This is a genomic window from Streptomyces sp. NPDC050625, assembly GCF_040654755.1.
In the GTDB taxonomy this organism is placed as follows: domain Bacteria; phylum Actinomycetota; class Actinomycetes; order Streptomycetales; family Streptomycetaceae; genus Streptomyces.
On sequence record NZ_JBFAIQ010000003.1, the window covers coordinates 417,171 to 473,099 of the forward strand.

A 55,929-nucleotide genomic window follows, 5' to 3' on the forward strand; every position below is an offset into this window, starting at 1 on the left:
CAACTGCCCGGTCGTCATCCCGGCGGTGCTCGGCGAGGCGGTCCTCTCCGCGGTCAACTCCTCGCTCGACACCTGGGACCAGTCGGCCGGCGGCACCCTCATCGAGCGCAGGCTCATCGACTGGACGGCCGAGCGCATCGGGCTGGGCGCGGCCGCCGACGGCGTGTTCACCTCCGGCGGCACCCAGTCCAACCTCCAGGCGCTGATGCTGGCCCGCGAGGAGGCCAAGGCCGGGCGGGCAGGGTGGGAACATCCGGCCTCCCCCGCGAAACTGCGCATCTTCGCCTCCGAGGTCAGCCACTTCAGCGTGAAGAAGTCCGCGCAACTCCTCGGCCTCGGCCCGGACGCGGTGGTCACCGTCCCCGTCGACCACGACAAGCGCATGCAGACCGTCGCGCTCGCCCACGAGCTGGAGCGCTGCGCACAGGACGGACTGATTCCCATGGCCGTCGTCGCCACCGCCGGCACCACCGACTTCGGGTCCATCGACCCGCTGCCCGAGATCGCCGAGCTGTGCGCCCAGTACGGCGTGTGGATGCACGTCGACGCCGCCTACGGCTGCGGGCTGCTCGCCTCCCTCAAGCACCGGGACCGCATCGACGGCATCGAGCGCGCCGACTCGGTCACCGTCGACTACCACAAGTCCTTCTTCCAGCCGGTGAGTTCCTCCGCCGTGCTGGTCCGCGACTCCGCCACGCTGCGGCACGCGACCTATCACGCGGAGTACCTCAACCCGCGCCGCATGGTGCGGGAGCGCATCCCCAACCAGGTCGACAAGTCCCTGCAGACCACCCGCCGCTTCGACGCGCTCAAGCTGTGGATGACCCTGCGCGTGATGGGCGCCGACGGCATCGGCGAGCTGTTCGACGAGGTGTGCGACCTGGCCGCCGAGGGCTGGGAGCTGCTCGCCGCCGACCCGCGCTTCGACGTCGTCGTCCGGCCGTCCCTGTCCACCCTCGTCTTCCGCTACATCCCGGCGGCCGTCACCGACCCGGCCGAGATCGACCGCGCCAACCTGTATGCCCGCAGGGCCCTGTTCGCCTCCGGCGACGCCGTGGTCGCGGGCACGAAGGTCGGTGGCCGCCACTACCTGAAGTTCACCCTCCTCAACCCCGAGACACGGGCGACCGACATCGCCGCCGTCCTCGACCTGATCGCCGGCCACGCCGAGCAGTACCTGGGAGAGTCTCTTGACCGCGCGTCCTGAAGCCCCGAACAAGACCTACGACCTCGTGGGGATCGGGCTCGGCCCCTTCAACCTCGGCCTCGCCTGCCTCACCGAGCCGATCGCCGAACTCGACGGACTCTTCCTCGACTCGAAGCCCGACTTCGAGTGGCACTCCGGAATGTTCCTCGACGGCGCCCACCTCCAGACCCCGTTCATGTCGGACCTGGTCACCATGGCCGACCCGACCTCGCCGTACTCCTTCCTCAACTACCTGAAGGAGAGGGGGCGGCTGTACTCGTTCTACATCCGCGAGAACTTCTATCCGCTCAGGGTCGAGTACAACGACTACTGCCGCTGGGCCGCGGGCAAGCTGAGCAGCGTCCGCTTCGGCACGACGGTCACCGAGGTGACGTACGAGGACGGTCTGTACGCCGTCCGCACCGAAGCCGGCGAGACCTTCCGCGCCCGTCATCTGGTCCTCGGCACGGGTACGGTCCCCTTCGTTCCCGAGGCCTGCCGGGACCTGGCCGGCGACTTCATCCACACCGCGCGGTACATGCCCCGCAAGGCGGAGCTGCTGGCGAAGAAGTCCATCACGATCGTCGGCAGCGGCCAGAGCGCCGCGGAGATCTACTACGAACTCCTCTCCGAGATCGACGTCCACGGCTATGAGCTCAACTGGGTCACCCGCTCCCCGCGGTTCTTCCCGCTGGAGTACACCAAGCTGACCCTGGAGTTGACCTCCCCCGACTACATCGACTACTTCCGCGCGCTGCCCGAGGAGACCCGCTACCGGCTGGAGAAGCAGCAGAAGGGCCTCTACAAGGGCATCAACTCGGATCTGATCGACGCGATCTTCGACCTGCTCTACCAGAAGAACGTGGAGAGCGGCGACCGCCCGGTCCGCACCCGTCTGCTGACCAACTCCACGCTGACGACCGCCGCCCACGCGGACGGCGCGTACACGCTCGGCTTCCACCAGGACGAGCAGGGCAAGGACTTCGAGCTCCGCACCGAGGGCCTGGTGCTGGCCACCGGCTACCACTACGAGCCGCCGGCCTTCCTCGCCCCGCTCCACGACCGCCTCCGCTTCGACGGCCACGGCCGCTTCGACGTCGCCCGCAACTACGCGATCGACGTGACGGGCCGCGGGGTGTTCCTGCAGAACGCCGGCGTCCACACCCACAGCGTCACCAGCCCCGACCTGGGCATGGGCCCGTACCGCAACAGCTCCATCATCCGCGAGCTGCTCGGCACGGAGTACTACCCCGTCGAGAAGACGATCGCGTTCCAGGAGTTCGCCGTATGAGGTTCACCTTCCGCCCCCTCGACCCCCTCAAGGACGCCGAGCTGCTGCACTCCTGGGTCACACATCCCAAGGCCGCCTTCTGGATGATGCAGGACGCGAAGCAGGAGGACGTCGAGCGCGCCTACATGGAGATCGCGGGCGACGAGCACCACCACGCCCTCCTCGGGCTGCTCGACGGGGAGCCGGCGTTCCTCATGGAGACGTACGACCCCGCCCATCGGGAGCTGGTCGGGCTGTACGAGCCCGAGCCGGGGGACGTCGGCATGCACTTCCTGGTGCCGCCCACGCAGACGCCCGTGCACGGTTTCACCAGGGCCGTCATCACCGCCGTGGTTGCGCGCCTCTTCGAGGATCCGGCGACCGCCCGGATCGTCGTCGAGCCGGATGTGCGCAACAAGGCGGTGCACGCCCTGAACGAGGCCGTCGGGTTCGTGCCCGAGCGGGAGATCCGCAAGCCGGAGAAGAAGGCCCTGCTGAGCTTCTGCACACGGGAGCGGTTCGAGCGGGCGGTGGCGGTATGAGCCTCACCGACGCCGTGGCCCATCTGTCCCCCGAGCGCTGGGAGACGGCCAACCGTCTGCTCGTGCGCAAGGCGCTCGCCGAGTTCGCGCACGAGCGGCTCATCACGCCCCGACAGGAAGGCGACGGGTACGTCGTCCACAGCGACGACGGCCTCACCCACTACCGGTTCACGGCCGGCCGTCGTGCCCTGGACCACTGGCAGGTCGACGCCGACTCGATCACCCGCACCCGGGACGGTGCCGAACTCCCCCTCGCGGCCCTGGACTTCTTCGTCGAGCTGAAGGGCGCTCTGGGCCTGAGCGACGAGATCCTGCCGGTCTACCTGGAGGAGATCTCCTCCACCCTCTCCGGCACCTGCTACAAGCTCGGCAAGCCGCGGATCCCGGTGGCCGAGCTGGCCCGGAGCGGCTTCCAGGCGATCGAGACCGGCATGACCGAAGGCCACCCCTGCTTCGTCGCCAACAACGGGCGGCTCGGCTTCGGCATCCATGAGTACCTGTCGTACGCCCCGGAGACCGCGAGCCCCGTCCGGCTGGTCTGGCTCGCCGCGCACCGCTCCCGGGCGGCGTTCACGGCCGGTGCGGGCATCGAGTACGAGACCTTCGTACGGGAGGAGCTGGGCGCGGAGACGGTCGCGCGGTTCGACACGGTCCTGCGCGAGCGCGGGCTCGACCCCGCCGACCATCTGCTCATACCCGTCCACCCCTGGCAGTGGTGGAACAAGCTCACCGTCACCTTCGCCGCCGAGGTCGCCCGCGGGCATCTCGTCTGCCTGGGCGAGGGCGACGACGAGTATCTGGCCCAGCAGTCCATCCGGACCTTCTTCAACCGCTCCCACCCCGAGAAGCACTATGTGAAGACGGCCCTGTCCGTCCTCAACATGGGCTTCATGCGCGGGCTCTCCGCCGCCTACATGGAGGCGACCCCGGCGATCAACGACTGGCTGGCCCGGCTGATCGACAACGACCCGGTGCTGAAGTCGACCGGGCTGTCGATCATCCGGGAGCGCGCGGCCGTCGGCTACCGGCATCTGGAGTACGAGGCGGCGACCGACCGGTACTCGCCGTACCGCAAGATGCTGGCCGCGCTGTGGCGCGAGAGCCCGGTCCCGTCCCTCCAGGAGGGCGAGTCGCTCGCCACCATGGCCTGTCTGCTCCATGTGGACCACGAGGGCGCGTCCTTCGCAGGCGCCCTGATCGAGCGGTCCGGGCTGGCGCCCGCCGAGTGGCTGCGCCAGTACCTGCGGGCGTACTACACGCCTCTGCTGCACAGCTTCTACGCCTACGACCTGGCCTATATGCCGCACGGCGAGAACGTGATCCTGGTCCTGAAGGACGGCGTGGTCCGGCGCGCGATCTACAAGGACATCGCCGAGGAGATCGTGGTGATGGACCCGGACGCGGTGCTGCCGCCCGAGGTGCGGCGGATCCGGGTCGAGGTGCCGGAGGACACGAAACTGCTGTCGGTCTTCACGGACGTCTTCGACTGCTTCTTCCGCTTCCTCGCGGCGAACCTCGCCACCGAGGGAATCCTGGCGGAGGACGACTTCTGGCGTACGGTCGCGGAGGTCACCCGCGAGTATCAGGAGTCGGCGCCGGAACTCGCCGACAAGTTCCGGCAGTACGACCTGTTCGCCCCGGAGTTCGCGCTGTCCTGCCTCAACCGGCTCCAGTTGCGCGACAACCGGCAGATGGTGGATCTCGCGGATCCCTCCGGCGCGCTCCAGCTCGTCGGCACGCTGCGCAATCCCCTCGCGGGGCGGTAGCAGCAGGGCAGGCCCGAGGAACCGGCGGGCACCCCGGAGTACGGTCCTCCGGGGTGCCCGTCAGTCTTCTCTCAACTCGTCGGCCAGGGTACCTGGGGGGACTTGTAGTACTTGATGCCGAGTGCGTCCCAGCGCGGCCCCTGCGCGGCCAGCCGCACCTTGTAGCCGTCCCAGCCGTGGGTGGCCGCGGGTGACCAGCCCAGCTCGGCGGCGCCCGCGAGCCGTGGGAAGGCCATGTACTCGATGTCTGCGGAGTCGGTGATGGTCTCGGTCCACAGCGGGGCCTCCACGCCCCGCACGGCCGACGCGGGGGCTCCGTCGAGGTAGTGGCCCGGATCCCAGTCGTACGACCGCCGCACCTCGACCAGGCCGGCCCAGTCCTGGCCCAGCGGGGTGTCCTCGGTGTACTTCATGTCGAGGTAGATCCGGTCGGCCGGGGACAGGATCAGCCCGGTCCCGTTCCGCGCGGCCTTCGCGACCTGGGCCTTCTCCTCGGCGCTGGTGTCGTCCAGGCCCCAGTACTGGGCAAGGGCGCCCGGGGCGGGGGTCGCTCCGGTCAGCTGGTGCCAGCCGATCACCGTCTTGCCGTACTTGGCGACGACGGGCTGCACCTTGTCCATGAAGGCCACGTAGTCGGCGTGGCTGGTGGAGTGCGCCTCGTCGCCGCCGATGTGGAGGTAGCGGCCCGGGGTGAGCGCGGCCAGTTCGCGCACGACGTCGTCCACGAAGTCGTAGGTGATCTTCTTCGGCACGCACAGTGTGCTGAAGCCGACGTCGGTGCCGGTGTAGAGCGGGGGCGCGACGCCGTCGCAGTTCAGGTCGGCGTACGAGGCGAGGGCCGCGTTGGTGTGGCCGGGCAGGTCTATTTCGGGGACGACTTCGAGATAGCGGGAGGCGGCGTAGCGGACGATCTCCCGGTAGTCGGCCTTGGTGTAGTGGCCGCCGGGGCCGCCGCCGACCTGGGTGGAGCCGCCGTAGGTGGCGAGGCGCGGCCAGGAGTCGATCGCGATGCGCCAGCCCTGGTCGTCGCTGAGGTGCAGATGCAGCTTGTTGATCTTGTAGAGGGCGAGCTCGTCGATGTAGCGCTTGACCTGGGCGACGGTGAAGAAGTGCCGGGACACATCGAGCATGGCGCCCCGGTAGGCATAGCGCGGGGAGTCCTGGACGGTGCCGCCGGCGACCAGCCAGGGGCCGGGCTGCACGGACTTCTTCTCCACGGCCGCGGGCAGCAGCTGACGCAGGGTCTGGACGCCGTGGAAGAGGCCGGCGGGTGCGCTCGCGGTGATGGTGATGCCGCCGCGGCCGCTGTCGAGGCGGTAGCCCTCCGCGCCGAACACGCCCTTGGTGATGCGGAGTCGGATGCCGCCGTGCCCGTTCGCCGTCACCGGGAGCGGATAGCCGGTGGACGGCCGCAGGACGGCGGCCAGGTACTCGCCGACCCGGCGGGCCTCGCCGGAGCCGGTGACGCTGATGCGGGTGCCACGGGTGATGCGGTACGGGGATCCGCCCGGCGTGACCGACGCGGGTGCCGGCACCACCCGGTCGAGCGGGGTGGGGGTGGCTCTCGCCGCCGGTGCCGCGCCGACGGTGAAGGCGCCGGCCGCGGCCACGAGGAGCAGGGATCCGAGGATGCGGGCCATACGGGGAGTCGTTCTGGGGTGCCGTCTCACATGCGCTCCCTTCGGAATTGGTAGAGACCACCCTCTCGCAGAACCGATGAAACAATCCCCTCATGGCGGAAATCATCCAGAAGGACGGCACGTGGGCCTTCGACGCCGACGCCCTTCGACTGACCCCGGGCCGGGACAAGAACGTGGGTCTGCTGCGCAGGACCCTGGGGGAACTCGTGGTCCCCCTGGGGGCGTTGGCCGGCATCTCGTTCGAGCAGGGGAAGAAGTCGGGGCGGCTGCGACTGCGGCTGCGCGACGGCGCCGACCCGCTGCTGCACGCGACCGGCGGCCGCCTCACCGAGCCGAACGACCCCTACCAGCTGACGGTCGAGTCCGATCGCTACGGAGTCGCCGAGTACTTCGTGGACGAGGTGCGGGCCGCCCTGCTCCTGGACCAGGTTCCGGCCGACCCGGTGACCGAGTATCTGCTGCCCGGCCCGTCCGTTCCGCTCTCCGTCTCCGCCGGGGACGGCACGGCGGGCTTCGACGGCGAGCAGGTACGCCTGGAGTGGAACTGGAAGACCGAGGACGCCAAGGCCGCGGCGGGCGCCCGGACGCTCGCCGTCACCGAGATCGACACGGTGGAGTGGCAGCCCGCGGCCGGCCTGGAGAACGGCCATCTGCGCTTCACGGTGCGGGGCGCGCCGACCAAGGCGCCGCCGAAGTACGACCCCCACTCCGTGGAGCTGTGGGGCTTCAAGAAGGACCCGCTGATGGCGCTGGTCGCGGCGGCCGTGCAGGCGCGGCTGCCGCACCCCTCGGCCGCCGCCGTACCGCAGGCGCGGCCGCGGCTGCACGAGGTCCCGCAGCAGCGGACCGCGCCCACGATCGAGGACGACCACGACGCGCTGCTGCGGCGGCTGCGTGAGCTGGGCGAGCTGCACCGCACGGGCGTCCTGACGGACGAGGAGTTCGCCCTGGCCAAGCAGGCGATCCTCAAGCGCATGTGAGGACCGCCCGCCCGCCGTGTCCGGGTGCGCCCCCGCCGCCGGGGCGCGGCCGCGGCTACTTCGCCCGGCGTGCCACCGTGAAGTGGTCGATCCGGTCACCGGTCTCGGCGATGCCCGAGACCTTCAGGGTGGTGTAGCGGCCCTTCGGCGCGGGGGTGACGTCCACGCGCAGGAAGGAGTAGTTGAGGTAGCGGACACGGGACCAGGTGACCGTCTCGTTCTGCTTGCCGTCCTTGAGGCAGATGAACGAGGCGACCGAGTCCACCTCGTGCTCGTGGCCCTCGTAGGAGTCCGGGGCGCTGAAGGCGTACAGGCTGCGGCCGGCCGCGCCCGCCGTCACGTAGACCACGCCCTCGGTGTCCGAGTACGCCGTGCCGCCGATCGGCAGCTTCTTGGTGACCTCGTTGCCCTTGATGACGTCCGTGCGCTCGTACTGGTGGTTGTGGCCGTTGATGACGAGGTCGACCTGGTACTTGTCGAACAGCGGCACCCACTCCTGGCGCACACCCCCCTCCGAGGCGTGCGCGGTGGAGGTGCAGTAGGCGCAGTGGTGGAAGAACACGATGATGAAGTCGATGTCCTTCGAGGCGCGGAACTTCTTCAGCTGCCCCTCGAACCATGTCGTCTGGGTACCGCCCGAGATGCCCAGGTTCGCCGGGATCTCGAAGGAGACGTCGTTGGGGTCCAGCGAGACGATCGCCGTGTTGCCGTAGACGAAGGAGTAGACGCCCGGCAGGTTCTTCGGGTCCGGACCGTTGTCCGGGAGCGTCCAGCGGGCCTCCTCGCCGCCGTAGCCGTTGGGCGAGTACCAGGCCTCCATGTCGTGGTTGCCGTAGCTGACCATCCACGGGATCTGCTTGGCGACCGACTCGGTCTGGTACAGGAACTGGTCCCAGGTGCGCGAGTCGAAGCCGGTGTCGGTGGTCTTGCCCTGGCCGGCCGGGTCGCCGTAGGCGATGTCGCCGGCGTGCAGATGGAAGGCCGGGTTCTGACCGAGGATCAGGCTGTCGTTGGCCAGGGCGTGGTAGCTGACGCCCTGGTCGCCGAAGGCCGTGAAGGTGAACGGCTGCTCGCGGTCGGGGGCGGTGGTGAAGGTGCCCAGGGTGCCGGCGAGGTGCTGCTCGGCGGGGTCGAAGCCCTGGTGGCCGACGCCGTAGTAGTAGGTCTTGCCGGGGCGCAGGTGGGTGAGCCTGGCGTGCAGGTAGTACTGCGTGTGGTCGCCGCTCGCGCCGACGCCGGCCGGGGTGTAGAGGGTGCGGACCTCGGCCTCTATCTTGCGGGAGAGGTCCCAGGGGTGGGCGCCGATGCGGATGAACGGCTTCTTCACGGCGACCGGGACCTGCCACGAGATGGTCATCTCGGTGCGCGGGTCGTTGCCGTAGGCGAGGTGGCGGCCGAAGGGGGCGACAAGGGCGCCGTCGACCGTCTCGGTGGCCGGGGCGGTGGACTGGGTCGGAACGGCGGCCTGGGCGGTCCCGCCCGGAATGAACGCGCCACCGGTGACGGCGCCCAGCGTGACGGCACCGCCTCTGATCATCGTGCGCCGCGAGAATCTGGCGCGCAGATATTCGTGCTGCTCGGCCATGCTCATGCGCTCGGCCAGCTTCTCGGGTACTCCCATACGAGGAATGTCCATGGCGTCTGAAACTCGTCTCCTGAGGCGACGAGACGCAAGACGCAGGATGGACAGATCACGAACAGGGATCCATGAGAGATTCAAGCCCGTCCAAGGATTTTCAACACCTCCGTGCCCGCAATCGGGCAGGATTCTTGCGAAACCGGCGCCGGTGGCTCAGGATCTACCGGGTGCACGACGAACTTCTTGATCACCTGACGCGATCCACGCCCCTGAGCCGGGGCGAGGCGCTGCGTGTGGTCCAGGACGTGCTCGCCTACTTCGACGAGACGACCGAGGACTTCGTCCGTCGCCGCCATCGCGAGCTGCAGGCCCAGGGCCTGGTGAACGCGACGATCTTCGAACGGATCGAGGCGGACCTGAGGTACCGGGCGGTGGCGCCGCCGGAGCTCACGCTCAGACAGCTGCGCCGCATGGTCTACGGCTGAGAACCAGCCGGAACAACAGAACGACAGGCTGAGGGATACCTATATATGTGCGGAATTGTCGGATACATCGGGAAGCGTGACGTGGCCCCGCTGCTCCTGGAGGGCCTGCAGCGCCTGGAGTACCGCGGATACGACTCCGCGGGCATCGTCGTCACCTCCCCGAAGACGGCCGGCCTGAAGATGGTCAAGGCCAAGGGTCGGGTCCGCGACCTGGAGGCCAAGGTCCCGGCGCGCTTCAAGGGCACCACCGGTATCGCCCACACCCGCTGGGCCACCCACGGCGCCCCGTCCGACGTGAACGCCCACCCGCACATGTCGGCCGACCAGAAGGTCGCCGTCGTGCACAACGGCATCATCGACAACGCCGCCGACCTGCGCCGCAAGCTGGAGGCGGACGGCGTCGAGTTCCTCTCCGAGACCGACACCGAGGTCCTCGTCCATCTGATCGCCCGCTCCCAGGCGGAGTCCCTGGAGGAGAAGGTCCGCCAGGCGCTCCGGGTCGTGGAGGGCACGTACGGCATCGCCGTGATGCACGCCGACTTCTCGGACCGCATCGTGGTGGCTCGAAACGGCTCCCCGGTCGTCCTCGGCATCGGCGAGAAGGAGATGTTCGTCGCATCGGACATCGCCGCGCTGGTCACCCACACCCGCCAGATAGTCACGCTCGACGACGGCGAGATGGCCACCCTCAAGGCCGACGACTTCCGCACCTACACCACCGAGGGCACCCGCACCACCGCCGAGCCGACCACCGTGGAGTGGGAGGCCGCCTCCTACGACATGGGCGGCCACGACACCTACATGCACAAGGAGATCCACGAGCAGGCCGACGCCGTGGACCGCGTGCTGCGCGGCCGCATCGACGACCGCTTCTCCACCGTGCACCTCGGCGGCCTGAACCTGGACGCCCGCGAGGCACGCCGGATCCGCCGGGTGAAGATCCTCGGCTGCGGCACCTCGTACCACGCGGGCATGATCGGCGCCCAGCTGATCGAGGAGCTCGCCCGCATCCCCGCGGACGCCGAGCCCGCCTCCGAGTTCCGCTACCGCAATGCGGTGGTGGACCCCGACACGCTGTACATCGCGGTGTCGCAGTCCGGTGAGACCTACGACGTGCTGGCCGCCGTCCAGGAGCTGAAGCGCAAGGGTGCCCGGGTGCTCGGCGTGGTCAACGTGGTCGGCTCGGCGATCGCCCGCGAGGCGGACGGCGGCATCTATGTCCACGCCGGCCCCGAGGTCTGCGTGGTCTCCACGAAGTGCTTCACCAACACCACCGTCGCCTTCGCCCTGCTCGCCCTGCACCTCGGCCGCACCCGTGACCTCTCGGTCAGCGACGGCAAGCGGATCATCGAGGGCCTGCGGAAGCTGCCGGCGCAGATCTCCGAGATCCTCAAGCAGGAGGACGAGGTCAAGCAGCTGGCCGAGGAGTACGCCGAGGCCCGCTCGATGCTCTTCATCGGCCGCGTCCGGGGTTACCCGGTGGCCCGCGAGGCCTCCCTGAAGCTCAAGGAGATCACCTACATCCACGCCGAGGCCTACCCGGCCTCCGAGCTGAAGCACGGCCCGCTCGCCCTGATCGAGCCCGCCCTGCCGACGGTCGCGATCGTCCCGGACGACGACCTGCTGGAGAAGAACCGCGCGGCCCTGGAGGAGATCAAGGCCCGCAGCGGCAAGATCCTCGCGGTGGCCCACCAGGGGCAGGAGAAGGCCGACAGGACGATCGTCGTCCCGAAGAACGAGGACGAACTCGACCCGATCCTGATGGGCATCCCCCTCCAGCTCCTCGCCTACCACACGGCAAAGATCCTGGGCAGGGACATCGACAAGCCGAGGAACCTGGCGAAGTCGGTGACGGTGGAATAGCCGACCCAGGGGCGCGGGGAACTGCGCGACCAGCCCCCACGCACCTGCACAGGCAAGACACACAGAACGGACCCCTCGTGTTGCCACCAATCACGGGGGGTCCGCTCATATATCGCCGGGGACGCCCAACTCCCCGGCATGGCTGCCGAATCAGCCGGTGGCCGTCACTCCCCGGCCGGCAGCGCGCCTAGGCAGTGCGGTCGGCCAGTGGGCAAGCGCCGCGGTCGCCGCGTACCACGCCACCGCACCCGCGGCCACGCCTACCCAGCCACCGACCTTGGTGAGAGCCGAACTGTCCGCGAACCGGGCCACGGCCAGGACGAGCATCGACAGGAACAGCAGCCCGTGCATGCCCTGACCGAGCATGTCACCGCCCGCGAGGGTCAACGAGAGTGCCACTAGGGCGAACAGGAGCAGGAAGAGCCCGGCGGCGTTGTCGGACATCTGGTTCCCGGCCGAGACCGCCCAGGTGAACCAGAGTGCGCCGAGCGCCGAGAAGGCCGTACCGGTGGCGTTGTCGCGGTCGCGGAACGCCAGCAGACCGGCGACGAAGAGTGCAACGCCGCCTACGTAGTGGGCCAGTGAGACGGCGTCGGTCGCCGTCACGCCGTCGATCACATCGGTGTATCCGATTCCGAACGCCAACAGGGTGATTCCGAGGGCGAGTCGACCGATGACGGTGGTGCTTCCCGCGGAGACGTGGTTGTCCACGGCGGGCTCCCTTCATGCATGTGCAGTTGTGCGGTGACCGATATATGCCCTTCACAAGGGCACAAACAACATCTACGCGCGAGTAGATTCAGGCACTGCGCAAAGGGAGTTGACGGTGCGTGAAGCGGTTACGGAATGACCACCACGGGCCGCTTCGCCCGCTTGGCGAGCCGTCCGGCGACGGAGCCGAAGATCCGGCCGACGATGCCGTGGGTGGACCCGACGACGATCGCGTCGGCCTCGTACTCCCGCCCGACCTCTTCGAGTTCGTGGCAGATGTCACCACCGCGCTCGACGAGGATCCACGGCACCTCGGACAGATAGTCCGCACAGGCGAGTTCCAGCCCCAGCACCTCGGTGCGGTGGTCCGGTACGTCGACGAAGACGGGTGGCTCGCAGCCGGCCCACACCGTGGTGGGCAGCCGGTTGGCGACATGAACGATGATCAGACCCGACCCGGAGCGATGGGCCATCCCGATCGCGTAGGCCAGGGCGCGCTCGCTCGACATGGAGCCGTCGAAGCCGACGACCACGCCGTGCTTGAAAGCTGGGTCGCAGGATGGGCGTGACTCTTCCGCCGCCAGGGGCTCGTGCGCCGTGGGGTCGGCGACGTTCCGCTTGCGGTCCGCGTGTTCGAAGAATTCGTGACCGGCCATGAGTGTCTCGGCGTTTAGATCCTCGTGGGTGGGACGACAGTGTGCGGCGGAGCCGTGTCCGGGAAACATCTTCCCAACCCCATACCCCCAAGGGTACGGCGGCACGCCTCCTTAGCCCAGAGCCCGTGCACGCTCCGTAGGGGGTCCCTCGAAGCCCGGTAGGGGTTCACCGGAGCATGCACGAGCCGCGCCCGTAACGCAATGGTTGCTGCCCCGTACAGGCGGTTTGCACAGGATTCAAACAACTGCGCTCCGTCCGACGGGTACACGCGGTGACCGACGGATCGAACGCGCGTTGACTCCATTGAGTCACCACCCGGGCACCGTCCGGGGAGCCGCAGGGAGAGCGACATGTCCGGACCGCGCCCCACCACCGAACCGCGTCCCGCGCCGGACACCGTGAGCGAACTGGTCCGCTGGGCGGTCTTCAGCTGCGTCCTCGTCCCGGTGGTGCTTCTCTGGTACGGCACCTCGCTCGCCGGCGCGACCGGCACCGCGCTCGGCCTCGCCGCCCTCACCGGTGCCTGCCGTTTCCTGCTGCGTCACTCCGAACGCTGTGCGTCCCACAGAGGCGGACGTCACAGTAAGTCGAATACACCGGTCGACTGACCGGTTTCCGCGCACACCGACGTATCTTTTCAGCCAACTTCTGGACACTGTGCAAGAGGTGCCCCAACCGCCCCCCAACCCCCGTTCCACCTGCACGGAAAGGGTCCAGGAGGCCCTGCGCACCCTACGTGCTTTGGCCACTGCGACGAGGCGCACTTCCCCGCACGGCCCACGAGTGCAACGCTTCGTGATCGAATGCTTCACGCCAAGTTGTCATGTCGACAATGTGCCGAGTGTCTACCTGGGTCACCGCGACCGCGCGGGACCCAGTAGATTCGATCTTGACTTTCTTTACGGCGGGGGACTCGTGCAGGACCGAGGGGAAACGTGCAGGAGCGACACAACCGAGGAGCCGCGACCACCGAGGGGGGCTTAGCAGGATGAGCCACGACTCCACTGCCGCGCCGGAAGCCGCGGCCCGGAGGCTTTCCGGGCGACGCCGCAAGGAGATCGTCGCGGTGCTGCTGTTCAGCGGCGGCCCCATTTTCGAGAGCTCCATACCGCTTTCGGTGTTCGGTATCGACCGCCAGGACGCCGGAGTGCCACGCTACCGACTGCTGGTGTGCGGAGGTGAGGAAGGCCCGCTGCGGACCACAGGGGGCCTCGAACTCACCGCGCCGCACGGCCTGGAGGCGATCTCACGGGCGGGCACCGTCGTGGTGCCGGCCTGGCGCTCGATCACCTCTCCACCACCGGAGGAGGCGCTGGACTCGCTGCGCCGGGCCCACGAGGAGGGGGCCCGCATCGTCGGGCTGTGCACGGGCGCCTTCGTGCTGGCCGCCGCCGGCCTGCTGGACGGGCGCCCGGCGACCACGCACTGGATGTACGCGCCGACGCTGGCCAAGCGCTATCCGTCGGTGCATGTCGATCCGCGTGAGCTGTTCGTCGACGACGGGGACGTCCTCACGTCGGCGGGCACCGCGGCCGGAATCGACCTGTGTCTGCACATCGTGCGCAGCGACCACGGCAACGAGGCGGCCGGCGCGCTGGCCCGCCGGCTGGTGGTCCCGCCGCGCCGGAGCGGCGGTCAGGAGCGCTACCTCGATCGGTCTTTACCCGAGGAGATCGGCGCCGACCCGCTCGCGGAGGTCGTCGCCTGGGCGCTGGAGCACCTGCACGAGCAGTTCGACGTGGAGACGCTGGCGGCACGCGCGTACATGAGCAGGCGGACGTTCGACCGACGTTTCCGCTCGCTCACCGGCAGCGCCCCGCTCCAGTGGCTGATCACCCAGCGGGTGCTGCAGGCGCAGCGTCTGCTGGAGACGTCGGACTACTCGGTCGACGAGGTCGCGGGCCGCTGCGGCTTCCGCTCGCCGGTGGCCCTGCGCGGCCACTTCCGCCGCCAGCTGGGCTCGTCCCCCGCGGCGTACCGCGCCGCGTACCGGGCGCGCCGGCCGCAGGGCGACAAACCGGGCGAGGGCGAGCCCACGATGCCTCCGGCCGGACCGACGAGCGCACTGCCGCCCGGGCCGGTGGGACCGGCGCCCGCGCTGCTGCATCCGGAGAGCGCGGTGCCGATGCAGACACGGCGCACGGCCGCACTGGGTCTGTCGGCGAGCCTGCCGGGGCCGAGAAGCGGTAGCTGAGCGTATGGGAAGGGGTCCGGGACGAGCCCGGCCCCTTCCTCTTTTCTCGTTCCCGTTTCCTCGTCCCCGTTTCCTAGTGCCCGTTTCCTCGGGCCCATTTTCTGGTTCCCGGACGTCACACCGGCACCATGACTCGTCCCACGCCACAGCAACCCCTTGCACGGCAGGCCCGTGGAGCGGATACGCGCCGTAAGGTTAGACACATGAACGATCGCATGGTGTGGATCGACTGCGAGATGACCGGTCTCTCGCTGTCCGACGACGCGCTCATCGAGGTGGCCGCGCTGGTCACCGACTCCGAGCTGAACGTACTCGGCGAGGGGGTGGACATCGTGATCCGCCCGCCCGCCAAGGCCCTGGAGACCATGCCGGACGTGGTGCGGCAGATGCACACCACCTCCGGTCTGCTCGACGAACTGGCCGGCGGCACGACGCTGGTCGAGGCCGAGGAGCAGGTCCTGGCGTATGTACGCGAGCACGTCAAGGAACCGGGCAAGGCCCCGCTGTGCGGCAACTCCGTCGGTACGGACCGCGGCTTCCTGCTGCGGGACATGCCGACTCTGGAGGACTACCTCCACTACCGGATCGTGGACGTCTCCAGCATCAAGGAGCTCGCCCGCCGCTGGTACCCGCGCGCCTACTTCAACAGCCCGGAGAAGAACGGCAACCACCGGGCGCTCGCCGACATCCGCGAGTCCATCGCGGAGCTCAGGTACTACCGGGAGGCGATCTTCGTACCGCAGCCCGGACCGGACTCGGAGACCGCCAGGGCCATCGCCGGAAAGCACGTCCTGCCTGCGCAGTAGGCGCCCTCGGGGGCCGCGGGGCGCCACCGCGAAAAGCCGTGCGCGAGCACCCCTTCGGACCCTGTACACTTTTTCTCGGCCGGTCGGGGAAACCACCAAGTGAACCGCCGGTCGTGGTGGGTGTAGCTCAGCTGGTAGAGCACCTGGTTGTGGTCCAGGATGTCGCGGGTTCGAGTCCCGTCACTCACCCTGAGTAATCAGCCGGTGACCTTGTCGTAAGACGGGTCACCGGCTGATTCGTTTGCCCGTGTCCGGGCGGTGCCCTCCTAGGACGAGGTACGCGTCACCAGTTCCGTCGGCAGCACCAGGTGGCGGCGCTCCAGCCCCCGGGACGCGGCCGGGCGGCGGTCCGCGATCTCCGTCAGGAGCAGGTCCAGCATCGCGCGGCCCATCTCCACGATCGGCTGGCGGACGCTGGTGAGCGGCGGGTCCATGTGGCGGGCGATCGCCGAGTCGTCGTACCCGACCAGGGCCACGTCCTCGGGGATGCGGCGGCCCCTCTCGCGCAGCACCTGGCGGGCGCCGGCCGCCGTCACGTCCGAGCCGGCGAAGACCGCGTCCAGGCCGGGGGTGCGCGCGAGGAGGTTCGTCATCGCGCGGCGGCCGCCCTCCTCGGTGAAGTCGCCGGGCTCGATGAGCCGTTCGTCGACCTCGTGGCCCGCGTCGCGCAGGGCGTCACGGTAGCCGTCCACGCGCCGCTGGGCGCCGTACACGTCCAGGCGGCCCGTGATGTGGGCGATCGTACGGCGGCCGCCGGCGAGCAGGTGCTCGACGGCCGAGCGGCCGCCGCCGTAGTTGTCCGAGTCCACCGAGGTCAGCGTCTCCCGCGCCGAGCGGGGGCCGCTGATCACCGCGGGGATCTCCAGCTGGGACAGCAGATCCGGGAGCGGGTCGTCCGCGTGGACCGAGACCAGCAGGACGCCGTCCACCCGGTGCGCGGCCAGATACTGGGCGAGCCTCTGCCGCTCCCGGTCGCTGCCGGCGAAGATCAGCAGCAACTGCATCTCGGTGTCGGCCAGTTCGGCGCCGACACCGCGCAGCATGTCCGAGAAGTACGGCTCCGCGAAGAACCGGGTCTCCGGCTCGGGGACGACCAGGGCGATCGCGTCCGTGCGGTTGGCGGCCAGGGCGCGGGCCGCGGTGTTCGGGACGTATCCGAGTTCCTCGACCGCCGCCTCGACGGCCGCGCGGGTGGCTTCGCTGACCCGGGGAGAGCCGTTGATCACCCGGGAGACCGTGCCGCGGCCGACGCCGGCGCGGGCGGCGACCTCTTCGAGGGTGGGCCGACCACCGCTGCGCCCCCGTGTTCCGTGGCTTGCCATGGACCCCGCCTCCCTCGACGTTCATGTCGCTGGCCTGGAATCTAACAGTCCCGTGCGCCGGGGTGACCGCCGCCGGGCGCGGGCCTCGTGCCGACCCCGGGAGCCTCCCCCGCGAACGCCGGGCGCGCGTATTGTCCTGACCTCGTCTGCCCTTCGGCCGCCGACCGAAGTTAGCTAACAGCCCGATAACTGAACGCAGCGCTCCTCGTCCGCTCCCTTGACACCCCGCCCCGGACCGACGACTCTTCAACTCATCACCTGTGGGAGCGCTCCCACAGTACCTGACACATACACATCCCGCACGTTCCCCGCCCGAGCCGCAGCGAGTACGAACGGGCCCAACCAGTGCAGTTGGCCGGGGGGTCGGCACGTCAGGCAACAGGAGGACGCAATGCGCACGAGTACCCGCCGGTCCCACAGGGTGGTGGCCCTCGCGGCCGTCGCCGCGCTGGCCACGGGACTGCTGGCCGGCTGCGCCAACGACTCGGACGACGGCTCGTCCAATTCGGACAACGGCGGCAACGGCAGTGGCAAGGGCAAGACCACACTGACCATCGGGACCTTCGGCGTCTTCGGCTACAAGCAGGCCGGCCTCTACGACGAGTACATGAAGCTCCACCCGGACATCACCATCAAGGAGAACGTCACCACCCGTACCGATGTGTACTGGCCGAAGGTCCTGACCCGGCTGCAGGCCGGTTCCGGCACCGACGACATCCAGGCGATCGAGGTCGGCAACATCACCGAGGCCGTGCAGACGCAGGCGAACAAGTTCGTGGACCTCGGCAAGGAGGTCGACAAGTCCCAGTGGCTGGACTGGAAGCTGTCCCAGGCCACCACCAAGGACGGCAAGACGATCGGGCTCGGCACGGACGTCGGCCCGATGGCGATCTGCTACCGCAAGGACCTGTTCAAGAAGGCCGGCCTGGAGACCGACCGGACCAAGCTCGCCGCGCAGTGGAAGGGCGACTGGGCCAAGTACGTCGACCTGGGCAAGGAGTACATGAAGAAGGCGCCCAAGGGCACCAAGTTCGTGGACTCCGCCTCCTCGGTCTACAACGCGGCCCTCGGCGGCGGCAGCGAGCGGTACTACGACAAGGACGGCAACGTCATCTGGGACAAGTCCGACGGCGTGAAGAAGGCCTGGGACGTCGCGATGACCGTGGCGACCAGCGACATGTCGGCCAAGCTGAAGCAGTTCGACAAGCCGTGGGACCAGGGCTACGCCAATGGCACCTTCGCCACGGTGGCCTGCCCGGCCTGGATGATCGGCTACATCGAGCAGAAGTCCGGTGACTCCGGCAAGGGCAACTGGGACGTGGCGGCCGCGCCGACCGCGGCCAACTGGGGCGGCTCCTTCCTCGGCGTGCCGACGGCGGGCAAGCACCAGAAGGAGGCCATCGCCCTGGCCAAGTGGCTGACCGCGCCCGAGCAGCAGGCCAAGGTCTTCGCCAAGCAGGCCAGCTTCCCGTCGACCCCGTCGGCGTACGCCGGCCTGAAGCCGGCCGCGGACACGACCTCGTACTTCTCCGACGCGCCGATCACGCAGATCTTCGCCGACTCGGCCAAGACCATCCCGGTCCAGTACTTCGGCATCAAGGACCAGCCGATCAACACCGCGCTGACCGACGTCGGCATCCTCCAGGTGGAGCAGAAGGGCAAGTCCCCGGCCCAGGGCTGGGACGCCGCCACCAAGGAGATCAAGGACGTGCTCGGCCAGTGACCAGCCCCAAGCAGGCTCTCGCGCAGCCCGCGTCGAGCGCCGACGCCGCGTCCGGCTCCCAGCCGGGCGCGGCCCGGGGCGCTCACGGTCGCGGTGGGCCGGCGGGCGCCGACTCCTGGCGCAGCCGGCTGTACCGCTGGGACATGAAGGCGTCGCCGTACGCGTTCGTCGCCCCCTTCTTCGTCCTCTTCGGGGCCTTCTCGCTGGTCCCGCTGCTGTACACGGCCTGGTACTCGCTGCACGACGTGCAGCTGTCCTCGCTGGACCACCAGACCTGGGCGGGCCTGGACAACTACAAGAACCTGTTGTCCTCGGACTTCTTCTGGAACGCCCTGCAGAACACCTTCTCCATCGGCCTGATCTCCACGGTGCCGCAGCTGGTCGCGGCGATCTGGCTGGCGCATCTGCTCAACTACAAGCTGCGCGGCTCGACCGTGTGGCGGGTCGTGATGCTCACCCCGTACGCCACCTCGGTGGCCGCGGCGACCCTGGTCTTCACGCTGCTGTACTCCTGGGACGGCGGCATGGTCAACTGGGTACTGCACTTCTTCGGGGTCGATCCGGTCAACTGGCGCGAGTCGGACTGGGGTTCGCAGTTCGCGGTGTCCTCGATCGTGATCTGGCGGTGGACCGGCTACAACGCGCTGATCTATCTGGCGGCGATGCAGGCGATCCCGGTCGACCTGTACGAGTCGGCGGCGCTCGACGGCGCCAACCGCTGGCAGCAGTTCCGGCACGTCACCGTCCCGCAGCTGCGGCCGACGATCCTGTTCACGGTGGTCGTGTCCACCATCGGCGCGACCCAGCTCTTCGGTGAGCCGCTGCTGTTCGGCGGGGTCAGCGGTTCGAAGGGCGGCTCCGAGCACCAGTACCAGACGCTCGGCCTGTACATGTACGACCAGGGCTGGATCATCGGCAACCTCGGCAAGGCGTCCGCGATCGCCTGGTCGATGTTCCTGATCCTGCTGATCATCGCCGTGATCAATCTGGTGCTCACCCGACGTCTGAGGAAGACCCAATGACGACCAGTGAACTGACGATTCCGCAGGCGGCGAAGGGCACCTCCGACCGCGGGCCCGGGCGCCGCCGGGTGATGGGCGCGGGCAAGCAGTTGCACGCCGGTCCGGTCACCTATGTCGTGCTGGTCGTGTTCGCGCTCATCTCGCTCGCGCCGCTGGTGTGGACGGCGGTGGCCGCCTCGCGCACCGACCGCAGGCTGGCCGAGACGCCGCCGCCGCTGTGGTTCGGCGGCAATCTGTTCAAGAACCTCCAGGCCGCCTGGGACCAGGCGGGGCTCGGCACCGCGATGTTCAACTCCACGCTCGTCGCGGGCGCGATCACCATCTCCACGGTGCTGTTCTCCACGCTCGCCGGGTTCGCCTTCGCCAAGCTGCGGTTCCGGTTCTCGGGCGTCCTGTTGCTGCTGACCATCGGCACGATGATGATCCCGCCGCAGCTGGCCGTCGTACCGCTGTATCTGTGGATGTCGGACCTGGGCTGGTCGAACCAGCTGCAGACGGTGATCCTGCCGAGCCTGGTGACCGCGTTCGGCACGTTCTTCATGCGGCAGTACCTGGTGCAGGCGCTGCCGTCCGAACTGATCGAGGCGGCCCGGGTGGACGGGGCCAGCAGCATCCGGATCGTGTGGCACGTCGTGTTCCCCGCGGCACGGCCGGCGATGGCCGTACTCGGCCTGCTGACCTTCGTGTTCGCCTGGAACGACTTCCTGTGGCCGATCATCGCCCTGAACCAGCAGAACCCGACCGTGCAGGTCGCGCTGAACGCGCTCGGTACCGGCTATGTCCCGGACCAGGCGGTCATCATGGCGGGCGCGCTGCTCGGGACGCTGCCGCTGCTCATCGCCTTCCTTCTGTTCGGCAAGCAGATCGTGGGCGGGATCATGCAGGGCGCGATCAAGGGCTGAGCCCCGCCCGACCCGTTCCGAAGGCCCCGGGGGGCCGGACCAATGCCGCTCCGCCCCCCACATCCCCCCTTCTCCTTCCCCTTCCCCTTCCCCTTCCTCTTCCTTCCCCTTCCCCTCTCCTTCCCCCACCCACCTGTCGGTCTCCACGACCCCCTATGGGAGCGCTTCCATGACTGAGCCCATTACCTCCGTGACCTTTCCACCCGCCTTCCTCTGGGGCGCCGCGACCTCCGCGTACCAGATCGAGGGGGCGGTGCGGGAGGACGGCCGCACACCCTCGATCTGGGACACCTTCAGTCATACGCCGGGCAGGACCGCCGCAGGTGAGACCGGTGACATCGCTGTCGACCACTACCACCGCTACCGCGACGACGTGGCGCTGATGGCGGAGCTGGGCCTGAACGCGTACCGGTTCTCGGTCTCCTGGTCGCGGGTGCAGCCGACGGGCCGGGGGCCCGCGGTGCAGGTGGGCCTGGACTTCTACCGGCGTCTGGTGGACGAGCTCCTCGCCCATGGCATCCGGCCCGCGATCACTCTCTACCACTGGGACCTGCCGCAGGAGCTGGAGGAGGCGGGCGGCTGGCCGGAGCGGGACACGGCTCACCGGTTCGCCGAGTACGCGCAGATCGTCGGCGAGGCGCTCGGCGACCGGGTGGAACAGTGGATCACGCTCAACGAGCCGTGGTGCAGCGCCTTCCTGGGGTACGGCTCGGGTGTGCACGCCCCGGGCCGTACCGAGCCGGCGGCCGCGCTGAGGGCCGCGCACCACCTCAACCTGGCCCACGGGCTGGGCGCTTCGGCCCTCCGCTCGGTGATGCCGGCGCGCAACTCGGTCGCGGTGAGCCTCAACTCCTCGGTGGTGCGCACGGTTTCCCAGGACCCGGCGGACCTGGCCGCCGGCCGGAAGATCGACGACCTGGCCAACGGCGTCTTCCACGGCCCAATGCTCCACGGTGCCTACCCGCAGACCCTGTTCGAGGCGACGGCCCAGATCACCGACTGGTCGTACGTCCTCGACGGTGACCTGCGGACCATCAACCAGCCGCTGGACGCGCTGGGCCTGAACTACTACACCCCGACGCTGGTCTCTGACGTCGAGTCGGCGGACACGTCCGGCCGGCGCGCGGACGGACACGGCGCGAGCGAGCACTCCCCCTGGCCGGGCGCGGACGACGTGGCCTTCCACCAGACGCCGGGCGAGCGCACGGAGATGGGCTGGACGATCGACCCGACGGGTCTGCACGACCTGATCATGCGCTACTCGCGTGAGGTGCCAGGCCTGCCCCTGTACGTCACCGAGAACGGCGCGGCCTACGACGACAAGCCCGACCCGGACGGCCGTGTCCACGACCCCGAGCGCATCGCCTATCTGCACGGCCATCTGTCGGCGGTCCGCCGCGCCATCACGGACGGCGCGGACGTGCGCGGCTACTACCTGTGGTCCCTGATGGACAACTTCGAGTGGGCGTACGGCTACGGGAAGCGCTTCGGCGCGGTGTACGTGGACTACGCGACGCTGGCCCGGACCCCGAAGTCGAGCGCACGCTGGTACGCCCGGGCGGCCCGAACGGGCTCCCTGCCGCCGCTGGAGCCCTCGGCCTGACACCTCATGAACCGGGCGCGGCACCTGGAGAGGAGTGCCGCGCCCGCCCGGCCCGAGCAGAGGGAAGGGCCCCGCGGAGTCCGACTCCGCGAGACCCTTCTCTCCATCACTGCCGGTCACGTCTCCACGAACAGCTCCTCGACACATACGACGGTGATGGCGCGGTCGAACCAGGTGTTCAGGATGTCCAGGTCGGTGCCGGTGGTGATCCGCTCCCGAACCGCCTCGGGGACCTCGATGCCACGCCGGTCGAGAATACGGAGGATGTCTTCGGCGCGGCCCTCCGCGCGAGCCTGCGCGCGGCCCTTGATAAAGGTTTCCTCGATGAGCGTGCCGCGGCCGGGGAAACGTGAGGTGTATCTGGCCATCGGTCACGTCTCCGCGAACAGTTCTTCGGCACTTACGACGGTGAGCGCACGGTCGAACCATGTGCCCAGGATGTCCAGGTCGGTGCAAGCGGTGACCCGCTCCCGAACCGCCTCGGGGACCTCGATGCCACGCCGGTCGAGGATACGGAGGATATCTTCGGCGCGGCCCTCCGCGCGCCCCTCTGCGCGCCCCTCCGCGCGGCCCTCCACACGCCCCTCCGCGCGGCCCTCGATGAGGGTTTCCTCGATGAGCGTGCCGCGGCCGGGGAAACGTGAGGCGTATGCGGTCATCAGGTTCCTCCACAGTTGACGGGCCGGGGTTTCACCCAGGCCGATTTCGGTGAATTCCGCCCAACCCTTCGCGGTCTCGCCGCTGGCGTCGGACACTGCCGCAGCCAGCGCGTCCAGTATCGCAGGAAGGCCCGGATCCTTGGCGTGAGCGAGCGCGGAGAAGACGGCGAGGGCGAGGTCATCGGCCGCCTCGTCCGGGTCGGTGACCGCGGGAACATTGCCCGGCCCCAGGACGAGCGGGAAGACCACCATGCTGGTGTGGATGGGCGGGCCGACCCGGACGGGTTCCGCCGCCCAGGACGCGGTGGCCTTGTCCCGGCAGACCACCAGCAGGACCGGAGGCAGTTGGTACTTGGCGTACAAGTGCGCCAAGTAGTACGTCCAACTGCTCAGCTTGTCCGGGTCCGGCTTGCCCTGGGACTCGATGGCGAGCAGGAAGCCGCCGTCATCGGCCGTGTCGACCCGGAAGAGGGTGTCCACACGGCGCGCCAGCGGTCGGATCTCGGTGAGATCCGTGTCCAGGGGCTGGATCGCCGTGGGCTCGGGGAAGGGGATGCCCGCCCGGGGGAGGGCTCGGGCTAACAGGCCCGGATCCTCCCGGAAGATCTGGTGCATCGCCTCGTGCGCTGAACTGACCATGTGACTGAACGTAGGCGGATGACAGCGTCGCAGTGACCGTTGCCGGGTGGGTTCAGTCAAATGGGTGAATGTGCTGCTGGCCTATGCCATGTCAGTCCTGTGGCTTCGTCAAGAATGGCCAGGGGCCGGAACAGTGTCGTTCCGGCCCCGTTGAGGATCCCGATGAAGCTGTGGACTGCCCGTCAGCCGATCGCCCCGAAGGCCTTCGAGAAGGCTGACTTGTCCTGGGTGATGGAGCTGCAGGTTGCGTCCGCGGTGGGCTTGGGGCCGCCTTCGCACTGCTTGTCGCGGGTTGCCGACCACATCGACAGCCAGCCGATGCCCTTGGACTTGGCGAAGTTGACCAGTTGGGTGGCGTCGTCGACCTTGAAGATCTCGGAGGAGACGTCGTTGACGCCGATCATCGGGGTCACGGCGACCGTCTTCCAGGCCGCGCTGTCGGAGAGCTCCAGCACGCTCTTGACCTGGGCCTGGGTGGCGGTGGCGGCCTGTTCGGCGTAGGTGCCCATGTCGCCGCTGTAGGCGGGGCCGTAGTCCATCGCCATGATGTTGACCGTGCTGATCTTCACGCCGTTGGACTTGGCGTTGGACAGGAGGTTCACGCCGTCCTGGGTGAGGCCCTCGGGCATCACCGGGAGGGTGAAGGAGACGTCCAGGTTCGGGTGCTGAGCCTGGAGCTTCGCTATCGCCTTGGCGCGCTGGGTGTTCGCCGCCGTGTTGGGCAGCGCGCCGCCCTCCACGTCGAAGTCGACCTTGGTGAGCTTGTACGCGTCCACGGCCTTGCCGTACGCCGTCGCCAGCGCGTCCGCCGAGGAGCAGGTCGTCGCCAGTTCGGAGCCGGAGGCGCCGCCGAAGGAGACGCGGACGTCGCCGCCCTTGGCGCGCAGGGCGCCGATCTGGTTGGCCACGCCGTCGCTCGCCAGGTCCGTCACCCCGCCCCACTTGGGCGTGCAGCCGCCGCCGTCCGTGATGAAGGCGAGGTTGTAGTTCTTCACGCCGGTCGCGTTCGCGCTCGCCACCAGGTCGAAGGCCGGGTAGAGGGAGGTGTCGACGTAGGGGGCGAAGGCGGCGGAGGTGGTCGTGCCGGTGCCGGTGGTCTGGGACGGGGAGGGCGTTGCCGTCGGGGTGGGAGTGGGGGCGGGGGTTGTGCTGTGCGTGGGCGTCGGTGACTGCGTCGGGCGGCCGGTCGGCTCCGGCGTCGCGGTGTCGTCGGCGGAACACTTCGCGTTGTCGATACGGCAACCGGACGGGTCGCCGGTGCCGTTGACCACGAAGCCGACGGTGACCGACTTGCCGGGCGCCAGGCCGTCCGTGTCCCACTTGGGGGGCTTAACGGTGACGTGCTGCCCGCTCACGCTCGACTCGCCGTTCCACAGGGAGCTGAGCTTCGCGCCGGCCGGCAGGTCGAACTCCAGCGTCCAGTCCTTCTCCGTCTGGCCGCTGTTGTTCGTGACGACGTACTGCGCGGTGTAACCCGTCGACCAGTCGCTGGTCTTGGTGTACGCGGCGCCGACACCCGCGGCCTGGGCGATACCGCTGAACATGACCGCTCCGCCGCCGACCACGGCCGCGGCCACCAGACCGCCGATCGCCTTGTTCCTGCCACTGATCCTGCGCCGGTGGATGCTCATCCTCGTGCCTGCCTTCACTGTTCCGTGGGGTGAGGTGCGGCAGACGCTAGCGGCAGGGATTCGGACAAACGGCTTGATAGGGACGGCGGTTGAGGATCTTAGGGTGCGCTTAAGGAAGGGATCGGGACCGGTTAAAGGTCGAGACCAATTTTCCGGAACGGCGGCGGCGCACGGCCCCCCGGTGTCCCCTGCGCACCGGTTCCCGCCCGTCCAGCTGGATCCAGATGCGCACCTCGGTGCCGCCGAGGACGGACGAGCCGATCCGCACGTCCCCGCCCGTCGACTCGGCGAGCCGGCGCACGATGTCCAGACCGAGGCCGGTCGAGCCGTCGGTGCCGGAGCCGCGGCCGCGGGCCATCGCCGCCTCGGGATCGGGTATGCCGGGGCCCGCGTCCGAGACCAGCACGATCACCGCGTCCTCGCCGTTGTGCACGTCCACCGCGAAGGCCGTGCCCTCCGCGGTGTGCCGGAAGACATTGCCGAGCAGCGCGTCGAGCGCGGCGGCCAGGTCGGCCCGGGCCACGGGTATCCGCACCGGCCGCCCGACCCCGGCCACCCGCCATTTGCGGCCCTCGTCCTCGGCTAGCGCGGACCAGAACTCCATCCGCTCCCGGACCACTTCGGCCGCGTCGCACCCGGTGCCGGGGCCGGCCGCGGCGGTCTGCGGCTTGGCCTCCCGTGCCGTACGGATGATCGTGTCGACCTCGCGCTCCAGCTGGGCGACCGCGGCCCGGGTCTGCTCCGCGGCGGGCCCCTCGCCGAGCGAGGCCGTGTTCAGCCGCAGGACGGTGAGCGGGGTGCGCAGCCGGTGGGACAGGTCCGCCGCCAGCTCACGCTCGTTCGCCAGGAGTTGGACGACCTGGTCGGCCATGGAGTTGAACGCCACTGCCGCCAGCCGCAGTTCGTTCGGCCCCTCCTCCGGCACCCGCGCCCCGAGCTTGCCCTCCCCCAGTTCGTGCGCGCCCTCGACCAGCCGCTGCGCGGGCTGCACCATGCGCACGCCCAGCCGGTCGGCGACCGCGACCGAGCCGAGGACCAGCGCGATACCGACGACGGCGAGGACCCCCCAGGCTGTGCCGACGCCATTGCTGACCTCGGACTCGGGGACGTACACCTCGACGACGGCGATCGCGCCGGAGCTCAGCGCGACCGGCTGGAGCAGCGTGGAGCCGCCCGGCACCTCGGTGGTGGAGGCCCGGCCCAGCCGGCGCACGGTAGCGATGTCCCGGTTCGCGGCGCGCTGCCGGCCGATGTCGACGGCGGCCGCCGTGTCCACGGCCGGTATGTGCACCGCCATCCCGGCGTCGGCGCCCGCCGAGGCGACCACCCGTTCCAGCTTGTCGCGGTCGGTGGTGATGGACAGGGCGGGGGCGACCGCCGCGGCCTCCCGCTCGGCGTTGGAGAAGGCGCGGTCCCGGGCCATCTCCTTGATGACGAGCCCGAGCGGGACGGCGAAGGCGACCACGACCATCGTGGTGACCGCCAGACAGACCTTGACCAGTGCCCACCTCATCGCGCCGGCTCCGCTTCCCCGGGTGGCTCCAGCTTCACGCCGACACCGCGCAGGGTGTGCAGATAGCGCGGCCGTGCCGCCGTCTCGCCCAGCTTCCGCCGCAGCCAGGACAGATGGACGTCGATGGTCTGGTCGTCGCCGTAGGACTGCTGCCAGACCTCGGCGAGCAGTTCCTTGCGCGGGACGACGACGCCGGGGCGACCGGCCAGGAAGGCCAGGAGGTCGAACTCACGGCGGGTCAGATCGAGCCGGATGCCGTCGAGTTCGGCCTGGCGGCGCTGGGGGTCGACGGTCAGACCGCCGACGCGGATGACGGCCGACAGCGGGACGTCGGCCGCGGACGCCCGGGAGCGGCGCAGGACGGCGGCGATGCGCGCCGACAGGTGCTCGACGGAGAACGGCTTGGTGAGATAGTCGTCCGCCCCGGCGTTCAACAGCCGGACGACCTCCGTCTCGTCGTCCCGGGCGGTGGCGATGATGACCGGCACGTCGGTGATGCCGCGCAGCATCTTCAGCGCCTCGGAGCCGTCCAGATCGGGCAGGCCGAGGTCAAGGATGACCACGTCGAATCGGAAATGGGCGACCTCGCGCAGCGCTTCCAGTGCCGTACCGACGCTGCGCACGGTGTGCGAGGCGTCGGTCAGATGCCGGATGAGCGCCGAGCGTACGAACTGGTCGTCCTCGACCACGAGCACACTTGCCATGCGCCGCACCGTACGCCATGGGAGCGGCGCAGGTCCGGCCCTGTGGACAACCGCGTGTGGATAACTCGGGTCGACTCAGGTCGACTCGGTCGACTCCGGCCGGATGCGCGCCGTGGGGCGCCTGAGGCAGTATGGCCGACGATGCGCAGAGGACTCGTACACATACTGGCTTGGTCGCTCGCCACGGGCGCGGCGGTCACGCTGTCGTGGTGGGGCGTCCACACGGTGATGGCGGGCACGGCGTACGACCCGCCGCGCGCCCTGCCCATCACGGCGGCGGACGCGACGACGCAGGGCTCGAAGCCGCTGGCATCCGCGACGTCCCGGCCGCCCGCCGCTTCCGCGTCACCGTCGGACAAGCCGTCCGCGACCGGCTCGCCGGCGCCCTCGCGGAAGCCGGCGTCGAACGCCACCGTCTCCCCCACCGCCTCCGGTCAGGTCAAGAGCTACGACACCACCGGCGGGCGGGCGGTCTTCGACCTGGGCAGGACCAGCGCGACGCTCGTCTCGGCGACGCCGGGCACCGGCTGGTCGATGCAGGTGTGGAAGACGGAGACGTGGATCCGGGTGGAGTACAGCAAGGGCGCGGACCGGGTGTCGGTGTTCTGCACCTGGCACGACGGGCCACCGCATGTGGAGGTGAACACCTACTGACCTACGGACGGCACCGTCACGGGTCAGCGGAACACCGAGGGCGGTGGGGCCGGGGAGGCCACTGCCGCCTCGTCCGTCACGGGTAGGGCGCCGCCGGTGAAGTCGGTGAGCTGTCGGCCGTGTTCGACCCGGCCGGGGTGCGGGTCGGAGGCGGCCCGGCGGGTCAGTTCGGCGAGCGGCAGGGGGCGGTCGGAGGCGACGAGGACCGCGTTGCCGAACCGCTTGCCGCGCAGCACGGCCGGGTCGGCGACGAGGGCGAGTTCGGTGAACCGGGCGGCCGCGGTGGCGATCTGGCCGCGCAGATGGGCGAGCGGCGGTCCGTCGGCGAGGTTGGCGGCGTAGACGCCGGTGGGGTTCAGGGCGCGGCGGACCTCGTCGAGGAACTCGGTCGAGGTGAGGTGGGCGGGTGTGCGGGCCGCGCTGAACACATCGGCTATGACCAGGTCGGCCCAGCCGTCGGGCACCTTGGCCAAGCCTTCGCGAGCGTCCACCGAGCGCACCCGGATCCGGGCGCCGGGGTCCAACGGGAGTTGCCGGCGGACCAGTTGGACGAGGCTCGCGTCGCGCTCGACGACCTGCTGGGTGGAGCGGGGGCGGGTGGCGGCGACGTACCGGGCGAGGGTGAAGGCGCCACCGCCGAGGTGCACGGCGTGCACGGGGCGGCCGGGCGGGGCGACCAGGTCGATGACGTGTCCGAGCCGCCGCTGGTACTCGAAGAAGAGATAGGACGGGTCGTCGAGGTCGACGTGCGACTGCGGGGCGCCGTCTATCAGCAGGGTCCAGGCCCGGCTCCGGTCGGGGTCGGGTATGAGCTGCGCGAGCCCTCCGTCGACGGTCTCGGTGACGGCCTCGACGGCGGCCGACCTGCGACGCTGGTTCCTGGACTTGCCCACGCCACCATTTTCGCAGGTGGGTGCGGGGCGTGCCGCGCGGAGCCTCAGCGGCGGCTGTCCGCGGCCTCGATCAGTCGCGCCGCTTCCCCGAGGGCTCTTCGCAGCTCCACCGGATCCGTCGCGAGCTCGGCCTCACCGGGAGGCAGCAGCCAGTCCGAACCCTCCAGCGGGGGCTCCGGATTCAGGCTCAGTCCGCGGCCGTTGGTCTCCGTGCACGTGCTCCCGGGGACGTCCCACGCGGCCGCGGTGCCCGGCGGCACGAGGAAGCCGAGCGTGTCGCACCCGTCGTCGTGCAGTACGGGCCCCACCACCTCCCCGGCCCCCCGCCGCAGGATGTCGACCGCCTCCAGCCCCTGTCTGGCCGGCACCGTCACGAGGTCGCACGCCGGTTCCGACGGCGTACACGGATCGTCGTGCGTACAAGGATCGTTGATCTGGCTGGTCTCCATCCCGGCCTCCACCACGCAGCCCGCTTGCAGTCCATGAGGTCCAACGCGGCACGGCGTCAACGGCTACGGCACAAGTCAGCCGCAAAGGATGGCAGTTCATGGCAGATCGTGGATGAGATATCCGGTTTGTAGCTAAACACTGCGTGGCGGACCGGACACAGCAGGTACGTTCGTGCCCGCCGGAACCAGGGTGCCGTACGGGCGACTCAGCCCGTTTTGCACCGTATCCGGCGCGGTTCGACGGTTCGCACGAGAGGACCCGGCCATGGCGTCGTCAACCGTGACCTCGTCACAGCCCGAGCGGCCACCACGGCCGAATCTCGCCTTCCGGCAGCTGCGCGGCCGGCGGTCACCCGCCGAGTTCGCGGCTCTGGTGCGGCGGGCCGCCCGTGAGATCGGCGAGCGGGTCAGCTGTGACGCTCGTTACATCGGCCGGGTCGAGGCGGGCGAGATCCGCTGCCCGAACTATGCGTACGAACGGGTGTTCCTGCATATGTTCCCTGGCCGCACGCTCGCCGACCTAGGCTTCGCGCCCCGCTCGTCCGTCCGCGGACGCGGGGCGCGCCCGGCCGAGGACGAGCCCCCCTCGCGCATCACGCTCCCGGCGTTCGCCACGTGTGAGACGCGGGGGGCCCACGAGCCGTATGACACGCAGGACCCGTACGTCACGCACGAGAACCACGAGGAGAGCGACGTGCTACGTCGCGCATTCATGACCGGCGGGGGCGCCACGGTGGCCGCCGCGCTGGGCCCGTTCGGGCTCACCATCGACGCCGCGGCCGCCGGCCGGCCGAGCCGCCGCGCCGGGTCCGGGGAGGCGGCAGCCCTTGAGGAAGCTGTCCGCAGAATCCGGCTGCTCGACGACCGGCACGGCGCGGACGGCCTCTACCGGCGCGCGGCGGCTCCGCTGCGCGCCGCGTACGAGCTGCTCGACGCCGGTACGACCCGGCAGACGACCGCCGACAGGCTGCACTCCGGCGCCGGTGAACTCGCCATCTCGGTGGGCTGGCTGGCGCACGACTCCGGGCGCTTCGACGACGCCCGCTCGCACTACGCGGAGGCGCTGGCGACCGCCCGGATGATCGGCGACGACGCCCTGGAGGCGCACGCCTTCTGCAACACGGCGTTCCTCGCGCGGGACGCGGGCCGGCCCCGGGAGGCGGTGCGGGCGGCACAGGCCGCGCAGCGGGCGGGGCGGTCACTGGGCTCCGCCCGCCTGATGTCGCTGCTCGCGCTGCGCGAGGCGGGCGGCTGGGCGGGGCTGGCCGACCGCACCGGGTGCGAACAGGCGCTGGCCCGTGCGCAGGCCCTCTACGAACGGGGCCACTCGGACGCCGATCCCGAGTGGATGAGCTTCTACGGAGAGGCCGAACTGGAGGGACTGGAGGCGCAGTGCTGGTCGACGCTGGGCGACTGGCCGCGCGCCGCCCGGCACGCCCACCGTGCCGCGCAGCTCCAGGACCCCCACTTCACCCGGAACATCGCCCTGTACACCGCCGAACTCGCCGACGACCTCGCGCGCGGGGGCTGCCCCGACGAGGCGGCACTGGCCGGAATGCGGGTCCTCGACCTCCTGGACCAGGTCCAGTCCTCCCGTATCCAGACGATGCTCGCGGGCACGGCCCGGGTACTGCTGCCCCACCGGGGCGCGTCGGGGGTGTCGGAGTTCCTGGAGAAGCACACCTCACTGCCACGTTCGGTGTGAAGCGGGGCGGCCGCCCGCCGGGGTACGACGAGCGTGACCGGCCGGGCGACGCGCGGCCGGACCCCGCTTACGGGGTCTTCGAAGTCGGGCGGTGGTCTGCGGTCGGCAAGTGGCAGCTCTGGGTCACCGGCGGCGGGAGCTACTCGGTCAGGTGGCCCAAGTCGTTCCAGCTTTCGAGGGCCGGGGCTCCGTAGGCCCAGCCCAGGATCGACAGGGACGTGGGGTTGAGGCGGATGCGGGCCGCGAAGTCCAGGGGCAGGCCGAGCCATCTCGCGCCTATGGAGCGAAGGATGTGCCCGTGGGCGAAGACCAGGACGTCGCGGTCGGCGGACCGGGCCCAGGCGACCACCTCGTCCGCCCGCGCGGTCACCTCGGCGAGGGTCTCGCCCTCGGGCACGCCGTCGCGCCAGATGAGCCAGCCCGGCCGGACGGCCTGGATGTCGTCGGGGGTCATGCCCTCATAAGCGCCGTAGTCCCACTCCATGAGCGTGTCCCAGACCTCCGCGCGCCCGCCGAACCCGGCGAGTTCGCACGTCTCACGCGCGCGTGCCAGCGGGCTGGTGCGCACCTCGACGCCGGGCAGCCCGTCGAACGGCGCCCGGTGCAGCCGCTCGCCGAGGAGCTTGGCACCCCGCCGCCCCTCGTCCAGGAGCGGCACATCGGTCCTGCCGGTGTGCTTGCCGGACAGCGACCACTCGGTCTGTCCGTGCCTGGCCAGCAGGATGCGCGGTGCCATGGGCGACCTTTCCGGGCGGAAATCGGAGGCGGAACCCCTCCATCATCGCGCACCCTGTGCGGGGGCAACCCGGTGGGCGATCTCTGCGTCTTTGAGGGCTGGAGCACCCCATGAAGGGCGAGCGCGTACACCGTAAAGTGTCACGGTCGGCCCACCGGGCGCCGCGGAACAAGAAGGGGGAGGGCGATCGGATGCCGCAGACCGAGACACCGGGCACCGAGGTGTTCCCGAGGACACGGCTGCGCTGGTGGACCGAGCTGCCGCTGATCCTCCTGGTGTACGGCTGCTACTCGGCCGGCCGTCTGCTCGCCCGGGGCGACGTCTCCAGCGCCGTGGACCACGGCCTGGCGATCCTGCGCATCGAGAAGGCCCTGCACCTCAACGCCGAGCACCCGCTCAACCGGCTGTTCACCCGCGAGGCATGGCTCGGCGTGCCGGCCGACTTCTGGTACGCGTCGCTGCACTACCTGGTCACGCCCGTGATCCTGGTCTGGCTGTTCCGCAAGCGCACGCAGTTCTACCGCGCCGCCCGCACCTGGCTGATGACGTCCACGTTCATCGGCCTCATCGGCTTCACGCTGCTGCCGACCTGCCCGCCCCGGCTCCTCACCTCCGGCCACGGTTTCGTCGACACGATGGCCCAGTACAGCTCGTACGGCTGGTGGGGCGGCGAGGCCAGCGCCCCGCGGGGCATGGGCGGCATGACGAACCAGTACGCGGCCATGCCTAGCCTGCACGTGGGCTGGGCCCTGTGGTGCGGTGTGATGCTGTGGCGCCACGGCGGCACGCGCGTGGCGAAGGCCTTGGGCATCGCCTACCCGCTGCTGACCGCGATCGTGGTCATGGGCACCGCCAACCACTACTCCCTCGACGCGGTCGCGGGCGTGGCCGTGATGGGCGTCGGCCTGCTGCTCGCGCCGTACATGATGCGCGTCGCGGACCTGGTCCGGTCCCGGCTGGCCCCGCGCACCCCGGTTGTCGCGGCACACTCCGGCGGCGCAGGCGCCCCGATTGCCGGCGCAGGTTCCTCGATTGTCAGTGGCGGATGCCAGACTTCCGCGGGTGAGCGAATTCCACGGCAGCGCGAGGAGCGGATCGGATCCGCGGCCGAGCCGGACGCCTCTTCCACGGACGCGGGGGACGGCGCTGCGGCAGCGGCTCGCTGAGCTGCGCGGACCGGACGTACCGGCCAAGGCACTGGACGCACGCGCCCTGGCGGCGCTCGCCGCGAACCCGGGGTGCCGACGGCGCGCGATCCTCGACGGCGCCGGAGTGGACAAGGTGGCGCTGGCGAGCGCGCTGGGCGCGCCGTCCGCCTTCGGACAGTCGCAGTTCGCCCTCACCCGGGGCAACGCGTTCGAGGCGCGGGTGAAGGCCGACGGCGGCGCGGAACTGCTGCGGCTGGCGCACACCCGGCTGGACCCGGGCGCCGAACCGCCGCACGAGGCCCGGGTGCCCGATCTGACCGCCATCGGCCCCGAGGGACGCACCGCGCGTACGGCGCTGGCGCTGCGCGAGGCCACCGAGGCGCGCGGCAGCTGGACACTGCTCGACCACCCCATGCTCGCCCTCGACGTCGCGGGCTCCCCCGCCTTCCTCGAGCCGGACGCGGTGGTCGTGCACCCGGACGGCAGCTGGACGGTGGTGGAGATCAAGTCCTTCCCGCTGCTGGACGGTTCGGCGGACCCGGCGAAGGTCGGCGCGGCCGCGCGGCAGGCCGCGGTGTACGTGCTGGCGCTGGAGGAGGTCGCCGCGCGCTTGGAGCCCGCCCCGCGCGTGCGCCACCGGATCCTGCTGGTCTGCCCGAAGGACTTCTCCAACCTCGCCACCGCCTCCGCCGTCGACGTGCGCAAACAGCGCGCGGTCACCGCCCGCCAGCTGACCCGGCTCACCGGCATCCAGGACATCGCCGACGCGCTGCCCGAAGGCACCTGCTTCGCCCCGGGCCTGCCCGCCGAGGAGCTCACGGCCGCGGTCGACGCGGTCCCGGCGAAGTACGCGCCCGACTGCCTGGCCGCCTGCGAACTGGCCTTCCACTGCCGGGAACGCTCCCGCGCGGCCGGCGCGGTGACCACCCTGGGCCGCCCGGTCCGCGCCGAACTGGGCGGCCTGACCACGGTCGACGAGGTCCTGTCGGCGGCCCGCGGCGAGAGCGGCGACCCGGACGACCCGGCGGTCGCGGCGCTGCGCCGGGCGGCTGCCCTGCGGGCCGAGGCACTGGCGGGCGCCGGTCAGGGGGCGCTGCCCGGCGCCCGGACCGGCCAGGAGGTGGTCCCTTGTCCCTGATCGCCACCCTCGCCCGGCTGGAGGCCATCAGCACCGGCCGGGCCGGTCCCGCCGCCACCGTCCGGCACCGGCATCTGTCCGACCGTCCCCTGGTGTTCGTGCCGCTGACCACCTCCGGTGAGGCCGGTGCCCCGCTCGGGGCGCTGGTCGGCACCGACCGGGACGCGCCGCGCCTGCTCGTCGTACCGCAGCCGCGCGACCGCGACCTGCGCTTCGCGTTCCTCGCCGAACTGGCCGACAGCGTCCTGCCGTACATCGACGACTACGCCGATACGGTCGAGGCCGCCGAGCGCACCGAGACCGACCCGGAGACCGGCAAGCGGGTCAAGGTCGAGGTCGAACTGTGTGCGGACGCCCCGCAGTTGATCGTCCCGGGCCGCGCGGGCATCGACTTCGTACGGCTGCTGGGCCGCTCCATGCGGTTCCGGCGCACCGCCGAGCAGGAGCCCGAGGCCCCGCATCCCGCGCCGCCCCGGGTGCCACTGCTCGGGCGGTGGCTGACCCACTTCGGGGAGCGGGCCCGGGTGCCCGGCTCCTCGCTGCTGCTGGCCGTGACGGACGTGCTGGCCCGGCACTGGGCGACCGGGCAGTCCGGCCTGGAGGACCAGCACCTGGGCGCGCTGCTCGCCTGGATCGACCCGCCCGAGGGCGAGAGCGGCGCCGAGGCGGCCCTGCGCGCCGGGCATGCGCGGGACGCCGACGGCCAGCTGCTGTGCCCGCCCGCGGGCCCGGCCACGGATCCGGCGTTCGACAACAAGCTGCTCGCCCCCTCCTTCGAGCGCTACGACCGCGCGCGTACCGCCCTCGCCGCCGCGGAGGACGGCATGCAGGCCGACGACCGGCTCGGTGTGCTCACCGCCGCAGAGCGGGAGATCCGGGCGCTGGTGGAGAGCCGTACCCGGCCCACCTGGGACGCGGTGTGGCGCGGCATCGACCTGCTGCGGGCGCTTCCACAGGGCGCGCACGTCGAGGAGCGGTGGACCCGCGACCGCTGGTCGTTCACCGGTCACCGCGACCGCGTCGTCGCCGGGGAGCCCCCGCAGCCGCGCCGCGACGACGCGGTGACGGCCGCCAGCAAACTCGCCACGCGCGAGCGCGAGCAGGCCCGGCTGGAGGCCCAGGAGGCGCTGGACGACCCGCTGGTGATGGCCGGGCGGCGGCTGTCCGGGGAGGCGTTCGCGGGCGAGGTCGTCGATGTGGTCATGGCGTACAGCGAGGGCAAGCGGCCCAGTCCGCGCCCGCTGGTCACGGTCCGCACGGACGACCGGCCGCATCTCGGGGAGCGGGCGAGGGTGTACCGCTCGCTGGGCGGGAAGCCGCAGGCGGCCGAGTTCGTCGGCCACGAGGGCGAGGGGCTGGTCGTGCTGCGGATCGTCGACAAGATGGGCCGCGGCAAGGAGCCGGAGGAGGGGTCGGTGCCGGAGAAGGGCGACCTGCTCTGCTTCACGCTGTTCGAGCACGAGCAGCGGGGCGGCGCCAAGCTGCCCGACCAGGAGCAGACACCGTGGACGCACGGCGGGCCGCCGGGCGACGCGGTCACCGAGGCCGCCGACGCCGTGACCGAGGAGGACGTCCTGTGACCGCACCGGCCTTCGACCCCGGTGCGGCGGCCGCGCGCGCCACCGACGCGATCCTCCACGACACCCTGCACGGTATGGACCGGGGCGTGGTCGTGGACTCGCCGCCCGGCGCCGGCAAGTCCACGCTCGTCGTCCGGGCGGCGCTCGAACTCGCCGACGCCGGGCGCCCGCTGATGGTGGTCGCGCAGACGAATGCCCAGGTCGACGACCTGGTCGTGCGACTCGCCGAGAAGAGCCCCGAACTGCCCGTGGGGCGCCTGCACAGCAGCGACGCCGAGCCGTACGACAAGGCGCTGGACGATCTGGCGAACGTACGGAAGTCGGCGAAGGCGGCGGACCTGGCCGGCATCCCGGTCGTCCTGTCAACCGCCGCGAAGTGGGCGCACGTCAAGGTGGACGAGCCGTGGCGGCACGCGATCGTCGACGAGGCGTACCAGATGCGCTCGGACGCGCTGCTCGCCGTGGCCGGGCTGTTCGAGCGGGCGCTGTTCGTGGGCGACCCGGGGCAGCTGGACCCGTTCGCGATCGTGGGCAGCGAGCAGTGGGCCGGGCTGTCGTACGACCCCTCGGCCTCGGCGGTGTCGACGCTGCTCGCGCACAATCCGGAGCTGCCGCAGCACCGGCTCCCCGTGTCCTGGCGGCTCCCCGCGTCGGCGGCCCCGCTGGTCTCGGACGCCTTCTACCCCTACACGCCGTTCCGCAGCGGCACGGACCACGGCGACCGGCGCCTGGGCTTCGCGGTCCCGTCGGACGGCTCGGGCCCGGACCGGGTGATCGACGAGGCGGCGGAGTCCGGCTGGGGCCTGCTGGAGCTGCCCGCGCGGCACACTCCGCGGACCGACCCGGAGGCGGTGCGGGCGGTGGCGACGGTCGTACGACGGCTGCTGGACCGGGGTGGCGCGGCCACGTCGGAGCGCTCGCCCGAGCCCGCTCCCCTGACCGCGGACCGGATCGCGGTCGGCACGGCGCACCGGGACCAGGCGGCGGCGGTGCGGGCGGCCCTGGCGGAGCTGGGCGTACCGGACGTCACGGTCGACACCGCGAACCGACTGCAGGGCCGGGAGTTCGACGTCACGGTGGTCCTGCACCCGCTCTCCGGCCGCCCCGACGCCACCGCCTTCCACCTGGAGACGGGCCGCCTGTGCGTCCTCGCCTCCCGGCACCGTCAGGCCTGCATCGTGGTCTGCCGGGCAGGCGTGACCGACCTCCTGGACGACTACCCGTCGACGGAACCGGTCCAGCTGGGCACGGTCGTGAAGTTCCCTGATGGGTGGGAGGCGAACCACGCGGTACTCGCACACCTGGCCGAACACAGGGTGGCGTGGCGACCCTGACCGCACCGCCGGCATCTGCCCAGGCACACGATCAGCACGACGCCGCCCCATCCGCCGGACGGAGTCCGGCACGCCGCCGGAGGCGGCCAAGGGATACAGCCCTGACGGACGGGAGGCGAACCACGCGGTACTCGCACACCTGGCCGAACACAGGGTGGCGTGGCGACCCTGACCGGCCGGAGCACAAGGTGGTCTGGGCGCCCTGACCAGCCGCGACCCGCAGGCCGCCGGCAGACCCGGGCGACAGCCGTGCAGCGCGCTCCCCATGGCCCCTTGCGCGGGCGCGCGACAATGGACGGTGGCCCACCCCGGAAGGCGGCGCCCATCGAACCGTACGAGGAGGAGAAGACATGGCGGAGCCCACGCCGCGTCGGAACGAACCGCGGCTACGCCCCGCGCCCCTGCTCTTCGAGCCCGTGGAGGCGGTCTCCGACCCTGAGCACTTCTTCGACCTGGAGTCGATCGAGGATCCGCGTGCCCTGCTGGCGCGGGCGACAGAGCTGATGCAGGCGTTCAGCGCGGCCACCGACCGGGCGATGGAGTACCAGGCCATCGCCGCGGCGCAGCTGGCCGATCCCCGGCGGTTCGACCGGCTGACCCCGGCGGACATCGCGGAGCGCGCGGAGTGGACCGAGGACTACGCCAGGAGGATGGTCGAGTTCGGGCGGGACCTGATGCGCGGCGCCGGCGCCGAGGGCCGGGGCACCGCCGATCCCGTGTGAGCGTTTGGCAACCCTCGCGGCATATGCCAGGCGGGCAAGATACTCCTCCCCACCCCCTCCCGTCCCCGTTTTCCGCAACCCTCCGGAAGCGCCCGCTCACCGCCGGTAGATGTATTGCCCATGAGCAGCACACGGAATGTCACCTCCGAAGGCGCCGCCTGGCTCGCCTCTGCCGGAACGTATCCGCGCGGCACACTCGCGCTCTGGGCGGAGCGCCCGGACGCACCGGTGGTCCTGCCCTGCGGCGCCGCCTTCGACGTGGTGAACGTGCCGGTGGTCTTCGGACGCCGGATGCTGGACCGGCTGTGGGACGAGGGCCCGGGTTCCGGGCCGGTCGCGGTGTTCCGGGGCCGGCTGCTCCTGTTCGCCGCGCCGGGCACGGCCCAGCGGCTGCCCTCGCTGCTGGCCTGGGAGGAGTGGGGGACGCGGGAGGGCGTCAGCGGCCGGACGGGGGGTGTGCCTCCCCTCATCTGCCACGGCACCGGAGACGCCGTGACCGTCCCGGCGCTCACCGACGACGGTGCTCCCGCCTCCGGCGGCTCCCGCTGGCTGGTCGCCCCCGACACCCGGCGCCCCTGGCTGCCCGGCCCCGAGGTCCTGCTCTGGGCGGCCGTACGGGCGGCCCGCGCAGGCGTGCGGATATCGATTTTTCCTCCCGCCGATCAGGATGCTAAGGTCTACGACGTCAGCAGGCGCCGCTAGCTCAGTTGGTTAGAGCAGCTGACTCTTAATCAGCGGGTCCGGGGTTCGAGTCCCTGGCGGCGCACGCATCCACGATGGCGGGTCGGGTTCGGGGGAACTCGGTCCGCCATTGTTGTTCCCTCAACCTTCCGCGCGCGCCGCAGGCGCTTCCGCACGCGCCGCAGCCGCCTTCGTACGACATCGCACGCGCTCAGCCGGCGACCCCCGGCGTGATCTTCACCGTCCACGCCCCCGACGCCGTGCGCCCCTCCACCTCCACCTTCACGCCCTCCCCGGGCACCGTGAAACTCTCCCCGAGCCCGACCGGCGCATCCGCCAGCGGCGCGTACACCGAGTTCTCCCAGCAGCCCTCGGTGTGCGGATGGGCGTCCACGACCTCGACCGGCCCGCCCCCCGACGCCGCCTCGCCGCGCACCCGGTACACGAGCACCCCCTCATGACAGGTCGCATGGTCGTTCCCGGCCGGGCCGCGGGCCTCGAAGGCCAGCACACTGTCGGCTCCGGTGCGCACGACGGCCAGCTTCGTGCCGTCGCCCAGCCCGAACGCCGGAGCGCCGGAGGCGGCCGTGACGGGGGTCCCCGGTCCGGCGGCGAGGGGTTCGAGGGTCAGCCGCGTGGGTCCGGCCCCCCGGACGCAGGTCACCTGCCGGGGATCGAGCCAGCCCAGCTTCCACTTGTGCCAGGCGAACAGATCCGGGGACAGCCCGAACTGGCTGCCCATCAGGTCCCAGTCCCCGACGTACGTGTCCCAGTCACCCTTCCCGTCCGCCGGGCGGTGGTACAGGTCCGGCAGGTCGAAGACGTGCCCCGTCTCGTGCGCGAGGACCAGCCGGTCCGGCGGATGGTGCTCGAAGACCGTGACGACCCGCCGTACGTCCGTGCCGTCGACATGGGCCGGGGTGTCGAGGTTGACGACCTTCGTCGCGTCGGAGTCCACGCCGGGCGCGTCCGGGTCGGCCACGAAGTAGACGACGCCGTAGCGCGAGAAGTCGACCTCGCGGTCGGCCACGGCGAACGCGTCACGCAGATAGGCGGCCCGCCGGGCCGGGTTCCAGTCACGCCGTATGGCGTACGACGTCGACGCGTGCGGCATTCGGAGCCAGTGCGTCAGCGGATGCGGGACAAGCGTGAACTTCCCGTAGGAGGCCTGCTCGAAGAAGCGGCTGGTGGCCGGGAAGTGGTCGGCGGTCAGCTCCGCGGGAGTGGTGCGCGGGGTGGCGTCCGGGAAGGAGAGGAACACCATCACGGCCGACATCGGGCGGGTCGGCCGGGTGTAGGCGGAGTTCCAGGTGTCCACGCCCTCCGAGTGGTGCGCGTCGGTCCGGTGCAGCGCGCACGGAGCCGTGGAGAACGGCTCGGCGGCCGAGGGGCCGGACAGGATCGAGGTCGCCGCGAGCGCCGACATCGCGGTGAACACTGCGGCGGTGCTGCGCAGCTGAGGACGCGGCACGAAGGGACCTCCGGTTGCGGTTCACGGGACACCGCACCCAGCGTGTGTGACTTTGCCGTCCTTCGTCCTGTTTGTCTGCACCAGAAGAGTGAGAGGCCGCGCATTGGGCCGAGTGGGCGACACCCCGGAGCACTCACGGAACGTCACAAGTGGTCGAGGGCTTGAAGAAGCCGTCCACGTGCGGGCAGAAACGATCTGTCAGAACGGCCGGTTCGTCGTGGACACTGGACAGTGGCTGGAAGGCCCCGGGGCCAGCCCCTATGATCGGCACACTTTCCTGCACGGACAGACATCGAGTGCACTGCGGGAGCGAGCGGTGAGCGGAACGTCCGAAGGGCCGACGCCCACGGCAGACCTCGACCGGTCCGCCGTCACAGTGAGTGACTTCAGTGCGCCTGCTTGTGCCGAGTCCCGTCCCGATCCCCCGGCGGACGCCTACCGCACCGTCTTCGCGACCGCCCCGCTCGGCATGGCGGTCGTCGACCGCGAGGGCCTGGTCGTCGACGCCAACGACGCGTTCGGCACGCTGCTCGGCACGGCCCCCGACGCGCTCGACGGCCGTATCGCCGCCGACCTGGTGGACCTGGCCTCCGACGCCCGCACCTGGCACGCCTACCGCGAGGTGCTGCGCGGCCGGCAGGCGAAGCTGCGCTGCACCCGCCGGCTCAAGCACCCCGACGGCCACTCGGTGTGGGCACAGGTCACGGTCGCACCGCTGGCCGGCTGCGCACCCGGTGTCCTGCTGTCCGTCGCCGACATCAGCGGGAGCCGTGAACTCCAGGCCAGACTACGGCACTTGCAGATGCACGACCCGGTGACCCGGCTGCCCAACCGCACGCTGTTCTTCGAGCGGCTGTCGGCCGCGCTGGAGGCGGAGACGTACGAGCAGAGCGGCACGGGCCGGATCGGCCTGTGCTACCTGGACGTGGACGGCTTCAAGGCGGTCAACGACACCCTCGGCCACCGCATCGGCGACCGGCTGCTGGCCGCCGTCGCCGAACGCCTGACCAGAGTCGCCGACGAGGCCGGGTACGCGCGCACCGGCGCGCCCCTGGTCGCCAGGCTCGGCGGCGACGAATTCGCCCTGCTGGTCGAGGACTCGACGGGCACCGAGCAGCTTGCCGACCTGGCCGAGGCGGCCCTGGAGGCGCTACAGGCCCCCTTCGATCTGGCGGGCCAGCGGCTGTCGCTCACCGCGTCGATCGGTGTCGTCGAACGGCACGCCGCCGGGACGACGGCCACCGGGCTGATGCAGGCCGCCGATACGACGCTGTACTGGGCGAAGGCCGACGGCAAGGCCCGCTGGACGCTGTTCGACCCGGAGCGCAACGCGCACCGCATGACCCGCCAGGCGCTCTCCTCGACGCTCCGTCCCGCGATCGACAGGGGTGAATTCGCCCTGGAGTACCAGCCGTTGGTCGGGATGGAGGACGGCCGGCTGCGTGGTGTCGAGGCGTTGGTGCGCTGGAACCATCCTCAGTTCGGCACACTGACGCCGAATCGGTTCATCGGACTGGCCGAGGAGGACGGCTCCATCGTGCCGCTCGGCCGCTGGGCCCTGGCCACCGCCTGCCGCCAGGCCCGCCGTTGGCAGCTGGACCACCCCGACGAGGCGCCGATCTTCGTGAGCGTCAATGTGGCGGTCCGTCAGGTGTGGGACTCGGACCTGGTGGCGGACGTGGCGGAGACCCTCGCCGAGACGGGCCTGGCCCCGCATCTGTTGCAGTTGGAGCTGACCGAGTCCGCGGTGATGGGTTCGGCGGGACGCCCGCTGCAGACCCTCCAGGCCCTCAGCGACATGGGCGTCCGCATCGCCATCGACGACTTCGGCACCGGCTACTCGAATCTGGCGTACCTGAGCCGGCTGCCGGTGTCGGTGCTCAAGCTGGACGGCTCGTTCGTACGGGGCTTCCAGTACGACGACCCGGGCGACCGACCGAATCCGGCCGACGAGGTCGTGGTGGAGGCGATGATCCAGCTGGCCCACCGCCTCGGCCTCACGGTCACCGCCGAGTGCGTGGAGACGTCCGCCCAGGCGACGCGGCTGCGCCACATCGGCTGCGACACCGGTCAGGGCTGGCTGTACTCCCGCCCGGTGTCGCCGGATCGTATCTCCGAGCTGCTGGGGACCGAGACCTATGCGGTCGGCAATCCGTAGGCGTCCGCGATCAGTTCGTACGAGCGCAGCCGCAGCTCGCCGCGGTGGGCGTGCGAGGTGAGCATCAGCTCATCGGCACCCGTGCGCTTCTGGAGGGCGTCCAGCCCCGAGCGGACCTCGTCGGCGGTGCCGTGCACGATGTTGCCGGCCCAGGAGTGGACGAACTCCTCCTCGTACGGGGTGAATTCGTGCTTGGCGGCCTCGTCCGGGTCGGGGAAGAGCCCCGGGCGGCCGCTGCGCAGCCGGATCATGTTCAGCGCGGTGGCCCGCACCTGCCGGCGCGCTTCCTCCTCGTCGTCGGTGGCGAGGGCGGAGACGCCGATGAGGGCGTAGGGCGCGTCGAGGACGTCGGACGGGCGGAAGGACTCCCGGTACAGATCGAGGGCCGGGACGGTGTTCTGCGCGGAGAAGTGATGGGCGAAGGCGAACGGCAGGCCCAGCAGACCGGCCAGCCGGGCGCTGAAGCCGGAGGAGCCGAGCAGCCAGATCGGCGGGCGGTGCGGCGACTGGACCCCGCCGGGAGCGGTGCCCTGCACCGGTCCGGGGATCGCGTGGATCCGCGCGTAGGGGTGGCCGTCGGGGAAGTCGTCGTCCAGGAAGCGGGTGAGCTCGGCGAGCTGCTGCGGGAAGTCGTCGGCGCCTTCGTTGAGGGTGTCCGTACGGCGCAGGGCGGCGGCGGTGGCCCCGTCCGTGCCCGGGGCGCGGCCCAGGCCGAGGTCGATCCGGCCCGGTGCCATCACCTCCAGCGTGCCGAACTGCTCCGCGATGACCAGGGGCGCGTGATTGGGCAGCATGACCCCGCCCGACCCGAGCCGGATCCGCTCGGTGTGGGCGGCCAGATGCGCCAGGATCACCGCGGGCGAGGAGGAGGCCACGCCGGGCATGGAGTGGTGCTCGGCGACCCAGTACCGGTGGAACCCCCGGGCCTCCGCGAACCGGGACAGCGCGACGCTGGTGCGCAGCGCGTCACCGGCGGTACTCCCCACGCCGACGGTCACCAGGTCCAGTACGGAGAGGGGAACGGGCGCGGTCCCGTGCGTCGCCCCCCGGATCTCATCTGCCGACACGGTGTGTGCCTCCTGCGGTCTCGGCCCTACGCTGTTCTCCGGGGCCTAACAGGAGGCGGTCTCCGTTTTATTCCCGCCCGGGCGACACGCCGTCACACCTGTACGACCGGTTCTCGGGTGAACAGCGTGCCCAGTTCGGGGGCGTTCACTCGGCGGTCCGTGAGGCGCAGGGCCTCCCATGCCGTGACCTGGTTCGCGGTGAGGACGGGTTTGGAGAGGGACTTCTCCAGGAGGGGGACGTACCCGGCCGTGCGCAGTGCGGTGTCCGGGAGCAGGATCGCCTCCGCTTGCGGGTCGTCGGCAGCGCGTGCCAGCGTCAGGACGTCCTCCTGCCGCCAGGTGCCGACCTCGGTCGCCGACGCGGCTCCGGCCGCCCGTACCCCGGTCACCTCCACGCCGCCGGCCCGCAGGAAGTCCGTGAACAGGGATGTCAGGTCCGCCGGGTACGTCGCGCCGATCGCCACCCGCCGCACCCCGATCTCCCGCGCCGCGTGCACGAAGGCGAAGGACGTCGAGGAGGCCGGCATGCCCGCCGTCCGGGCCAGGTCGCGCACCTGGTCACGGGCGCCCTCCCAGCCGTGGACGAAGCTGCCGGCGGTGGACGCCCACACCACCGTCTCCACCCCCGCCAGCCGCAGCTCCTCCACCGCTGCCGCCAGCCGCTCCGGCTCGCCCGTGCGCCGCAGCGCGTCCACCCGGTGCGCGCCCTCGCCGACGTCGATACAGACCACGTCCACCCGGATGTCACCGCCCAGTAGCTGCTCGATGCGCGGATAGTCGTCCTCGGCGAAACGGCCCGGGTAGAGGAATCCGAGTGCGGTCATGTCCAGCCCTCCTGCTGCGTTCGTCCGGCGACGCCTGATACGGCCCCACGGCTCGGGTACCCAGTCCCCGCGCCGCCGCCCCGCAGCGTGACCTGGTTGGCGGACACCGCCGAAGGGCAACGGCTCGTGGGCACGCATGTGTTGACGGGGGTGGGTCCGGGTGCGAGCGTGGTCGATCCGCGCATGTCAGACAACCCTCTCCCACGCGGAGGAACCGCTTGCCGACGCCCGTGCCGACCCTCCTCGTGCTCGACGCCGACCCCCTCCCCCGCCTCGGCCGCCTCACCGGCCGCGCGCGCGTCGTACACACGGACGCGGCCGCCCTCGCCGAGCGTCTCCCGGCGGCCGACGTCCTGCTGGTCTGGGACTTCACCTCGCACGCGGTGCGCGAGGCCTGGCCGGGCGAGGGCCCCCGCCCGCGCTGGGTGCACACGGCGAGCACGGGCGTCGACCATCTGATGTGCCCGGAGCTCGCCGCCTGCGACACCGTGGTGACCAACGCGCGCGGGATCTTCGACCAGCCCGTCGCCGAATACGTCGCCGCCCTGGTCCTGGCCATCGCCAAGGACCTGCCCCGGACCCTGGACCTCCAGCGGGCGCGGACCTGGTGGCACCGCGAGACCCGGCGGCTGGCGGGCACGCGCGCGTGCGTGATCGGCTCCGGGCCCGTCGGCCGTACGATCGCCCGGACGCTGAAGGCCCTCGACGTCACCACCGCCCTCGTCGGACGCGTCCCGTGCACCGGCATCCACGGCCCCGACGACCTGGACCGGCTGATGTCCCGCGCGGACTGGGTGATCGCGGCGGCGCCGCTGACCGAGCGGACCCGGGGCATGTTCGACCTCCGCCGCTTCGGTGTGATGCAGCCCTCGGCGCACTTCATCAACGTCGGCCGCGGCGGTCTCGTCGTCGAGGACGCGCTCGCCGAGGCCCTGTCCAGGCGGTGGATCGCGGGCGCGGCCCTGGACGTGTTCGCCGACGAACCCCTCACCCCCGAAAGCCCGCTGTGGCGGGTCCCCGGTCTGATCGTGTCCCCGCACATGAGCGGCGACGCGGTCGGCAGGCACGACGAACTCGGCGTGCAGTTCGTGGAGCTGTTCGAGCGTTGGACCGCGGGAAGACCCCTGGTCAACGTGGTCGACAAGCGGCGCGGATACGTGCCGGGCCACTGAGCGGGGGCCTCCGGGGCCTCCCCCCGTTTGCGATGCACATGATTTGCGATGCATAAGGTGCCTGGTCCCGGGTAGCCGCGCCGCCATGGCACCACGACTTGGCAGACGGCAGCGCACAGCCGGGCCCCCGCCCGGGTCCGGACACTCACGGCGGTCGGTACTCGCCGCGCTCGGCGGCCTCGGCGCGCTGGGCGCCGCGGGCTGCACACGCGTGGCCACCGCGGCCGCCGCGAACGGCGGCGACCTGCTCGACCGGCTCCGGGCCCAGGGTGTCGTAAGGCTCGGGATCGCCGGCGAGATCCCCTTCGGGTACATCGACAAGGACGGCCGTCTCACGGGCGAGGCACCGGAGTTGGCGAAGGCCGTGTTCAAGCGGCTAGGGGTCGACCGGGTGCAGCCGGTGCCGACCGAGTTCGGCTCGCTCATCCCCGGGCTGAACTCCCAGCAGTTCGACGTCGTGGCCGCGGGGATGTACGTCAATCCCGACCGCTGCGAGCAGGTGATCTTCGCCGATCCCGACTACCAGATGCTCGACTCCTTCATCGTGCGCAAGGGCAATCCGATGGACCTGCACGACTACAAGGACGTCGTGGCGAAGAAGGCGAAGTTCGCGACCGGAACGGGATACGCCGAGATCCAGTACGCCGTCGAGGCGGGGTACAAGGAGAGCGACATCCTGATCGTCCCCGACCAGGTCGCCGGGCTGAACGCCGTGGAGGCCGGGCGCGCCGATGTGTTCGCCGGTACGGCGCTGACCACCCGCGAGGTCGTGAAGAAGTCCGCCAAGGCAGAGGCCACCAAGGCCTTCACCCCGCTCGTCGAGGGCCAACCCCATGTGGACGGGGGCGCGTTCGCGTTCCGGTCGGCCGAGACACGGCTGCGGGACGCCTTCAACGTGGAGCTGCGCCGGCTGAAGAAGAGCGGCGAACTCTTCCGGATCCTGCGGCCGTTCGGCTTCACCGAGGCCGAGATGACCGACCTGACCGCGAAGGAGCTGTGCGGCGGATGACCACGGGCCTGTGGAAACTCGTACTAGAAGGAGTCTGGACCACCCTCCAGCTGCTGGTGCTCAGCGCCCTGCTGGCCACCGCGGTCTCCTTCGCCGTGGGCGTCGCCCGCACCCACCGGCTGCGGACCGTCCGCTTTCTCGCCGGCTTCTACACCGAGGTGTTCCGCGGCACCTCGGCCCTGGTGATGATCTTCTGGGTGTTCTTCGTGCTGCCGGTCGCCTTCGGCTGGCAGCTGGTGCCGCTGTGGGCGGGCACGCTGGCGCTCGGGCTGACCTACGGGGCGTACGGCGCGGAGATCGTGCGCGGCGCGCTGACCGCGGTCGACCCGGCGCAGCGCGAGGGCGGCGTCGCGCTGAGCTTCACGTCCTGGCAGCGGCTGCGGCTGATCCTGCTGCCGCAGGCGGTGCCGGAGATGATCCCGTCCTTCTGCAACCTGCTGGTCGAGCTGCTCAAGGGCACCGCCCTGGTGTCGATCACCGGCATGGGCGACCTGGCGTTCAGCGGCAACCTGGTGCGGCTGGCGCTGCAGGAGAGCGCGCACATCTACACCTATCTGCTGCTGATCTACTTCGCGATCGCCTTCATGATCACCCGGCTGATGCGCGGTCTGGAGAAACGGCTGAAGGCCGGGATCGGCAAGGATCCCGGGACGGAGTCCTCGGCGCGTGAGCTGAAGCGCGCGCAGACGACCGGGGTCGGGGCAGCGGGCGGTGGTGTCGCGTGAAGTGGGACTGGAGTGCCGTAAGCGAGTTCATGCCGCACTTCTGGGACGGCCTGCTGGTCACCCTGCAGGCGCTGGTCCTCGGCTCGCTGATCTCGTTCACGCTGGGGCTGGTCTGGACGCTGCTGATGCGGACGCCGACCCGCTTCGTGCGCTGGCCGGTGGGGGTGGTGACGGAGTTCGTCCGCAACACCCCGCTGCTGGTGCAGCTGTTCTTCCTCTTCTACGTACTGCCCGAGTGGGGCCTGACCTTCTCCGCGCTGACCACCGGTGTCCTCGCGATCGGGCTGCACTACTCGACGTACACGATGCAGGTCTACCGGGCCGGCATCGAGGCCGTGCCCGCCGGGCAGTGGGAGGCGGCGACGGCGCTGAGCCTGCCAGTGCGGCGGACCTGGACGGTGGTGATCCTGCCGCAGGCCCTGCGCCGGGTCGTGCCGCCGCTCGGCAACTACGTCATCGCCATGCTCAAGGACACACCGATCCTGATGTCGATCACCGTGCTGGAGATGCTGGGCCGGGCCCGGCTCTTCTCCCAGCAGCACTTCCAGTTCACCGAGCCGGTGACGGTGATCGGCGTGGCCTTCATCGTCATCTCCACCCTCGCCTCCCTTCTTCTGCGCACTCTGGAGCGTCGCCTTGTCCGTTGAGACCAGTAAGCAGCCAGTCGCCACCGACACCCGTCCGACCGACCTGATCCGGCTGGCGGGGGTGACCAAGCGGTTCGGGGACAACACCGTTCTGGACCGGCTCGACCTGTCCGTCCAGGCGGGCCGGCACGTCACCCTGATCGGCCCCTCCGGCTCCGGCAAGACCACGATCCTGCGGCTGCTGATGACCCTCACCGAGCCGGACGAGGGCACGATCACCGTCGACGGACAGCCGCTCTTCCCGGCGCCCGAGAAGCAGGTCCGGGAGGTCCGCAAGAAGATCGGGATGGTGTTCCAGCAGTTCAACCTGTTCCCCAACATGAGCGTGCTGCGGAACATCACCGAGGCCCCGGTCACCGTCCTCGGCCTGTCGAGCGACGAGGCGGAGGCCCGCGCCCGCGAGCTGCTGGACCTGGTGGGGCTCGCCGACAAGTGCGACGCCCGCCCGACCCAGCTGTCCGGCGGCCAGCAGCAGCGGGTGGCGATCGCACGGGCCCTGGCGATGCGGCCCAAGGTGCTGCTCCTGGACGAGGTGACCTCCGCGCTCGACCCCGAGCTGGTCGCGGGTGTCCTCGATCTGCTCCGGGACATCGCCCGCTCCACCGACATCACCATGCTCTGTGTGACCCACGAGATGAATTTCGCCCGGGACATCTCGGACCAGGTACTGATGTTCGACGCGGGGCGTATCGTCGAGGCGGGTCCGCCGGAGCAGATCTTCAGCGATCCGGAACAGGATCGAACCCGGGAATTCCTCGGCGCCGTGCTGTGATTACGAGAAGTGAACACAGGAACACCCGAGGTCTCGGCGCCGGGTCATGACGAAGGCATATGCCAGCGTGCCTGCGTCCCAGCTGAGAGCGTCAGATTCTGACCAACGCCCTCTCCACATACGGCTCTTGCCGGTTATCGTGGAGAAGATTCGCCGTCCGGACTACGGCCAAAGAGCGAGCGCAGGGGGGACCACCGTGGCGCTGATGCACGAGCCGACCGCGCCGTACCACTCCGCCCGGGACGCCCTGCGCGTCCTGGAGACCGTGGCACAACACTCGACCGGCGTCACCGACACGGAGCTGACCCACAGCACCGGACTGGACCCCGAGCGCCTGACCACGCTGCTGCGCATGCTGCGCCGCGAGGGGTACGTGGAGCAGATCACCGCCGGCGCGTACGTCACCGGGGAGACCCTCAGGCGCCTCGGCTCCGCCCACGGCCGCGAGCAGGCGCTCACCGAGAAGCTCCAGCAGATCCTGGACCGGCTGCGTGACTCGGTCGGCGCCGCCGTGTATCTGAGCCGGTACGTGGACGGCGAGGTGCGGATCGGCCAGTACGCGGACAGCCCGGAGACGCCCGCGGTCAACGAGTGGGTGGACTTCCGCTCCTCGGCCCACGCCACCGCGATCGGCAAGAGCCTGCTCACCCAGCTCGACCACAACGCCCGCCGCGACCACCTCTCCCGTCACAGGATGGCCCGCCTCACCTCGCGCACCATCACCTGCGACAAGCTCCTGCTCTCCCGTCTGGAGTCCCAGCCGGCGACGGTGCCCGTCCTGGACCTCCAGGAGTACGCGGTCGGCACGGTGTGCGCGGCGGTGCCGATCACGGCGGGTTCCTCGGTGGGCTGTCTGGCACTGTCCCTGCCGCTGGAGCAGGCACACCGGCTGAAGCGTGCGGCGGACGCCCTCAACCGCAACGCGGCGCCCGTACTGCTCTCGCTGGCGATCTGAGCCGTGACCGGAATGGTCACGAGCACCGCTCCGGACCAGGTAGTATTTTCTTCGTCGCCAGCCGCGCAGAGCGGGTGGCGGGAGTCATGCGCCGCTAGCTCAGTTGGTTAGAGCAGCTGACTCTTAATCAGCGGGTCCGGGGTTCGAGTCCCTGGCGGCGCACGATGACGATGGCGAGCCATGTCCGCAAAAAGCGCGGACCCGGCTCGCCATCTCTGTTATTGCGCGGCTACGCCGCGCGCGGTGGGGGCTCCGCCACCCACACCCCCCACTGACGGGCCCTTCGCAGCAGCGAGGGGCCCTTCGACGTCTTCCCTGGTCAGCCTCCGGTACCGGGCCTCCCCGGGCGGTCGCCACCACACGGGATCGGCACACCGGAACCCCTCGCGCCGCAGCCGCGCCCGCTCGATCTTGTTGGTGGCCGTCACCGGCATCCGCTCCACCACCCGCACGAACCGGGGCGCCATCTTCGTCCCGAGGTCGGGCTGGGCCCGCAGGAACTCCGCGAAGGACCCAGGGTCGAACCGCCCGGCGACGGTCGCCATCACCTGGTCCCCGGTCACCGGATCCGGCACCCCGTACACGGCGACGGCCACCGCCCCCTCGTACCGGGCGACGATGTTCTCGATCATCGCGGCGGCCAGATTCTCCCCGTCGACCCGGATGCGGTCGTCGCTGCGGCCGGCGAAGTACAGATAGCCCTCGGCATCCCGGTAGAAGAGGTCCCCGGTCCAGTAGGCTCCGCCCCGCCGTCGCTCGGCTTCCGCGGCCGGATTGCGCCAGTACCCCTCGAAGGGGCTGGGCCCCTGGTTCACCAGCTCCCCGATGGCCTCCTCACCGTTGAGGAGCTGTCCAGCGGCATCGAACGCGGCCACCGGGCACTCCCGCCCCGTACCCGGATCGCGCACCACCAGGCCGGGCCCGGCCGGACCCACCGCCCCCGTCGGAGTCCCCGGCGCCCACTGGATGGCCGCCCCGCCCTCCGAGGACCCGTATCCCTCCACCAGCCGGACGCCGAACCGCCGCTCGAACGCCGCCGCGTCCACCGCCCCGGCCTCGGTGCCGAAGCCCAGGCGCAGGGGGTTGTCGCGGTCGTCCGGTCGCGGCTCGGTGGCCAGGACGTACTGGACCGCCCGGCCGACATAGGTGAAGTACGTCGCCCGGTAGCGCCGTACGTCCGCCAGAAAGCCGGACGCCGAGAACCGCCGCCGCAGCGCCACCCCCGCCCCGGCCGCCAGCGCGGGCGCCCAGTCCGCGATCACCGCGTTGCCGTGGAACATCGGCATGCAGATGTAGTGGACGTCGTCCGCGCGGACGCCGAACTGCTCGACGAGCGAGCGTCCGGCCGCGGCCAGCCGGCCCTGGGAACAGATCGCGGCCTTGGGCGCGCCGGTGGAGCCGGAGGTGAAGTAGAGCAGGACGCGGTCGGCGGGGCGGGCGCGGGCCGGGTCGGGTACGGCGCCGGCGTACCCGGCGAGGAGGTCGTCGTACGCATGGGTGTCGGTCACCAGGAGCCGTACCCCGGGCAGGTCGAGACCGTCGAGGAGGGGCAGCCGGGCCTTCTCGGTGACGAGGACCGGGCACTCGGAGTGCAGGATGTCGCGGGCCAGCTCCGGGCCCCGGCGTGTGGGGTTGATCCCGGCGACCGCCGCGCCGGCCAGCGCGGCCGCGCTCAGCCACAGCGGGAACTCGGGCGTGTTGTCGAGCAGCACCCCGATGTGCGGTTCGGAGGCGCGCGGCAGCAGGTCCGCCAGGAGCGCCGCCCGGGCGGCCGCACCGGCGGCCACCTCGTGGTGGGTCAGCGCCCGGTCCTCGAACCACAGCCCCGGCCGGTGGTCGCCCCACCGCGCCGCCACCAGCTCAGCAACCGTGCCCCTCCGGTCCTCCATGGACGGGCACGGTAGCTGACGCACCGTCAGATAGGGAGTCCCGCTACGGCATCAGACCGTCCGACTCGGCGAACATCACATGGGCCATGGCCATGAAGACGAGGCAGAAGGCGACGAACACGCCGAAGAAGACCAGCATGCAGCCCGTGCCCACCGCGAGCTTCCCCCGGGCCGGCGGGTGGGCCGTGGCCCGCTCCGGGTGGTCCGGCAGATAGTGCACGGTGACGATGTCGCCCTCGATCACGGTCGACGGGCCGTTCAGCTCGTCGAACCGGACGGTGCGCCCCTCGCGCGTGGTGAACTCGTAGACATGGTGCAGGGTGGTGCTCACGGAGGTGTCGCCGGCGCCACCGCTGGTGGTCGTGTACGACCGCAGACAGCGCGCCTCGGCCGTGAGGCCGTGGTTCCAGGCGCCGCTGATCTGCCGGGAGCGGGCGATCGTCTTGACGGCCATGACGGACACGCCGGCGATCATGATGACGGGTATGACGTAGAACAGAACTTCCATGAGGTCCCCCGAGGTCGGTACGCCGATTGGACGATCGGCGTGGCGGGAACCTACCCCCGCCACCTGCGGAAGTGTCTCAAGGGAAGCTCAGAAACCCGGCAGGGCCCCCGTGCGCCGGCGGCCGGGCCGGAACCGGTGGCGCCCGCGCACGCGGGACCCTCCCGAGGCGTGGTCAGAACGTGACGTCCGAGCAGGCGTAGAACGCGTTGCCCGTGTCGGCGATCGTCCAGACCGCGAGGATGACGTGATGACCGCTCAGACCGGACGGCAGTGTGCCGCTGTGGCTGAGCGTGGAGGGCGGGCGCTGCCCGTTGTAGGGGACCGTGAGGAACGGTGTGGTGTTGAGGTCCGAGCGGGACAGGGCGTGGTTCTGGTTCCAGCCCGGCTTGGTGACGTAGTACTTGAAGTCGGTCGTGGCGTGCATGGCGGTGAACTGCCAGCGGAAGGTGTAGCTCTGACCGCCCGTCACCCTGGTCGTCGGCCAGGCGGCGCCGGACGGCGTCCTGGGCGAGCTGAGCTGGGCGAACCGGCTCAGCCCGCCGTTGCAGAGCTGTCCGTCGGCGGGGCCGCCCGCCGGGAAGCCCTTGGGGCCCTCGACGCTCTGCGGCTCCCACTGGATGTCGCCGCAATTGGTCACGGTGCCGTTCTGGCAGAGCTTCTGCCTGCTGATGGGGAGGTCGGTGTAGCCGTGCCCGCTGGCACCGCCGGTGGAGAGCACGAAGGCTCCGGCGGTTGCCACGCCCAGCACGGCTGCGGACAACTTGGTCTTTGTACGCATGCTGCCGCTCCTGGAGAACGTGGGGGAAGTTCAGTGAGCTGTGCAGGTCTAGACCAAGTTTCAGATTATTGCCGTTAGTTGAACATGTCCATACCAATCACGGCGCCGCCTCCGCGCGCCCCGAACAGAACGCCACGGTCAGGTCCCGCACCAGCACCTTGCGCTCGTAGTCGTCGAGTTCGACGAGTCCGCGCATCGTCAGCCGGGTCACAGTGTCCTCCACCGAGTCCACGACGGAGCTGAGGACGGTGGCCCGCTGCTGCGCGTCCAGTGCGGCGATCCGGCGGCGGTGCATGGCGGCGGCCACCTCCGGGGCGTACTCCACCCGGACGGGCTGCACGGAGAACACCTCCAGCCCGACGGGCGCCGCGTCCGCCACGACCATCCGGGTCAGCGCGTCCGTGGCCACCTCCACGGCGCCCTTCGACGCACCCGGCATCTCCACCGGCACCCGGGCCAGCGCGGCTTCGACGCACTCGCGCAGATACGACTCGTGGTCCTCGACCCCGAGCGCGGCCCGCGCGGTGTCCCGCACCCGCCACACCACGAGCACCACCACCCGCAGCGCGACCCCGTTGCCGTCGGCCGCGGGCATCGGCTCGCTGCGCCAGTGCCGCAGCCGTACGTCGACCCGGCGGCGCAGCACCAGCGGATTGATCCAGAGCAGGCCGGTGCGCCGGACCGTCCCCCGGTAGCGGCCGAACAGGCCGAGCACCCAGGCCCGCCCGGTGGTGCCCCGGGCCAGCCCGCCGAAGCCGACGAGACCGAGCGCCCCGGCCCCGGCGTACGCCGCCCACTGGGCCGGGCCGACACCGGCACCCGCGTAGGCCGGCAGCCGCAGCGCCTCCACGGCGAGCGACGGCAGCACGCCGGCCCACCAGGAGGCGGCCAGGCACCCGGCCACCCCGCTGACGCCGGCGAACACCCCGGCCGCCCCGGGCAGCACCCGCGCCGGGCGTTCGGTCAGGTCGGGGTCGAGCTCCGGGACCGGCCGGGCCTTGGCGGGGACCGGACGTCTGAGCCGCGGCTGCTCGCCGGTGCCCTGTCTGCGGGCCACCACCGCGGTCCGCAGCGGCACCGGTGACGGGTCGGGGTCGTCACGGAACAGCAGATGGACGGGGATCTCGGTGGTCGCCTCGTTCTGGATCAGCCGGGCGGGACGGGACGGTCCCTCGGGAGGTCCCTCCGGCTCGGGCGAGTGGGATGTGGTCGTACTCATGCGTGCCTCCAGCCTCCGCGCCAGATGCGTCACAACAGGTGGTACAGACGGGTCGTCAGGTAGTGCAGACGGGTCGCCAGGTGGTGCAGACGGGTCACAGGGACGGGCGGGTGGGGGTCATGGGGACGGGCGGGTGGGGGTCACGGGGACGGGCGGGCCGGGGGCATGGGGACGTACGGCCCGCCGTGGTCGTTCCGGGTCATGAGAAGAGCCGCCGCCAGGTCTCCGGGCCCGGATAGCCGTCCGCCGCGCCGCCCCGCCACCCCTGGGAGCGCTGGAAGGCCTCGACCGCCCGCCGGTCCGCCTCGCCCCAGCGCGGCCCCGGCCCGGTGGCGTAGAAGGAGCCGAAACCCTTCTCGACCAGCCGCTGCCCCAGCTGGGTGACGTACTCGTTCTCCTCCCCCGGACGGAACAGGTTCCGGCCGGGATAGCCGGGGACCCCGTGCGAGGCAGGCCGTCCGGCGGTGCCGGCCGCCGCGGGCGTCTTGGCCGTGCCGCCCGCCGCGGCCGGGATGTTCTTGCCCTTCCCGGTCGTCAGCAGGTCCCAGGTGACCGGTCCGGGCAGGCCGTCGGCGGCCGCCCCGGTCCAGCCCTGGGCCTGCTGGAACGCCTGGGTCGCCCGTCGGTCCGCGTCCGACCAGACGGGGCTCGGGCCCTTGGTGTAGTAGGCGCCGGCGCCGCGGGCGATCAGCATCCGGCCGAGCTGGGTGACGTAGTCGTTGTTCGCCCCGGGGCCGAAGAACTCCGCTCCCGGGTACGGCACCCCTTTGGTGGTACTGGCCGGTTCCGCGCCCGCCGCGGTCTTGGTCACTCCCTTGTACCGGTAGGGGACGTACCGGTCGGAGTTGCTCCAGTAGGCGTAGGGGGTCGACTGGCGGCGGGCGTGCGGGGGTGTCTGTTCGTAGGCGGTGTATTTGGTGTGCGTGTAGTCCGTCCAGCCGCCGAAGATCACGACGTGCGAGCCCTTCTCGGGGTTGTCGGGATTGTGGAACAGCAGGATGTCGCCGGGCTGGAGTTCCTCCTTGGCGATCTTCACCCCGTACTCGCCGAGGCTGCCGGTCCATTCGTTGCCCGGCAGTCCCCAGGCCATGGAGACATAGCCCGAGCAGTCCTGCCGGTAACCGTCGGACCAGTAGTCCTCCATGCTGTACGGCACCTTCGCGGCGATCCAGGTCTTGGCCCGGTTGATGATGTCCGTACGGGTGGTCGCCGGGGCGTCGGCCGGGGAGACGGGCCCCGCCGGTTTCCCGCGGGGGCCGTGCAGCGGCGCTCTGCCGCCCTGGGGGGTGTCGGACTCCCCGCCCTGCGGGGTGTCGGCGCCGCCGTCCGCGGGGACGCCGGGCCGGTGAGGGGCGTGGGAGGCGGTGAGGGCCATGGCCGGCTGGCCCGCGCCGACGGCGGCGGACGCGGCGGCGGCCACGACCAGGGCGCGCCGGGCGGCCGGGTGACCGCCGAAGCGGCCGGCGAGAGGACGCGGGCCCACCCGTCGCCAGTGGACGCATCCGGGGCATTCGCAGTCGCTCACGGGATCGAATTCCTCGAATACCGGAGCCACCATGCGATTCCCCTCACATTCCTGATTCAAATGTCCGCAAATGTGCACATTGCACAGTTTCCCAACTGTCTTCCCGGCGCGCATGTTGACGGTCCGAATGATGTACGGCCGCCCGAGCGCCCCCTCGGCGGCGCGGAGGGCCGGAGCCCGGACCTCCCCTGTTGGTCGGGAGCACCCCTGGAGGTCGGGTAGAGTTCTCGTTGTCAGCAGGCGCCGCTAGCTCAGTTGGTTAGAGCAGCTGACTCTTAATCAGCGGGTCCGGGGTTCGAGTCCCTGGCGGCGCACCGACCGGAAGGCCCTCTCGCCATCGCGAGGGGGCCTTCCGCATGACCGGGTTCCATGACCGGGTTCCATGGCCGGGTTCCATGGCCGGGTTCTTTCGTATGGCCGGAACCGGAGCCTCCCCCCGATTGGCCGGATACCCTCTGGCCATGGCAGCCCGAGACCTGCAGGAGCGGATCAAGAAGCTCATCGTCGAGCGGCGGCTGCCCTCCGGGGCCCCACTGCCGACCGAGCCCGAGCTGATGGTGTTCCTCGGCGCGAGCCGGAACTCGGTGCGGGAGGCGCTGAAGGCGCTCCAGGCGATGGGCATCGTCGAGATCCGGCACGGCTTCGGCACCTATGTCGGCCCGATGACCCTCGCACCCATGATCGAGGGCCTGGCCTTCCGCACAGTCGCCGGGCACTACCGGGGCGAGGACTCCCTGCTCCAGCTGCTCGAACTGCGCGAGGCGGTGGAGAGC

51 protein-coding genes and 4 tRNA genes (2 of these 55 running past the window's edge) are annotated in these 55,929 nt (G+C 70.8%); 34 read left to right on the forward strand and 21 right to left on the reverse strand.

Going from position 1 to position 55,929, the window contains the following annotated elements; genetic code table 11:
- The 4 genes in view from desA to AB0I54_RS09355 are tightly spaced (each overlapping or abutting the next) and all read left to right on the forward strand, a layout consistent with a single transcriptional unit that may run on beyond the window.
- Nucleotides 1-1,207, forward strand: partial view of a lysine decarboxylase DesA gene (gene desA, locus AB0I54_RS09340; protein ID WP_363295307.1) — the 3' portion only. It extends 260 nt beyond the left edge of the window; 1,207 of the gene's 1,467 nt are visible here — the last part of the coding sequence; its start codon lies beyond the left edge, outside the window; its stop codon occupies nt 1,205-1,207.
- Complete coding sequence (locus AB0I54_RS09345) at nt 1,191-2,477, forward strand: lysine N(6)-hydroxylase/L-ornithine N(5)-oxygenase family protein (protein WP_363295308.1); 1,287 nt, start codon at nt 1,191-1,193, stop codon at nt 2,475-2,477. The genes desA and AB0I54_RS09345 overlap by 17 nt, the downstream gene beginning before the upstream one ends.
- Nucleotides 2,474-2,998 (forward strand): GNAT family N-acetyltransferase, encoded by a 525-nt coding sequence (locus tag AB0I54_RS09350; protein ID WP_363295309.1) that lies wholly within the window; start codon nt 2,474-2,476, stop codon nt 2,996-2,998. The genes AB0I54_RS09345 and AB0I54_RS09350 overlap by 4 nt, the downstream gene beginning before the upstream one ends.
- Nucleotides 2,995-4,764, forward strand: coding sequence for an IucA/IucC family siderophore biosynthesis protein (locus AB0I54_RS09355; protein ID WP_363295310.1), 1,770 nt, complete (start codon nt 2,995-2,997; stop codon nt 4,762-4,764). The genes AB0I54_RS09350 and AB0I54_RS09355 overlap by 4 nt, the downstream gene beginning before the upstream one ends.
- Nucleotides 4,765-4,835: 71 nt before the next feature.
- Here the strand turns inward: AB0I54_RS09355 and AB0I54_RS09360 are convergent, their stop codons facing one another.
- Nucleotides 4,836-6,404: a beta-N-acetylhexosaminidase gene (locus tag AB0I54_RS09360; RefSeq protein ID WP_363295311.1), complete on the reverse strand. Its 1,569-nt coding sequence runs from the start codon at nt 6,402-6,404 to the stop codon at nt 4,836-4,838.
- 92 nt (nt 6,405-6,496) lie between these two features.
- Here AB0I54_RS09360 and AB0I54_RS09365 point away from each other — a divergent pair, with 92 nt between their 5' ends.
- The gene (locus tag AB0I54_RS09365) at nt 6,497-7,384 is read left to right on the forward strand and encodes a DUF4429 domain-containing protein (protein WP_363295312.1); all 888 of its coding nucleotides are present in this window, start codon (nt 6,497-6,499) and stop codon (nt 7,382-7,384) included.
- 55 nt (nt 7,385-7,439) lie between these two features.
- Here the strand turns inward: AB0I54_RS09365 and AB0I54_RS09370 are convergent, their stop codons facing one another.
- Nucleotides 7,440-9,005, reverse strand: coding sequence for a metallophosphoesterase family protein (locus tag AB0I54_RS09370; protein ID WP_363295313.1), 1,566 nt, complete (start codon nt 9,003-9,005; stop codon nt 7,440-7,442).
- Nucleotides 9,006-9,190: 185 nt separating this feature from the next.
- Between AB0I54_RS09370 and AB0I54_RS09375 the strand changes: the two genes are divergently transcribed.
- Nucleotides 9,191-9,448 carry a hypothetical protein gene (locus tag AB0I54_RS09375; protein WP_363295314.1) on the forward strand — a complete coding sequence of 86 codons (258 nt, stop codon included), beginning with the start codon at nt 9,191-9,193 and terminating at the stop codon, nt 9,446-9,448.
- A gap of 45 nt (nt 9,449-9,493) precedes the next feature.
- Complete coding sequence (gene glmS, locus AB0I54_RS09380; RefSeq protein ID WP_363295315.1) at nt 9,494-11,311, forward strand: glutamine--fructose-6-phosphate transaminase (isomerizing); 1,818 nt, start codon at nt 9,494-9,496, stop codon at nt 11,309-11,311.
- A gap of 150 nt (nt 11,312-11,461) precedes the next feature.
- Here glmS and AB0I54_RS09385 read toward each other — a convergent pair whose 3' ends face one another.
- Nucleotides 11,462-12,022, reverse strand: coding sequence for a GPR1/FUN34/YaaH family transporter (locus AB0I54_RS09385; RefSeq protein WP_363295316.1), 561 nt, complete (start codon nt 12,020-12,022; stop codon nt 11,462-11,464).
- Nucleotides 12,023-12,150: 128 nt separating this feature from the next.
- Nucleotides 12,151-12,678, reverse strand: coding sequence for a universal stress protein (locus AB0I54_RS09390; RefSeq protein WP_363295317.1), 528 nt, complete (start codon nt 12,676-12,678; stop codon nt 12,151-12,153).
- Between the two features lie 351 nt (nt 12,679-13,029).
- Here AB0I54_RS09390 and AB0I54_RS09395 point away from each other — a divergent pair, with 351 nt between their 5' ends.
- The 4 genes from AB0I54_RS09395 (at nt 13,030) to AB0I54_RS09410 (ending at nt 15,868) form a co-directional block, all read left to right on the forward strand.
- Complete coding sequence (locus AB0I54_RS09395; RefSeq protein WP_363295318.1) at nt 13,030-13,287, forward strand: hypothetical protein; 258 nt, start codon at nt 13,030-13,032, stop codon at nt 13,285-13,287.
- A 380-nt stretch (nt 13,288-13,667) separates the two neighbouring features.
- Entirely contained in the window at nt 13,668-14,873 is a 1,206-nt protein-coding gene (locus AB0I54_RS09400; RefSeq protein WP_363295319.1) for a helix-turn-helix domain-containing protein, read from the forward strand.
- Between the two features lie 203 nt (nt 14,874-15,076).
- On the forward strand, nt 15,077-15,679 hold the full coding sequence (gene orn / locus AB0I54_RS09405) for an oligoribonuclease (RefSeq protein WP_363295320.1): 603 nt from the start codon (nt 15,077-15,079) through the stop codon (nt 15,677-15,679).
- A 116-nt stretch (nt 15,680-15,795) separates the two neighbouring features.
- Nucleotides 15,796-15,868, forward strand: a tRNA-His gene (locus AB0I54_RS09410).
- 77 nt (nt 15,869-15,945) lie between these two features.
- On the opposite strand, the gene AB0I54_RS09415 is transcribed toward AB0I54_RS09410, so the two are convergent.
- Nucleotides 15,946-17,001, reverse strand: a complete 1,056-nt coding sequence (locus AB0I54_RS09415) for a LacI family DNA-binding transcriptional regulator (protein ID WP_363295321.1) — start codon at nt 16,999-17,001, stop codon at nt 15,946-15,948.
- Between the two features lie 391 nt (nt 17,002-17,392).
- On the opposite strand from AB0I54_RS09415, the gene AB0I54_RS09420 reads away from it, so the two are divergent.
- The 4 genes from AB0I54_RS09420 (at nt 17,393) to AB0I54_RS09435 (ending at nt 22,251) form a co-directional block, all read left to right on the forward strand.
- A complete protein-coding gene (locus AB0I54_RS09420) occupies nt 17,393-18,724 on the forward strand; it encodes an ABC transporter substrate-binding protein (protein ID WP_363295322.1) in 1,332 nt (443 codons plus the stop codon).
- Nucleotides 18,721-19,746, forward strand: a complete 1,026-nt coding sequence (locus AB0I54_RS09425; protein ID WP_363295323.1) for a sugar ABC transporter permease — start codon at nt 18,721-18,723, stop codon at nt 19,744-19,746. Before AB0I54_RS09420 ends, AB0I54_RS09425 begins: the two co-directional genes overlap by 4 nt.
- Nucleotides 19,743-20,648, forward strand: a complete 906-nt coding sequence (locus AB0I54_RS09430) for a carbohydrate ABC transporter permease (protein WP_363295324.1) — start codon at nt 19,743-19,745, stop codon at nt 20,646-20,648. Before AB0I54_RS09425 ends, AB0I54_RS09430 begins: the two co-directional genes overlap by 4 nt.
- Nucleotides 20,649-20,817: 169 nt before the next feature.
- The gene (locus AB0I54_RS09435) at nt 20,818-22,251 is read left to right on the forward strand and encodes a GH1 family beta-glucosidase (RefSeq protein WP_363295325.1); all 1,434 of its coding nucleotides are present in this window, start codon (nt 20,818-20,820) and stop codon (nt 22,249-22,251) included.
- Between the two features lie 116 nt (nt 22,252-22,367).
- Here the strand turns inward: AB0I54_RS09435 and AB0I54_RS09440 are convergent, their stop codons facing one another.
- From AB0I54_RS09440 to AB0I54_RS09460, 5 genes are all read right to left on the reverse strand, one after another.
- Nucleotides 22,368-22,619: a hypothetical protein gene (locus AB0I54_RS09440; RefSeq protein WP_363295326.1), complete on the reverse strand. Its 252-nt coding sequence runs from the start codon at nt 22,617-22,619 to the stop codon at nt 22,368-22,370.
- Nucleotides 22,620-22,622: 3 nt separating this feature from the next.
- Entirely contained in the window at nt 22,623-23,549 is a 927-nt protein-coding gene (locus tag AB0I54_RS09445; RefSeq protein WP_363295327.1) for a hypothetical protein, read from the reverse strand.
- A gap of 182 nt (nt 23,550-23,731) precedes the next feature.
- Nucleotides 23,732-25,180, reverse strand: a complete 1,449-nt coding sequence (locus AB0I54_RS09450) for a cellulose binding domain-containing protein (protein ID WP_363295328.1) — start codon at nt 25,178-25,180, stop codon at nt 23,732-23,734.
- A 109-nt stretch (nt 25,181-25,289) separates the two neighbouring features.
- The gene (locus AB0I54_RS09455; RefSeq protein WP_363295329.1) at nt 25,290-26,693 is read right to left on the reverse strand and encodes a HAMP domain-containing sensor histidine kinase; all 1,404 of its coding nucleotides are present in this window, start codon (nt 26,691-26,693) and stop codon (nt 25,290-25,292) included.
- A complete protein-coding gene (locus AB0I54_RS09460) occupies nt 26,690-27,397 on the reverse strand; it encodes a response regulator transcription factor (protein WP_363295330.1) in 708 nt (235 codons plus the stop codon). The genes AB0I54_RS09455 and AB0I54_RS09460 overlap by 4 nt, the downstream gene beginning before the upstream one ends.
- Nucleotides 27,398-27,538: 141 nt before the next feature.
- On the opposite strand from AB0I54_RS09460, the gene AB0I54_RS09465 reads away from it, so the two are divergent.
- Nucleotides 27,539-28,051, forward strand: coding sequence for a hypothetical protein (locus tag AB0I54_RS09465; protein WP_363295331.1), 513 nt, complete (start codon nt 27,539-27,541; stop codon nt 28,049-28,051).
- A 23-nt stretch (nt 28,052-28,074) separates the two neighbouring features.
- On the opposite strand, the gene AB0I54_RS09470 is transcribed toward AB0I54_RS09465, so the two are convergent.
- On the reverse strand, nt 28,075-28,944 hold the full coding sequence (locus AB0I54_RS09470) for a fused MFS/spermidine synthase (RefSeq protein ID WP_363295332.1): 870 nt from the start codon (nt 28,942-28,944) through the stop codon (nt 28,075-28,077).
- A gap of 44 nt (nt 28,945-28,988) precedes the next feature.
- On the reverse strand, nt 28,989-29,393 hold the full coding sequence (locus AB0I54_RS09475) for a hypothetical protein (RefSeq protein WP_363295333.1): 405 nt from the start codon (nt 29,391-29,393) through the stop codon (nt 28,989-28,991).
- Between the two features lie 265 nt (nt 29,394-29,658).
- Between AB0I54_RS09475 and AB0I54_RS09480 the strand changes: the two genes are divergently transcribed.
- Nucleotides 29,659-31,098 carry a hypothetical protein gene (locus AB0I54_RS09480; protein WP_363295334.1) on the forward strand — a complete coding sequence of 480 codons (1,440 nt, stop codon included), beginning with the start codon at nt 29,659-29,661 and terminating at the stop codon, nt 31,096-31,098.
- A 139-nt stretch (nt 31,099-31,237) separates the two neighbouring features.
- Here AB0I54_RS09480 and AB0I54_RS09485 read toward each other — a convergent pair whose 3' ends face one another.
- Nucleotides 31,238-31,834 carry a histidine phosphatase family protein gene (locus tag AB0I54_RS09485; protein ID WP_363295335.1) on the reverse strand — a complete coding sequence of 199 codons (597 nt, stop codon included), beginning with the start codon at nt 31,832-31,834 and terminating at the stop codon, nt 31,238-31,240.
- A gap of 191 nt (nt 31,835-32,025) precedes the next feature.
- Here AB0I54_RS09485 and AB0I54_RS09490 point away from each other — a divergent pair, with 191 nt between their 5' ends.
- From AB0I54_RS09490 to AB0I54_RS09520, 7 genes are all read left to right on the forward strand, one after another.
- Entirely contained in the window at nt 32,026-33,000 is a 975-nt protein-coding gene (locus AB0I54_RS09490; RefSeq protein ID WP_363295336.1) for a phosphatase PAP2 family protein, read from the forward strand.
- Nucleotides 32,981-34,120, forward strand: a complete 1,140-nt coding sequence (locus AB0I54_RS09495; RefSeq protein ID WP_363295513.1) for a hypothetical protein — start codon at nt 32,981-32,983, stop codon at nt 34,118-34,120. The genes AB0I54_RS09490 and AB0I54_RS09495 overlap by 20 nt, the downstream gene beginning before the upstream one ends.
- Nucleotides 34,111-35,700, forward strand: coding sequence for a hypothetical protein (locus AB0I54_RS09500; RefSeq protein WP_363295337.1), 1,590 nt, complete (start codon nt 34,111-34,113; stop codon nt 35,698-35,700). The genes AB0I54_RS09495 and AB0I54_RS09500 overlap by 10 nt, the downstream gene beginning before the upstream one ends.
- Nucleotides 35,697-37,034 carry an AAA domain-containing protein gene (locus AB0I54_RS09505; protein WP_363295338.1) on the forward strand — a complete coding sequence of 446 codons (1,338 nt, stop codon included), beginning with the start codon at nt 35,697-35,699 and terminating at the stop codon, nt 37,032-37,034. The genes AB0I54_RS09500 and AB0I54_RS09505 overlap by 4 nt, the downstream gene beginning before the upstream one ends.
- A 350-nt stretch (nt 37,035-37,384) precedes the next feature.
- Entirely contained in the window at nt 37,385-37,756 is a 372-nt protein-coding gene (locus tag AB0I54_RS09510; RefSeq protein WP_361614231.1) for a hypothetical protein, read from the forward strand.
- 120 nt (nt 37,757-37,876) lie between these two features.
- Nucleotides 37,877-38,458 carry a bifunctional DNA primase/polymerase gene (locus AB0I54_RS09515; RefSeq protein ID WP_363295339.1) on the forward strand — a complete coding sequence of 194 codons (582 nt, stop codon included), beginning with the start codon at nt 37,877-37,879 and terminating at the stop codon, nt 38,456-38,458.
- A tRNA-Lys gene (locus tag AB0I54_RS09520) sits at nt 38,449-38,522 on the forward strand. The genes AB0I54_RS09515 and AB0I54_RS09520 overlap by 10 nt, the downstream gene beginning before the upstream one ends.
- A 126-nt stretch (nt 38,523-38,648) precedes the next feature.
- Here the strand turns inward: AB0I54_RS09520 and AB0I54_RS09525 are convergent.
- On the reverse strand, nt 38,649-39,863 hold the full coding sequence (locus AB0I54_RS09525; RefSeq protein WP_363295514.1) for a M6 family metalloprotease domain-containing protein: 1,215 nt from the start codon (nt 39,861-39,863) through the stop codon (nt 38,649-38,651).
- A 361-nt stretch (nt 39,864-40,224) separates the two neighbouring features.
- Here AB0I54_RS09525 and AB0I54_RS09530 point away from each other — a divergent pair, with 361 nt between their 5' ends.
- Nucleotides 40,225-42,066 (forward strand): EAL domain-containing protein, encoded by a 1,842-nt coding sequence (locus tag AB0I54_RS09530; RefSeq protein WP_363295340.1) that lies wholly within the window; start codon nt 40,225-40,227, stop codon nt 42,064-42,066.
- Here AB0I54_RS09530 and AB0I54_RS09535 read toward each other — a convergent pair.
- Both AB0I54_RS09535 and AB0I54_RS09540 read right to left on the reverse strand, forming a co-directional pair.
- Nucleotides 42,045-43,133 (reverse strand): LLM class flavin-dependent oxidoreductase, encoded by a 1,089-nt coding sequence (locus tag AB0I54_RS09535; RefSeq protein WP_363295341.1) that lies wholly within the window; start codon nt 43,131-43,133, stop codon nt 42,045-42,047. The genes AB0I54_RS09530 and AB0I54_RS09535 overlap by 22 nt on opposite strands.
- 92 nt (nt 43,134-43,225) lie before the next feature.
- A complete protein-coding gene (locus AB0I54_RS09540) occupies nt 43,226-43,957 on the reverse strand; it encodes a decarboxylase (protein ID WP_363295342.1) in 732 nt (243 codons plus the stop codon).
- 218 nt (nt 43,958-44,175) lie between these two features.
- Here AB0I54_RS09540 and AB0I54_RS09545 point away from each other — a divergent pair, with 218 nt between their 5' ends.
- The 7 genes from AB0I54_RS09545 (at nt 44,176) to AB0I54_RS09575 (ending at nt 49,399) form a co-directional block, all read left to right on the forward strand.
- Complete coding sequence (locus tag AB0I54_RS09545; protein ID WP_363295343.1) at nt 44,176-45,129, forward strand: D-2-hydroxyacid dehydrogenase; 954 nt, start codon at nt 44,176-44,178, stop codon at nt 45,127-45,129.
- Nucleotides 45,130-45,214: 85 nt separating this feature from the next.
- A complete protein-coding gene (ehuB, locus tag AB0I54_RS09550) occupies nt 45,215-46,138 on the forward strand; it encodes an ectoine/hydroxyectoine ABC transporter substrate-binding protein EhuB (RefSeq protein ID WP_363295344.1) in 924 nt (307 codons plus the stop codon).
- A complete protein-coding gene (gene ehuC / locus AB0I54_RS09555; RefSeq protein WP_363295345.1) occupies nt 46,135-46,863 on the forward strand; it encodes an ectoine/hydroxyectoine ABC transporter permease subunit EhuC in 729 nt (242 codons plus the stop codon). Before ehuB ends, ehuC begins: the two co-directional genes overlap by 4 nt.
- Nucleotides 46,860-47,510, forward strand: a complete 651-nt coding sequence (ehuD, locus tag AB0I54_RS09560; protein ID WP_363295346.1) for an ectoine/hydroxyectoine ABC transporter permease subunit EhuD — start codon at nt 46,860-46,862, stop codon at nt 47,508-47,510. The genes ehuC and ehuD overlap by 4 nt, the downstream gene beginning before the upstream one ends.
- Before the next feature lie 43 nt (nt 47,511-47,553).
- A complete protein-coding gene (gene ehuA / locus AB0I54_RS09565) occupies nt 47,554-48,282 on the forward strand; it encodes an ectoine/hydroxyectoine ABC transporter ATP-binding protein EhuA (protein ID WP_363295515.1) in 729 nt (242 codons plus the stop codon).
- A gap of 196 nt (nt 48,283-48,478) precedes the next feature.
- Complete coding sequence (locus AB0I54_RS09570) at nt 48,479-49,237, forward strand: IclR family transcriptional regulator C-terminal domain-containing protein (RefSeq protein ID WP_363295347.1); 759 nt, start codon at nt 48,479-48,481, stop codon at nt 49,235-49,237.
- Between the two features lie 88 nt (nt 49,238-49,325).
- A tRNA-Lys gene (locus AB0I54_RS09575) sits at nt 49,326-49,399 on the forward strand.
- A 56-nt stretch (nt 49,400-49,455) separates the two neighbouring features.
- Here the strand turns inward: AB0I54_RS09575 and AB0I54_RS09580 are convergent.
- From AB0I54_RS09580 to AB0I54_RS09600, 5 genes are all read right to left on the reverse strand, one after another.
- The gene (locus tag AB0I54_RS09580) at nt 49,456-51,126 is read right to left on the reverse strand and encodes an AMP-binding protein (protein WP_363295348.1); all 1,671 of its coding nucleotides are present in this window, start codon (nt 51,124-51,126) and stop codon (nt 49,456-49,458) included.
- 43 nt (nt 51,127-51,169) lie between these two features.
- On the reverse strand, nt 51,170-51,634 hold the full coding sequence (locus AB0I54_RS09585; protein WP_363295349.1) for a DUF3592 domain-containing protein: 465 nt from the start codon (nt 51,632-51,634) through the stop codon (nt 51,170-51,172).
- Between the two features lie 172 nt (nt 51,635-51,806).
- Nucleotides 51,807-52,412: a lytic polysaccharide monooxygenase gene (locus AB0I54_RS09590; RefSeq protein WP_363295350.1), complete on the reverse strand. Its 606-nt coding sequence runs from the start codon at nt 52,410-52,412 to the stop codon at nt 51,807-51,809.
- A gap of 97 nt (nt 52,413-52,509) precedes the next feature.
- Nucleotides 52,510-53,631, reverse strand: coding sequence for an SPFH domain-containing protein (locus tag AB0I54_RS09595; RefSeq protein WP_363295351.1), 1,122 nt, complete (start codon nt 53,629-53,631; stop codon nt 52,510-52,512).
- Between the two features lie 199 nt (nt 53,632-53,830).
- Nucleotides 53,831-55,189: a peptidoglycan-binding protein gene (locus AB0I54_RS09600; RefSeq protein WP_363295352.1), complete on the reverse strand. Its 1,359-nt coding sequence runs from the start codon at nt 55,187-55,189 to the stop codon at nt 53,831-53,833.
- Nucleotides 55,190-55,396: 207 nt separating this feature from the next.
- On the opposite strand from AB0I54_RS09600, the gene AB0I54_RS09605 reads away from it, so the two are divergent.
- A tRNA-Lys gene (locus AB0I54_RS09605) sits at nt 55,397-55,470 on the forward strand.
- Between the two features lie 147 nt (nt 55,471-55,617).
- Nucleotides 55,618-55,929, forward strand: the 5' end (the start) of a protein-coding gene (locus AB0I54_RS09610; protein WP_363295353.1) for a FadR/GntR family transcriptional regulator. The gene runs 411 nt beyond the window's last position; only the first 312 of its 723 coding nucleotides appear in the window; its start codon is at nt 55,618-55,620; its stop codon lies off the right edge, out of view.

What these genes read in the sequence shown, in the direction of transcription:
- AB0I54_RS09350 (WP_363295309.1), top strand. Translation starts at nt 2,474, where the DNA reads ATGAGGTTCACCTTCCGCCCCCTCGACCCCCTCAAGGACGCCGAGCTG.
- AB0I54_RS09355 (WP_363295310.1), top strand. Translation starts at nt 2,995, where the DNA reads ATGAGCCTCACCGACGCCGTGGCCCATCTGTCCCCCGAGCGCTGGGAG.
- AB0I54_RS09360 (WP_363295311.1), bottom strand. Translation starts at nt 6,404, where the DNA reads ATGGCCCGCATCCTCGGATCCCTGCTCCTCGTGGCCGCGGCCGGCGCC.
- AB0I54_RS09365 (WP_363295312.1), top strand. Translation starts at nt 6,497, where the DNA reads ATGGCGGAAATCATCCAGAAGGACGGCACGTGGGCCTTCGACGCCGAC.
- AB0I54_RS09370 (WP_363295313.1), bottom strand. Translation starts at nt 9,005, where the DNA reads ATGGGAGTACCCGAGAAGCTGGCCGAGCGCATGAGCATGGCCGAGCAG.
- glmS (WP_363295315.1), top strand. Translation starts at nt 9,494, where the DNA reads ATGTGCGGAATTGTCGGATACATCGGGAAGCGTGACGTGGCCCCGCTG.
- AB0I54_RS09390 (WP_363295317.1), bottom strand. Translation starts at nt 12,678, where the DNA reads ATGGCCGGTCACGAATTCTTCGAACACGCGGACCGCAAGCGGAACGTC.
- AB0I54_RS09395 (WP_363295318.1), top strand. Translation starts at nt 13,030, where the DNA reads ATGTCCGGACCGCGCCCCACCACCGAACCGCGTCCCGCGCCGGACACC.
- AB0I54_RS09400 (WP_363295319.1), top strand. Translation starts at nt 13,668, where the DNA reads ATGAGCCACGACTCCACTGCCGCGCCGGAAGCCGCGGCCCGGAGGCTT.
- orn (WP_363295320.1), top strand. Translation starts at nt 15,077, where the DNA reads ATGAACGATCGCATGGTGTGGATCGACTGCGAGATGACCGGTCTCTCG.
- AB0I54_RS09415 (WP_363295321.1), bottom strand. Translation starts at nt 17,001, where the DNA reads ATGGCAAGCCACGGAACACGGGGGCGCAGCGGTGGTCGGCCCACCCTC.
- AB0I54_RS09420 (WP_363295322.1), top strand. Translation starts at nt 17,393, where the DNA reads ATGCGCACGAGTACCCGCCGGTCCCACAGGGTGGTGGCCCTCGCGGCC.
- AB0I54_RS09430 (WP_363295324.1), top strand. Translation starts at nt 19,743, where the DNA reads ATGACGACCAGTGAACTGACGATTCCGCAGGCGGCGAAGGGCACCTCC.
- AB0I54_RS09435 (WP_363295325.1), top strand. Translation starts at nt 20,818, where the DNA reads ATGACTGAGCCCATTACCTCCGTGACCTTTCCACCCGCCTTCCTCTGG.
- AB0I54_RS09440 (WP_363295326.1), bottom strand. Translation starts at nt 22,619, where the DNA reads ATGGCCAGATACACCTCACGTTTCCCCGGCCGCGGCACGCTCATCGAG.
- AB0I54_RS09445 (WP_363295327.1), bottom strand. Translation starts at nt 23,549, where the DNA reads ATGGTCAGTTCAGCGCACGAGGCGATGCACCAGATCTTCCGGGAGGAT.
- AB0I54_RS09450 (WP_363295328.1), bottom strand. Translation starts at nt 25,180, where the DNA reads ATGAGCATCCACCGGCGCAGGATCAGTGGCAGGAACAAGGCGATCGGC.
- AB0I54_RS09455 (WP_363295329.1), bottom strand. Translation starts at nt 26,693, where the DNA reads ATGAGGTGGGCACTGGTCAAGGTCTGTCTGGCGGTCACCACGATGGTC.
- AB0I54_RS09460 (WP_363295330.1), bottom strand. Translation starts at nt 27,397, where the DNA reads ATGGCAAGTGTGCTCGTGGTCGAGGACGACCAGTTCGTACGCTCGGCG.
- AB0I54_RS09465 (WP_363295331.1), top strand. Translation starts at nt 27,539, where the DNA reads ATGCGCAGAGGACTCGTACACATACTGGCTTGGTCGCTCGCCACGGGC.
- AB0I54_RS09475 (WP_363295333.1), bottom strand. Translation starts at nt 29,393, where the DNA reads ATGGAGACCAGCCAGATCAACGATCCTTGTACGCACGACGATCCGTGT.
- AB0I54_RS09480 (WP_363295334.1), top strand. Translation starts at nt 29,659, where the DNA reads ATGGCGTCGTCAACCGTGACCTCGTCACAGCCCGAGCGGCCACCACGG.
- AB0I54_RS09485 (WP_363295335.1), bottom strand. Translation starts at nt 31,834, where the DNA reads ATGGCACCGCGCATCCTGCTGGCCAGGCACGGACAGACCGAGTGGTCG.
- AB0I54_RS09490 (WP_363295336.1), top strand. Translation starts at nt 32,026, where the DNA reads ATGCCGCAGACCGAGACACCGGGCACCGAGGTGTTCCCGAGGACACGG.
- AB0I54_RS09510 (WP_361614231.1), top strand. Translation starts at nt 37,385, where the DNA reads ATGGCGGAGCCCACGCCGCGTCGGAACGAACCGCGGCTACGCCCCGCG.
- AB0I54_RS09515 (WP_363295339.1), top strand. Translation starts at nt 37,877, where the DNA reads ATGAGCAGCACACGGAATGTCACCTCCGAAGGCGCCGCCTGGCTCGCC.
- AB0I54_RS09525 (WP_363295514.1), bottom strand. Translation starts at nt 39,863, where the DNA reads ATGTCGGCGCTCGCGGCGACCTCGATCCTGTCCGGCCCCTCGGCCGCC.
- AB0I54_RS09540 (WP_363295342.1), bottom strand. Translation starts at nt 43,957, where the DNA reads ATGACCGCACTCGGATTCCTCTACCCGGGCCGTTTCGCCGAGGACGAC.
- ehuB (WP_363295344.1), top strand. Translation starts at nt 45,215, where the DNA reads ATGGCACCACGACTTGGCAGACGGCAGCGCACAGCCGGGCCCCCGCCC.
- ehuC (WP_363295345.1), top strand. Translation starts at nt 46,135, where the DNA reads ATGACCACGGGCCTGTGGAAACTCGTACTAGAAGGAGTCTGGACCACC.
- AB0I54_RS09580 (WP_363295348.1), bottom strand. Translation starts at nt 51,126, where the DNA reads ATGGAGGACCGGAGGGGCACGGTTGCTGAGCTGGTGGCGGCGCGGTGG.
- AB0I54_RS09585 (WP_363295349.1), bottom strand. Translation starts at nt 51,634, where the DNA reads ATGGAAGTTCTGTTCTACGTCATACCCGTCATCATGATCGCCGGCGTG.
- AB0I54_RS09590 (WP_363295350.1), bottom strand. Translation starts at nt 52,412, where the DNA reads ATGCGTACAAAGACCAAGTTGTCCGCAGCCGTGCTGGGCGTGGCAACC.
- AB0I54_RS09595 (WP_363295351.1), bottom strand. Translation starts at nt 53,631, where the DNA reads ATGAGTACGACCACATCCCACTCGCCCGAGCCGGAGGGACCTCCCGAG.
- AB0I54_RS09600 (WP_363295352.1), bottom strand. Translation starts at nt 55,189, where the DNA reads ATGGTGGCTCCGGTATTCGAGGAATTCGATCCCGTGAGCGACTGCGAA.